Origin of the sequence: Aquisalimonas lutea, from assembly GCF_030409225.1 — a bacterium.
Lineage (GTDB): Bacteria > Pseudomonadota > Gammaproteobacteria > Nitrococcales > Aquisalimonadaceae > Aquisalimonas > Aquisalimonas lutea.
Genome location: NZ_JAUFPK010000005.1, coordinates 365,828 through 423,015, shown reverse-complemented (window position 1 = coordinate 423,015; position 57,188 = coordinate 365,828). Strand labels below are relative to the sequence as shown.

Below are 57,188 nucleotides of genomic sequence, written 5' to 3'. Positions count from 1 at the left end.
GGCTGGTGCTCATTTGAACCGCCTCCGGATCACCCCGCTGATGGAGTCCACGATGGTGACCATGACCAGCACGACCAGCATCACGGCCATGCCCTGCTGGTAGTCCATGACCTTCAGCGCCGACATAAGCTCGAAGCCGATGCCGCCGGCACCCACCATGCCCATTACCGTGGACGCCCGGAAGTTGTACTCCCAGCGGTAGATGGAGACGTCGGCGAACTGCGGCAGCACCTGGGGGAAAATGCCGAAGCACACGGTCTGCAGGCCGCTGCAGCCCGCCGCCCGGGTCGCCTCCACGGGGGCATCGTCCACGTGCTCGATGGCCTCGGCGTAGAACTTGCCGACCATGCCGATGGAGTGCAGGCCCACGGCGAGCACGCCGGGCAGGACCCCGAATCCGACCGCGGCGACGAAGATGATGCCCATGATGAGTTCCGGAACAGCGCGAAGCGCGTTCAGCACGGTCCGGCTGGCGTGGTACACCAGTCGATGGGGGCTGGTGTTCTCCGCCGCGAGGAACGCGATCGGCACCGAGAAGACGACGGCGAACGCCGTACCGGCGATGCTCATGATCAGCGTGTCGTAGAGTGGCACGATCCATTCCCGCCAGCGCGCGAAATCCGGCGGAATGGCGTCGGCGAACAGCGCGCCCAGGGCCGGAAGCCCCTCGGCGAGCACGACCGGATTGAGCACGCCGGATTCCCAGCAGGCCGCAAGCACAACGGCGACGATGGCCGCGACCTTGAGCGCGGATCGCAGCCACCGCTCGCGGTAGCTGTCGATGGGGCTGTCGCCGCTACCCGGCGAACCGGATCGATTTTCCAGATGATTGACCGACATGACGGGCTCCGGGACCGTTGCGATTGCGGGGCGAGCGCCCTGCCGGCGTTCGCCCCCTGATGCGTTGGCTTGCGGATCACAGATCCTCGAAGTCGATGCCGATGGTCTCGCTCATGTCCCGATAGATGTCGTAGTCGGACAGATCGGTGGCGACGAAGCCGTCGGCCTGGAAGTTGCCGAGGATCTCCTCGTCGTCGAGCTCCAGGAACGCCTCGCGGATGGACGCCTTGAGCTCCTCGTCCAGGTCGCTCTGCATGACCCACGGGTACTGCGGATAGTACGGGGTGTGATCGACGACCTGGACCTTGTCCGTATCGATCCGGTCCTCTTCCACGAGGTAGGTCCAGATGTGCTCCCCGAGACCGCCGAGCTGGGCATTGCCGTTCTCGACCGCCTTGGCTACGGCGTCGTGCGCGCCGGTGTGCTCCCGGGTGTAGTCCTCGCCGGCGACCATGCCGTAGTCGTCCTGCAGCTTGGCCCGCGGCATCAGGTGGCTGGAGGTCGATGCCGGATCACCGTAGGCAACGGTCTCGCCGCGGGCGTCCTCGACCTCGTCGATGCCCTGCTCCACGTTGCCGATGATGACCCCGCGGTACTCCGCCCGGCCGTTGACCACCGGCGCGGCAAAGAACTCGACGTCGCCCTTGGCGGCGGCAAGCATGCCGGAGATCGGCCCGAAGTAGCCGAGATCGATGCGGCCGAAGCGCATGGCCTGGATCATGGCGGAATAGTCGCTGAGCACCTGGAGCTGGATCTCGCGACCGAGCTCCGCCTCCAGGTATTCCTCCAGCGGCTTGTTGCGCTGGATGAGCTCGGAGGCGTTCTCGTCCGGAAGAAGCGCGACCGTCAGCTCCTCGGGATTGCGGCCGTCGGCCTGGGCCAGTGCCGAGCCGAGAGTGACCAGCGACACAAGTGCGGCGGTGGATACGAAGCGTTTCATTGATGATTCCCCCTTTGTGAACGAACGGTGGGCCGTCAGGCCGTAGCGGCGTGAAGCGGCCGGTCGTGCTCCCGGTCGCCGGTGCCGTAGATCGCGTGGATGACTGCGTCGGTGAGCTCGCCCGGCGCCCCGTCGAACACCACGCGGCCGCCGGCGAGGCCGAGAATGCGGTCGGCGAACTTCGTCGCCAGCTCGAGCTGGTGAAGGCTGATTACCGCGGTAATGCCGTCCTCGGTGCAGATGCCGCGCAGAAGGCCCAGGACCTTGTCGGAGGTGGCGGGATCGAGGCTGGCGACCGGCTCGTCGGCGAGAATGGTTTCGGGCTGCTGGGCCAGCGCCCGGGCGATCCCGACCCGCTGCATCTGGCCGCCGCTGAGGTTGTCCACCCGGGTCAGCGCCTTGTCGGCCAGCCCCACCCGCTCAAGGCTCTCGTGCGCGATCCGCAGCTCCGCGCGCGGCAGCGGGAAGAACCCGCGCACCGTCGAGTGGTAGGCCAGCCGCCCGGTCAGCACGTTCTGCAGCGCGGTGAAACGCGGCAGGAGCTGGTGGTGCTGAAAGATCATCGCCGTCCGGCGCCGGTGTGCGCGGATGTTGTTACGCGTGGCGATGGGACCCAGCGCGCGGGACCAGATCAGGCCGGATGTCGGCTTGACCAGATGGTTGACGGAGCGCAGCAGTGTCGACTTGCCGGCGCCCGACAACCCCAGCAGGACCGTCAGGTCGCCTTCGCGGAACCGCGTCGTCGTCTCGTGGAGGCCGACGGTTCCGTCGGCGTAGGTCATCCCGACCCCGTCCAGCTGAATGATCGGATCCGGCAGTGCTTGTGCGTTCATGGCTATCACCCTTCACGATGCGAGGCATGGCTTCATCGTTTAGAGCGATAATCTGGACGAAAGAGATGACCGGACCTTGTCGGGACGATGACCCGCACGTTGCGCGACGACCGGAGTATCGACATCGACGGGAAGACAACGCGCCAGGTGCCGGGCCGACAGGAACGACCGGGCGGGCGGAAGCGACCTGCCCGGCAGCGCCCCGCTGCAGCGGCGGGAGTCGCGGGGAGCATCAAACGGCGCCTAGGCGATCACCCCCGGCGAGGACAGCGGCGTGGACAGGGCTGCGATCAGGAGCAGCACGCCCAGCAAGCAGATAGCGGCGCCGCCGACGAGAGCGACGACATCACCGGCGTACCGCCAGCGCCCGGCGCCCGCGGACAGCATGCGACCGGCCCAGCCACGCGCGTACACGGCGGCGCAGGCCAGCGCCGCGACCGCCATCGCCGTGCCCGCCGACATGGCGATCACGGCGGCGATGCCAGCCGGCCACACGCCCAGCAGATTGGCGGCCACCAGGACTAGGACGGCGCCGGTGCACGGTCGCGCGCCCACGGCCAGGACGGTGCCGATGGCGGGCCAGGCGCCCCCGCCGTCACCGGCTTCCGGCATCACATGGTGGCCGCAGCAGTGTCCGCCGCCTTCCCCGTGGCCGTGCTCGCCGGTCCCGGCACCGTAGGTCCGCCACAGGCCGTGAGCGGCCCGGGCCGTGAGCAAGCCTCCCAGGCCGGCGATAAGGCCGAAGCTGACCAGCTCGACCGTCACCGACTCCTGCATGACGTCGCGGCTCAGCCAGCCAGCGACATGAACCAGCGCCAGCACCAGCACTACGGCGGTGACCCCCTGCAGCAGGGAGGCCGCGGCGGACAGGGTGACGCCCTGGAGCACGCGGGTGCGGTGGGTCAGCAGGTAGGTACTGATGACCGCCTTGCCGTGGCCGGGCCCGGCCGCGTGGAACAGCCCGTACAGAAAGCACAGCGCGAGCAGCGCGCCGAGATCCGCGACACCGGCCTCATTGCGCAGTGCCCTGACCCGCTCGGTCAGGGCGCGATGCAGCGCCCGTTGCTCGGCGACGATCCAGCCGGTGTAGCGCTGCCACAGGGAGCGCTCCGCCGTCTCCCCGCCGGCGGGCTCGTCCTGCGCGGCCCCACCCGTCCCATCGCCGCCGGTCAGCGGCGACGCAGCAGCCAGGCCCGCGGGCACGGCCAGGACCAGGATCATGACCAGAACCAGCAGCGGCCTAGGCACTGCAGCCGATCCTTACCCGCTCGGCAAACCGCGCACCGACCCCGTCCTGCACGGGGTTGTCGCTGCGGTCGATGCGCGCCAGGCGCGCGACCAGGGACTGCGGCGGATCCGGCTCGCGCACGTGCACGGAGCACCCGGGGCCCAGCGCACCGGTCTCGATGGCATCGCCGTCGTCGTGGAGGATCTCGATGTAATAAGTGGGATCGTAGACCGCGTACTCCAGTTGCCGTCCACCGAGGGCCACGGGCTCGCTGAGCATTAGGGTGAAGCGGAAATGCAGGGCGTCCGAGGCATCATCCACCGTCAGCCGGACGTCCTCCACGCCGTCCCAGGCGACGCGCTCGCCGTCGATGGTCAGCCGGGTCATGTAGTCGAACTCCGCCATGTTGCCCAGCATCGTCTCTGCCAGCCGCTCGAGCCCCTCGGCCCGCGCACCACCCTCCCCGGTGGAGCCGAACTCCTCCATGAGCATCAGGCTGTAGAGCGGATCGATCTCCCAGTGCTGGCGCAGCCCCGCGACCCGGCCATCGCCGTCGGCGACCACCCGGGTGCGCAAATCAATCCACGCGTGGGGGTGCGCCAGCGCCAGCGTGGGCACGAGCAGCAGCCACAGCGACACCGTTGCGGCAAGAACACGCCGCACCGGAACCCGCCGAGGGCGCCCCGATCCCCGGTTCGCGGGCGTGGGCGCTGGCTTCACGGGCACATGGTCGATCATGGGGTATGCGGTCTCGCTGCGGATGGCACCGGCTCGCGCCGGCGGTTCAGTCCAGCGCGCATTGTTACGCGACCCCGATACCACCGCAACCGCAACGCATGTACACCGACTGCCGCTGCCCGCGAGCGTGGCGCATGCCGCCGCTGTAGCATCCGGCGATAAATCGGAGAATCAGGGCGTCTTGCACGGCATCATGCGCCCTGTCTACAGATGCGCGCTGACCGGAAGCCCACGCGACTGATTCATTCCTTCCTTAGGATATATTGCCTCTCCAGTTCCAGCTCTACATCCTTGACGTGATCGCGGACAACGATGCGGGCTGTGTATTCGCCGAGAGGGTCCGCAGCCTCCATGGTCAGCGCGAGGTAGGAAGGACAAAGGTGAAGCATACGTGGTTCACCACCGAGGGAGCCGCTCCAGCAGCTAATATCCTCGAGCTCGAGGGTAGTCGACCCATCTTCGTACTTCAGAATGAGATCCAGGGTCACTTCAGCCCGCCCCTCTGAAGTCCGGCCCGGGTTATTGAACAAAACAACCGTGTACAGCGGCTCATTGCGTCGTGCTTCTCTGGCAACCTCGAGTTCCGGCGGCGCGGAATTATCCCAATCGGAGAAAAAGCTCTCCTCCTTGGTTAGCCAGAAACCTGCAGAGAACCCCTCAACAGTCTTCCTATACGGTGTCTCATCAATTGATTCTTGGGCACCTTGCGCCATTAAGGAGGTGCAAACCGATAGCAACAGGGGATACAAAACGGATCTCATAAATGACTCCCAATTATGCGACGTTCCTGCCAAGCAGTGAGCGGCCTCGTAGATCGCTCGTTACATTTTTGTTCCCGTCAGGAATACCCTAAACGGCTCGCGCGTCCTTCGCCACTGGGCAACGCAGGCACAAGCGGCGTTACGCTGCTAGACTAAGCCGCAAGCACAGCGCTGCGCAGCACACCTTGCCCGCAGTTCCGCTGCTCGGCCACGAGCGCGCAAATGGTTCAGCCCTTCCTTGGGCAGCGGCGCTCGGTCATCGGCTACATATCAATCAATGCGTCTTCGACCTACATCTGCGGAGCCCATCTGTGCTGAAAAGAATAGTCACTCTCATTGTTATCATGATCACTGTGAGTAGCTGCACTCCGTATGGCTTTTGGCCTAGCGAAGAAGCCATCACTTCCGAGGTACTAGAGGAGGTTCCAATTGGAACGAGAAAAAATGAAGTTTTCACTTATTTCGAACAAAAATACATTACTCCCTCTTACATAAAGGAACAAAACGCGATCCACGTAGCTATTCGCAATATCAGAGGCACTTTTATTGTTCAGAAAGATTTATTCATTCGAATTTATCTCGACGAAGAAGGAATCGTTCGTAAACACGAATTCCATACCTCCAATACGTTCTTATAGCAAGAATTAACCTTATGCCGTAAAACTACTAATTACAAGGAGAGATTTTAACCAATGAAGCGCCGCATCAAGAGCCGATTCGAGCCCGCGTGAGGGCACCAGACGCATGTCAGGGAGACAACTATGGGATTCACCAAAATCCTTTCAACTGACGGGTCTTCAGCTCGGCGGCGTACTCGCGCTCCTGGTTACGCTCTCGACGGGGATCGTAGTTGGCGATTACCTCGGCTTGCGTTGGCGTATTACCGAACCGGTCACAGACGGCGTCGATGGGGGATTGGCCGTTGGGCGCGGTGTGCGGCCAGTGCCAGTTCTAGAAGAACACCCAAAGGTCGACCTCGTCGCGAGCCTCATCCAGTGTCAAGGCGCGCACGTCCAAGCGCGCCCATAGCTCGTCTTTGTCGGTGCGCTGGGAACGCTCGACTTTGCCATTGAGATAGGGCGCACAGGACGGAACTTGATGCCCGCTGCCATGGACGCCTGTCGAACGCTCATGGCAAAGAATTCACCGCCACGGCTCGTTTGGATGCGCTGAATCGGTGAATCCCACATGTCTCAGCCGCATTCATCCCTAAGTTCCTCGCAGTCTCAAGACGGATGCCTAGCACCGCGTCCGAATCCCCAGCAAAGCCTGGATTTTGGGTTGGTTGTCGGCACGTCCGCAGCATGTACAGGTAAATAGCCACAAGCGCGCCTTTCCGGGCACAGTTCCATTTGCAACTAACCGACAAGAGGCGGCACGAACTGGTAGGAAAAGACGCCGAAAACAGCCAACATGGCGATGTTGATGCCCAAGCAGGCCTTTGCGGATTTCACCAGAACTTCCTTCACGAGCAACGCGATGCAGAGCGCAACAACAACGTACCCTGTTGCCGGATGCATGAACGTCTCCACGAACCATGAGGGCGTCGTACTGCGCGAGAATTCGCTGTTGATCTCTGTAAATACGGCGGAATCCGTGGATACCATCATAAAGATTGAGAACGCAAGGTAGCCGGCCACGAGCAGTACCACGATGCTCAAAAAGCGGGTCATAACTAATCAGCCTCCCGCGCCGGGATACCGTTGTTGTGTTGCTCCCGCAGATGAATGTTCCTTTCCAAATCGAAGTCACTGAACATGCGCTGCAGGTGCCCCCGTACTTTCGTGCTGTCAAACTGCCAGCCGGAGGACGTTGCCCTGTTGGCAGTATGCAGCAAGGTCCTAGGCTCACCATACTCATCGTATACAGTGAAATTGATATCGACGAACCCGGAACCAACATACGTTCCGTAACACGCCAAATCCGCCAACTGTCCTCGAAGTCTATTTTTTCTATGCAGCCACGAATGCTTGGCCACGTTAACCGGAAACCATTCAGTGATGATATGGCTTGATATAAAGCTGTTACTGAACCCGGATAAGGAATCATCGCTAGCAATCACTAGACGAAAGGGTGTGGACCTCATATCCGAGCGAAAATCTATGATCGCAGCGTGACTGATACTGATTCCGACATTCATTCGAGGAATACCAATACCCACGCCTCCGAGGGCGACCCTCATCTCCATCATGGTAAAGACCTCCCTATTATCGCTTCTCGCCGGTCGACGTATCGAAGCCAACCGCGACTGGCGCCATCGCGTTGCCATCCTGGTCGTAGGGGGTGTATTTCATCTCCAAATCAACGAAGCTGATGGTAAGCAGCTCAGTGGGCCGCTCATCGGCTTCGGTCTCGGCATTCATCTCGTAGCTGCTAATCAGCGCGTTCTTCAGGGCGTACTCCATGAAGGCGTCGCTGCCGGTACCCGTTCCGGTCTTCGTTAGATGCAGTACGATCGTCTTGCCCTTGCCGGAGCAGGACTCGATGAAGAGGTTCGGGGAAGCACTGTCCATGCGTCGGGCCAGCGTCAGGTCCTGGATTACGGCGTTGGCCGACTCACGGTCGTTCTGGGTAGAGGTGTTCGAGGTGATGTTGCGTTTAACACCCCAGTGTAGGTCGTCGATGTCGATCCACTCCTTGTGGTTCTTGTCGGACGACTCGCCCTTGATTCCCTTATAACTCATGAAAATAGACATCCCTGTCCCCCGTCGCTGTCCCTGTGAATCTCACGCAGCGTCTACTGCAACACGATGCCGGGGGACTTTATCGGGCATGTAGGCAGGAGGCACCTGGATAGTCGGGGAGTCGGTCCCTGCGTGTCATCCCTGTTTCAGCCGCATTCATCCTTAAGTCCCTTGCAGCATCAACGCTCACTCTAGCACCGCCGCACAAGACGCGCCAAGCCGGGGTTTCGGCGTGAGTCCTTCTAGTTTTAGAGGATTCCACGGCGTTAGCTATGGCCACTGACCTCACCCCGGATAACTGACCGGGCTGTTACCGGGGGAGTCATCCCGGGCGGCTTTCTTCATCAGCGGGCAAATGGACATACAGGCTCATAGGCTAAACGGCCGGGTACCCCGAGCTACCGAGTCATGGGGCTCCATCTCCTTCCATGTTGTCTACTCGAAAGCGCCGATAAACGCCCCATTTTTCCCCTTGTACTGTTTGCGACCTAATCATCGGAACAGTATCGTTCACCCTGGACCGCGGGGTATCCCTGGGCTCCCGTCGACGACGAGCCGCTGCCGCCCGGCAGGGGAATGGCTGCCGCGTGTCCATGGGTTAAGGAAGTCCAACGGATTCTATTGAGAGAAAAGGAGATTTGTTTTGCGAATCAACCCTGGAATCGCCGCTGCGGTGGCGCTGGTCCTGGTAGTGGCAGCCGGCGCGGCCGGATACCTGCTGGCACCGTTGGTACAGGAACGACTGGGCACCGAGCAGCTTGCCATGGGAGAAGTCTACGATGGCGAGCTGACTTCCCAGGCGCCGCGCAACTTCAACGATGGCAGCCATTACCACAGAATTGCCGTCGACCTTCCGCGTGACCAGCTGGCCCAGTTCGAGCTGGATGCCGCCTTTCCGGGAGATCTGGCCCTGTACAGCCCCCAGGAAAAGCTGGTCGCAAGCACCATGGCCGAAGGGCAGACGGGCCTGGGGAACAACCGGTCGCCGGGACGGCTTTCCTACCGGCCGCGGACAGCCGGGACGTACCTGCTCGTGGTCAGCAGCGGAGGCAACGGCGAGGACGGTCCGTTCAATATCGAATCCCGACTGCGGGATCTCAGCAGCAACGACACCGTCCAGCCGGGCTCCACCGTGGAGGGCTGGCTCGACGGCGAGACCAGTACCCACACCCTCGTGATCGAGGAAAGCGGGCTCTACACCGTGGACATGACCAGTCCCGAGTTCGACACTATCCTGGAGCTCTCGGGCCAGGGGATGAGCCTGACCGATGACGATGGCGGGCAAAACCGCAATTCCCGCATTCAGACCATGCTCGAGCCCGGCGAGTATGAGCTCGGCGCGCGTAGCTACAACCACGAGGGCAGCGGGTTCTATTCCCTGTCCGTCGCGCAGGAGGAAATGCCGGAAGACCGCGAGCTGCAGAACGGCGGTGCGCTTGAGCTGGGGACCTCCGTGAACGGCCTGCTGCAGGGAAACCAGGTCGAGTACACGGTGCAGGTTCCCGAGCGGGCGCTGTACACCTTCGATCTGAGCTCGGAGACGTTCGACACCGTGCTGGAGGTAGAAGGCAACAATCGCCTGCTGAGCAACGATGACTACGGGCCCGGAACCAACTCCCGTCTTGAAGCCCTGCTGGAGGCGGGCGAATTCACGGTCCGCGTGAGCTCGTTCTCCAGCGGCGGGAACGGCATGTTCACCCTGCAGGCCAACGGGGAGCCGTTGGGTGACGACTTCGCGCTCCACAATGACGGACGGGTTGCCCCGAGCGACCAGATCAAAGGCATGCTTCCGCCGTCGGAAAGCAACGGCTATACCCTGGACATCGACAACGCCGGAAGCTACACCATTGATCTCCGGTCCACGGCTTTCGACGCCTACCTGGAACTCTCCGGGGAGGGAGTCTCCCTCGCTGACGATGATGGCGGAACCGGCCTCAACTCCCGCCTACGGGCCCAGCTGGAGCCGGGCGAGTACCGCCTCCAGATCCGGGACGCATTCCGTAGCGCGGGCGGGCTCTATGACCTGGAAATCCGGTAGGAATACCCGGTGACTGGCGCTACGGCGCGTGTGGCAGGCGGACGGAACGGTTCCGCCTACCACATGCGCCGTGGTCCCAGCCCGTCCAGCGCAATCGCAGGGGGATGCCCGCTGACCTCGTCGGCGACCAGGCGGGCGCAGCCGCAGGCGAATGTCCAGCCCATGTGCCCGGGCCCGGTATTGAGATAGAGGTTGGACACGGCGGACGCCCCGAGGATCGGGGGGCCGTCCGGGGTCATGGGGCGCAGCCCCGTCCAGTAGTCCGGGGTCACTCCCCGGGCGTGCTCCGTGAGACTCGGGTACAGCGAGCACGCCTGCCGCAGTACCGCCTCGGCCCGCCGCGGGTGCAGCGTCGTGTCATGACCGGCGAATTCGGCCATGCCGGCGATGCGGATGCGATCGCCGATCCGGGTGAGCACGATCTTGCGCGCATCGTCGATGATGGGGACGGCCGGAGCCGCCGCCCAGCCCTCGGCGGGCAGGGTGACCGAGTAGCCCTTGACGGGATAGATGGGCAGACGGAGCCCCGCCTGTCGCGCCAGCGCACGCGAGTCGTTGCCGGCGGCAAGCACGACCGCGTCCGGCTCCAGACCCCCCTGATCCGTCTCCACGGAATCGATCCGGCCACCTTGAACACCGAGCCGCTCCACCGACGTGCCGTAACGGAACACGACACCGCGATCCGCCGCCAGGGCCGCCAGGCGCTCGGTGAAACGCTGGGCGTCGCCGCTCTCGTCGTCCGGGTAGTAGATCCCGCCGACCAGGTGCTCCGCCGTCTCTTGCAGTGAAGGCTCCCGCGCCACGGTTGCCGCCCTGTCCAGGACTTCGTGGCGCACCCCGAGCGGGGCCATGATCTGCGATGCGGCCTGCACCGTATCCAGTGCGGCGCGGTCGTGGAAGACCTTGAGAATGCCGTTTGCCGCCTCGTCGTAGCGGATCCCCGTCTCGGCCCGCAGGGCCCGCAGCTGCTGCAGGCTGTAGACCGCCAGCGCTGCATTGATCCGCGTATGCCGCGCGAATCGCGCCTGCGTACTGTTGCGCAGGAACGCCAGCCCCCAGCCCGCCACGCGCGGGATCTGCCCCGGGCGCAACAGCAGCGGCGAGTCTTCCCGGCCCAGCCACCGCAGCAGCTGCCAGACCACGCCGGGCGCATTCCAGGGCTCGGCATGGCTGGCGTGCAGCAGCGCGCCGTTGGCGAAGCTGGTCTCCCGGCCCGCCCCCTCGGCCCGGTCCACGACGGTGACGGTGTGCCCGTCCCTGCGCAGGTACCAGGCCGTGGTCACGCCCAGAACCCCCGCACCAATGACGACAACGTCCATCACGTTCCTCCTCGCCGGAGTGGTTATAGTCCCGGTCGCGTGCGCCCCCACAGCGACCGGGGGCACGCGCCCAACGCCCCTGCGACGCCCGGAGAACCGGGCTTTCCGTCTCAGGTCAGATTGCGGCGCCAGCGCCGCTCGATGGTGTCCAGCTCGGCGGTGCCGTAGACGGCGGCGTCGTGCTCGCCGTAGTACGCCCACAACTGATCGCCGAGATCGAAGTGCCACCACTCGCTCGGTAGATTGGTGAACCCCTGCGAACCCATGACGTCGTAGAGCAGCCGGCGATGGTCGCGCGCACGCCGCTGCTGCGACGTCGGCGACGCCAGCCGCTCGAAGTAGTCCGTATGCGAGGCCGGCAACGGCTCGTCGAACAGCGTCCCCATATCCAGGGGCAGGCCGTCGGCCCCGCAGAGCGTGACGTCGACGGCGCCCCCGGTGAGATGCGGGCTCGGCGCCTCCGGGTCGCGACTGGGGAGCGAGACGAACTCCCGCGTGCGAGTGCGAAGCTGCGTCTCCGTCAGCTCCGGGTCCTGCTGCCGGATGGTCTCGTAGAGGGTATCGAACAGATGCCGCTGGACGCGCCACGGACGCCAGCCGTCGAGAACAAGCAGCGAGAGACCCTCGGGAAGCGCCCGGGCTGCGGCGAGCAGGGCATGGTAGACGCCCTCGCGAACGAAGCACTCCGGCACGGCGCCCGGAATGCCCAGCCGTGCGTACACGGGATAGGCCTTGATTGCTCCCGGCGCCAGGCTCACCGGAACGAGTTGCTCGGCGTTGTCCCGGATCGGCAGTTGCGTCAGCCGTTCCCAGTCGGGATCGGGAGAACTCGGGACAGGGGGGATCACCGCGGAAGAGGAGGAATGCTGTTGGTGCATGAGATCAACCAAGGGTTTCGGGTAGCCAGAGTGTGAGTTGCGGAAACAGGATGAGCAGGAGCAGCACGCCGACGGCCGTCAGCACGAACGGCCAGATGGTGCGGAACAGCGCCACGATCTCGATGCGGCTCACCGCCGCGGCGACGAAGACGCACGCCCCCATGGGCGGCGTGATCAGCGCGATGGTGATGTTGAGGGTGATGATGATCCCGAGGTGCACCGGATCGATGCCGGCCATCATCGCCACCGGGCTGAACACGGGCGTGAGCAGCATGAGCGCGGAGATCTCCTCCATGAACATGCCGGTCACGAAGGTGATGGCGCTGAGCAGTAGGAGAATGATGACCGCGCTGTCGGTATACGGTGCCAGCACCGAGACGAACTGGCTCGGCACCTGGGCGTACGACAGCAGCCAGCTCACCGTCGAGGAAGCGGCAATGATCAGGAAAATGGCAGCGGTGAGACGCGCCGTGTCCACGCTCGCCCGCCAGAAGTCCGCGAGGCGCAGCTCCCCGAGCCCCACGCCGCACAGCGCCACGTAGAGCGCGGTCAGGGCGGCGGCCTCCGTCGGCGTCACGAACCCGACAACAATGCCGGCGACGATGATGAACGGCGCCATCAGCGCCGGCAGCGCCGCGAACGCGGTCGCCAGGAACTCCCGCGGCCCGGGCAGCGTGCCCCGCTTCGGCAGCGCCGTGCGCCAGGCGTACCAGGCATTCATGCCCATGAAGGCCACGCCCAGCAGCAATCCCGGGATAACCCCGGCGAGGAACAGGTCCCCGACCGATGTATTGGTCAGGGATGCATAGAGAATCATGAAGATGCTGGGCGGAATGATCGGGCCGATGAGCGAGCTCCCGGCGGTAAGCCCCGCCGCAAAGGCCCGCGAATACCCGTCCTTGCTCATGGCCGGGACCAGCAGCGAGCCCAGCGCCGAGGTGTCGGCGACAGCCGAGCCGTTGACACCGGCGAAGAAGACGCTGGAGACCACATTGACGTGCCCGACGCCACCGCGCAGGTGGCCGACGAGCAGCCGGGCGAAACCCATGAGCCGCTCGGTGAGGCCGCCGGTATTCATCAGGTTGCCGGCCAGGATGAACAGCGGAATGGCCATCAGCGAGAACGCGTTGATCCCCCCGAAGAACTGCTGCGGCATCATGCGCCCCAGCATGCCCGGGTCCACGAACAGGAAGCCGGCCACCGCCGCCGCCAGCAGGGCGATGAACAGCGGCAGGCCCAGGAGCACGTGGACGATGAAGACAAGCAGCATCGCCGTGGTCATGTGCCCTCCTCCGTGGGCACGGGCAGGGCTGCCGGGCCATAGAGAAGGATGTGCCAGGCCAGCAGGGCAAAACCCAGCGGCAGCGACATCACCGGAACCGCCCGGCTGATGCCGAGGCCCGAGGTGGTCATGGCCGTGATGGACAGGGCGTAGTGGTAGCTCACCCAGGCACCCCCCAGGGCGAGCGCCAGCGTGAGCAGCCACTGGTAGATGGTCAGCAGCCGGGCCAGCGGACGCGGCAGCAGGCGCTCGATCAGGGCCACGCGCATGTGGCCGCCCTCCACCCAGACGGCGCCGGCGGCCAGCATCACGGTCCCGATGATCAGGAAGCGGGCGAGCTCATCCGTCCAGATCGGTGCACCACCGACCAGGTAACGGGTGAACACGCCGTACAGGATGACAGCGAGATTGATCAGCAACACGGCGGAGGCGATGCCCAGCGACAAAGGGCGGCTGTACGCCAGCATCCGCCGGCGGAACGAGACAAGCATGGCCGCTTACCTGCGTTGCATGCGGGGACCGGCCGCGCCGGTCCCCGCCGGATCGAAGAATCGGGAGGCCACTCAGTCGAGGAGATGCGTCATGCCGGCATCCTCGAGCGCCGTCTGGATCCAGTGCTCCTCGATCCCCTCCTCGCGCAGCCATTCCAGATAGGCCGGCTGGGCCGTCTCGCGGAATGCGGCGATCGCCTCGTCGGTGGGCCGGATGATCTCCATGCCCTGGTCTTCGAGATAGGCGATGCGCTCGTCGACGCGCTCCTCGTTGTGGCGCCGGGCCTCCTGGTTGGCCTCCGCCACGGCCTCCATGAAGGCACTGCGGGTGTCCTCGTCCCAGCTGTCGATCATGTCGCCGTTGCCCACGAGGAACTGGCTCGAGTACTGGATATTCGCCAGCGTGAGATACTCCTGGACCTCGTAGAGGCTCCCGAGAATGATGTACATGGGCGGGTTCATCTGGCCGTCCGCGACCCCCGTGCGCAGCGCCATGTAGACATCCGTCCAGGGAATGGGCGTCCCGGACGCGCCGAAGGCCTCGTAGAGCGCCACCTGGCTCGGGTCCATGGCGCGGAAGCGCAGCCCCTCGAAATCGTCGGGATGGCGGATGGGGCGCTGGTCGTTGGTAAAGGCCAGGAAGCCGCCCTCCTCGACCACGGCCAACATCTCCACGCCGGCACGCTCGCGCAGCGCCTTCTCGACCTCCTGCCAGTACGCGCCCTCATCGAAGAATTCGCGGGCGGCGGCGAAGTCATCGAACAGGAACGGGATGGAGCTGACGAACACCTCCTCGACCAGCGGCGAGACCCCGGCGAACGAGGCGACGTTGAGGTTGGGGGAGCTCATGGTCTGCTCCATGCGCTCCTCCTCCTCGCCGAGCATGCTGTTCGGATACAGCTCGAGCTGGATCTCGCCGTCGGTCTTCTCGGCCACCAGCTCCTGCAGGTTGGTGGCGAATACGTGTACCGCGTTCTTGTCGGGGTCCGGCGCGCCGTTGTAGCTGAGATTGATCGTCGTCTCGGCCGCGGCCTGCTCGGCGGCGACCGTCGCCCCAAGCAGGCAGGCGGCTGCCACCGCCGTGACCCGGATGTGCTTTATGGAAATCATGCTGGGCCTCCTCCGTTATGATGTCGTGCAAGGCAAGCCTAGTCATTGCATTGTTGACTATTCAACACAGAAACCGTTGCATTTAATGCAACACAACGGCCGCACTAGACGCCCTGCAACCGGGGCGCATCGTTCTGGAAGAAACGCATCCCCTTACGCAGGTACTCGGCGCAGGTGGTCGCCGCCACCGTCAGGTCGCGCCCCTCGAGGCTGACGATCTGGGCGCGCGCATCATTCATGATCGGGTACGCCATCGGCAGCGCACGGATTTCGCCGCGGGCGATCTCGTCGGCAACGGTCAGCTCGGGCATGAAGGTCACGCCGATACCGGAACGCACGAAGTTCTTGAGAACGGCAACCGAGTTGGTATGCAGGCGCGCGTCCAGGTGCAGGCGCTCCTGATGCGCCACCATGTTGACCATCTGGCGCATCCCGAACGGATTGTCCATCAGGGCCAGCGGCCATTGCGCCAGGTCGTGGAGCTCGACCGGTCGCGCCAGCGCCGCGAGCGGATGCTCCGGCGGCACGATGAGATCCAGCGGCTGCCGGGTTTCCACGTGACACCGCAGCTGCGGATCCACCGGCGGCGCATAGAGAAGCGCCAGATCCACCTCCATCTCCTTGAGAAGCGACACCGCCTCGTTGAACCCGGCCATGCGGACATCGAGGTGGACACCCGGAAAGCCCGACATGAAGGCATCCAGGGGGGCGGCGATCAGATCGCCGATAAAGCCCTCACCCACCGCGATACGCACCTCGCCACGGGCCAGGTTCTCGAGCGCGGCGACCTCCGAGAGCACCGCCTCCTCCGCCGAGCGCTGGGCATGGAAATGGCGGATCAGCAGCCGCCCGGCCTCGGTCGCCTGCATGCCGCCGCCCTGGCGCTCGCACAGCGGCACGCCCACCTCGGCCTCCAGCGCCTTGATCTGGCGGCTCACCGCGGAGGCATCGACATCGAGCGCCGCCGCAGCGCGGCGCAGCGAGCCGCGACGGGCAACCTCGTTCAGATACGCCAGCGCGCGCTGGTTCAGCATGGCAGCTCCGTCATTGCAGCAGGGCGGCCGCACGGAGAGCGCGCGCCACCGCGATCGGCATCCCGGTTACCCTACCATCCGCCGCGGCCGGGTGAACGGGCGTCGGGAGGGCATTTCAGCGCACGGGGCCGGAGGGCTTATGATCGCGGGGGAGCGCATACGGAGACCGCGATGAAGGGAGGCTATTACTGGCTGATCGGGGTGTTCGGCCGGCCCTGGGCTGCCGCGGTGCCGGCACTGGCGACGGCGACGCTGGGTCTGATCGGGGGGTACTTCCTCTGGGAGCTCCGCAGCGACCATGCGCCGAGCCCCTGGCTCTGGCTCGCGGTTGGTGTCACGGCGCTCCTGGTGGCCGTGGTCACGGCGTTGCGCGAGGCCGGCCGGGACCACCGGCAGAAGACGCAGAGCGACGAGCTCCACGAGTCGATCCAGGCGGTGCGCGAGGTGGCCCAGACGATGCCGCCACGCACCTTCCTGAGCGATTTCGACCGCCTGATCCAGCGCGACGCCGAGGCAACCGAGCGGGTCGTGCGCGGCTATTTCGAGCAGAGCTGGGAGAGCGATGCGGATCGCGCGAAGTTCCGGGAGCGCATCGACGAGACCATCCGCCATATCCTGGACGCCGTCCTCGATCTGGCCTGGACGTGGGACGAAGCCAGCACGGAGCCGGGCGTTGTCTACCGGGTCAACGTCATGTGGTACTACAGCCGGGCTTACCTGGAGGACAACGCCGATCTGCGCGCCGATGTATTGCGCGATCTGCGGTTTCACCCCGACGACGAGCGCGAGGCGCTGCTGGACGATGAGTACACCACCGGTGCCCTGCTGGTGGACCCGGCGCTGACCACCAACAGCTTCGAGCGCGGCGCCGCCAATCCCGACGACCCGGAGCCGCTCGCCCTTGTCGTCGGCCCCATGCTCGAGTCCCCGATCACCGACCAGGCCGTGCTCGAGGGCATCCGGGCACGGAACCTGCCGGGCGCGCCGACGGCGGTGGCCACCGTACGCTCGGACTACGTGGAGGACAGCGACGAGTTCGCCGTACACGTCGACGACAACGGACTCTACACGCCGACCAGCCGGCAACGGATTGCGGAGTACTACCGCGACGATTACAAGGGCAAGAGCATCGTGTCGTTCACCATCCGCGGGCCGGTCAGTGCCGCGACGGACGAGGCGCCCGTGACGCTCGGCGCAGTCAATGTCTACAGGAACTACGCCGGTATTATGGGCGGGCAAGAGCGCGCGCGGCAGTTCGCGCTGGTCACCGCCCCGTTCCGCCACCTGCTCTTCCGCCTGATGCTGTTGCGGGGGCAGGTTGACCGCGCGGAGAAGGAACCGAATAATGGACCGTACACGAAGGAGTAGTTGTTATGGCGAAGATCAGCTGGCAGGAATTGACCAAACACCTGGTGTCGCCGGAGCGTTCCGGGCTGCCGGTGCGCAAGCGCCAGCCCACCAAGGACGAGATCCTGCGCGGTATCGACAGCGCCAACCGGGAGGCCAAGCAGGCGTCCGACGAAATCCGGGCGCGCCTGCGCCGGGAGACGGCTGCGTAGTCATCCTCCCCGACACACCCCCACCACTTCGGTCAAAGGCGGCCACGATCACGGCGTAGCGTGCCGCTCGTGACGCACGGCCTCTACCAGGCAGCTGTTGGCTGCCGTACCCTGCGACAGCCGGGAGGCGCGCCGGTCCTGGGTGAGCACGTTGGGATTGCCGGCGAGCTCCAGGGGCGAAGGGCTTGCCGGGTCCTCGGGCGTGTACCAGGCGCCGGTGGGCAGCAGCACGACACCGGGCATCAGCGTCTCCGAGATTGTCGCGCCCACGAGGCAGGCCCCGCGGGCATTGAACAGCCTGACCGTGTCGCCCTCGCCGATCCCCCGGGCAGCCGCGTCGGCTGAGGCAAGAACGGCGGCCTCGCGGGAGGCGACCTTGTCCCGCTGACTCGCACCCACGGCATCCAGTTGGCTGTGCAGCCGGTTGGCGGGCTGGGGCGAGAGCAGGTGCAGCGGGAAGTCCTCCGCTCGCCGACCGCCCAGCCACTCCACCGGCGGCACCCAGCTCGGGTGCGGCGGGCAGTCGGCGTAGTCGAAGCCCGCGATGGTCCCGGAGAAGAGCTCGATGCGGCCGGACGGCGTCGCCAGCGGATGCGCCTCAGGCGCGCCGGCAAAGTCGGCGAGCAGCGCCCGGGATGCCGGCGCGTCGGTATCCGCATCCAGCGTGTAGATGCCCGTCTCGCGAAAGGCGGCGTAGTCCGGCAGCTCGGGGAACCGCTCGCGGTACCCCTCGTAGAGGGAGGCCAGCCACTGCTCGGTATCGCGACCGGCGGTAAAGGCCTCCTCGAAGCCGAGTTGACCGGCGATCATGGCGCAGATCCGGTGATCGTCGCGTGCCTCGGCATAGGGCTCATGCACCGCGCGACTGAACACGATGGTCCGGTCCTGGCTCGACACCGTGATGTCGTTGCGCTCGAACGGCAGTGTCGACGGCAGCACGATGTCGGCGTGCTGCGTGGTTGCGGTCCAGACCGGCTCGTGCACGACCACCGTCTCCGGCATCTGCCAGGCCTGCCGCAAGCGGTTCAGATCCTGGTGGTGGTGGAACGGATTGCCGCCCGCCCAGTACACCATGCGGATATCCGGCAGATCGAGGGTGCGGCCGTTGTACTCCAGCGTGCCCCCGGGGTTGGCCAGCAGGTCGGCAATGGCCGCCACCGGGATGAAATCGCTGACCGGGTTACGGCCCTGGTCCAGCCCGGGCGCCCCGAGACCGCGTACCGGCTGGCCCACGGAGTTCACCGAGCCCAGCCCGAACGCGAAGCCGCCCCCCGGCTTGCCGATCTGGCCGCGCATGGCCGCCAGGGCGATGGCCATCCAGTAGGGCTGCTCGCCGGCGGTCGCGCGCTGCAGGGACCAGCCGAGATTCAGCAGGCTCGTCGGCGCGCGCAGCGCGTCGATGAACCGCTCGATCCGGGACGGATCCGCGCCCGTGACCCCCGCCGCCCAGGCGGGCGTCTTGGCCACGCCGTCGGCACGGCCCGTGACGTAGGCCGCCAGCCGATCGAAACCGGTGGTCAGCCGTTCCAGCTGCTCATGATCGACCGCCCCGGACCGGATGAGCTCATGGGCGCAGGCGAGCATGAGCGCGGTATCGGTGTTCGGCCGGATGGCGAGGTGTTCCGCGTTCGGGTGGGCGGGCGCGTCCGAGCCGTCCGGGCTGACCACGATCAGCCGCATGCCGCGGTCCAGGGCGCGTCCGAGCCATTGCTCCACCGTATGGCGGCCGACGCCGCCGGGATCGCACTGCGCGTTGGTCAGCCGCAGACCGAACGCCACCAGGCAGTCGGTGTGCTCGGCGATCTGATCCCAGCTCGGGGCGCAGGCGTTCGTGCCCGCGTACCCGGCGCCCAGGACGTGGGGAAGAAACGCGCCGGCCGTGCCGTAGCTGTAGCTGTGCCGGCTCGCCGTAAAGCCGCCGGCCAGGTTCAGCATGCGCTTGATCTGGCCCTGGGCGTGGTGAAAGCGCCCCGCGCTGGCCCAGCCGTAGGAGCCGGCGAAGATGGACCGGTTGCCGTGCGCTTGCGCGATGCGATGGATCTCGTTGGCGACCAGCTCGCTGGCCCGTTGCCAGTCCACGGCAACGAACGTGTCCGCGCCCCGCATGGACCGGGTATCCCCTTCGAGCCATCCCCGCCGGATCATCGGTTGCGCGACCCGGCATCCATGGCTGGCGAGATCCAGGTAGTCGAGGCCGAACGGCGTCGGCCGGGGATCCGCTTCCCAGCCGGATAGGCGCGGCCCCGCCGGTGTTCGCGCGACGCGGTAGGTGCCGAAGTGCGTTGCCAGGAAATGTCCGCTCAAGCTGCTCTCCATAGCGCGTCAATGGTGCAGAACCGGATGCATTCACGGTACCGCTGGCTGGCCCGCAAGCATAGGCCCTGCGAGCCGCCCACGATCAACACGGCCCCGGCTGCTCCAGCCCCGGGGCGGGCCGTCCCCGAACAGCGCCCGCCCTGTCGGCCCGGTCCGGCGCGGGATGCGGTCCTCACCGCGCCACCGGCGCCTGGACGAACCCGCGCAGCGGCAGATGAAACGCCACGGCCGCGGCGGCCACGAGGACCAGCGCGGAGCCGCCGAAAGCGACCCAGTGGCTGGCGAAGGCCTCGTAGCCCCAGCCGCCCAGCCACGAGCTGATCATGGCGCCGACCTGGTGGCCGAGATAGGCCCAGCCATACAGGACGCCGACCAGGCGGATGCCGTAGACGTCGGCCAGGATGGCGGACGACAGCGCAATGCTGCCCGCCCACACGATGCCGGCGACGGCCGCCACGAGGTAGAGCTCCCAGACGCTCGCCGCCAGCAACAGGGCGATAAAGCCCAGGCCGCGGACCAGGTAGATCAGCGCCAGCAGGTTCTTGCGCTGCAGAACATCCGACAGGCGCCCGAGCACCACGGTGCTGGGGATGGCCACCAGGCCGATCAGGCCGATGCCGTAGCCGGCGGTGATCGGGTCGAAGCCGTGGTCCACCAGCATCGGCACGCCGTGGGTGCCGAGCAGGTTCATGCTGTAACCGCAGGCGAACAGGCCCAGGACGATTTGCCAGAAGGGCCGGGTGCGAACGGCCTCGCGAAAGCTGAGCAGGGCGTCGTCCGCGGCGGCCCCTGCCCCCGCCGATCGCTCGCCACCACCGCCCTGCCCCGGCGGCAGGTCGGTGTGGGCCGGGGCCTGGTCGCGGATGATCCAGAACGTCGCAGGCACGACCAGCGCGACGAAGACCGCGGCGAAGCCGAGCAGCGTGTTCTGCCATCCCGCCGCCTGGATGAACCAGGTCAGCACCGGCGTGAGCACGGCGATCCCCGCCATGGACCCGGTGGACAGGAAGAACAGGGCCATGCCGCGCCGGCGCGTGAACCAGCGGCTGATCACGGGTGTCAGCGCCACCGGGCTGGTGAACGAGAACCCCAGCGACAGCAGCACGCCGTAGGCCAGGCAGAAGGCAACGGGGTGGCGCGCGGTCACCGTCCAGGCGATGGCGCCCACCACGATGACAGTGCCCAGCAGCAGCACGAACCGCGTGCCGTGCGTGTCGGCCAGGTGGCCGGCGAGCGGCATCCCGAGCCCGTAGCAGAGCATGCCGATGGCCACGATGCCGGCCAGCAGGCTGCGGCTCATGCCCAGATCCTCGGCCATGGGCAGGAAGAACGGCCCGATGCCCATGCGCATGCCCACGGTGAGCAGCGTGATCGCCGTGGCGGCGGCCACGATGTTCCAGCCGAAATACCAGCGGCCGGCATTTCCTTCGCGCACGGTGTCGTCTCTCCGGGCAAACGCCTCGTGACCGCACTGTAGCGCGAGGTCAGAAAGGCCGTCTTGGATACGTTCCGGAGCAGTCTACCGCGTCGGACTCCGGTTTTCTCAGGACAGGCGGTCGCGTCCGCGTGGCGGGTGCGTCACGGCGACAAAGTGAGAAGGGCGCAACCATTTGACCTGGGAGAGACACGGCATTAAATTAGATAGATCGTTCTAGCTAAATTATGGCTCGATATGCGAACCAGCAAGCGCGGGACATTGCTCGATACAGCCGAGCGCCTGTTCTACTCGGAGGGCTTCCACGCCACCGGCGTCGACCGCGTCGTCGCCGAGGCGGGCGTCGCCCGGATGACGCTGTACAACCACTTCCCCTCCAAGGAGGCGCTGATCGAGGCGGTTCTCGATCGCCGCTACGAGCGCTATCTCGATGAGCTTCGCCGGGCCGTTGACGAGGCGACTGCCGGGGGTGCCGTCGCTGCACTGGCAGACGTCCATTGCCGATGGCTGGAGACCACGTCGAACCGCGGGTGCATCGTCATCAAGGCCATCGGCGAGTTCGAGCAGCACCACCCGGCGATCGCCGATCAGGGGCGCCGGCTCAAGCGCGAGCTGCTCGCGGTCATCGGCGACGCGCTGGCCCGGGATCGCGCGGCTCCCGACCCGGCCACCGCCGAGCGCCTGCTGGTCGTGCTCGAAGGCGCCGACGCGCTGGTGCCGGTGCTGGGCGCTTCCGCCGTGACCGGCCACCTGCGGGCGATCGTGCCCACCATCGTCGCCTGCCCCGCTGGGGCACAGGCATGAGGCCGGTTGATGCCACCGGCTTCGCCGTCCTCGGGGCCGGGCTGATCGCCATCGCCTTCGGGCTGGCCCGGTACGCGTTCGGGCTGTTCGTCCCGTCCATCCGCGCGGAGCTCGGGCTGTCCGCCGACGCGGTGGGTGTCGTCGGCTCGCTGGCATTCATCAGTTTCTGCCTCGCCAGCGTGGTCGCACCCCTCGTCGCCGACCGCCTCGGCCCGCGCCATGCGGCAGCGCTCTCGGGCATATTCGCGCTTGTCGGCCTTACCCTGATCAGCCAGGCCGGTGACATTGTTGTCCTCGGCACCGGCATCTTCGCCTGTGGGATCTGCACCGGGCTGATGATGCCCGCCCTGTCCTCCGGCGTGCAGGTCGCTATCCGTGCCGACCTCCGCGGGCGCGTCAACGCAGTCATGAATGCCGGCACCAGCGCCGGCCTGGTCCTTTGCGTCCCGGCCGTACTTCTACTCAGCGGTGCATGGCGCACGGCCTATCTTTCGTTCGCCGTGCTGTCGGCAATGGGGGTTCTGGCGGCCCTCTTTCTGATCCCGTCGAGTCCACCCCGAAACCCCGAGCACGCACGGTCGACCTCGTCGCTTACCGCGGATCGGTGGCTGAAGGTCCTGCGCCTGACCGTGTTCTGTTTCGCGATGGGTCTGGCCGCGTCCGCCTACTGGATCTTCGCCCCCGACCTCGTTGTGGCCGTCGGCGGGCTTTCCGAACGGCTCACAGGATCGCTCTGGCTCGTGATCGGCATTACCGGTCTCGCGGGTGCGTGGGCGAGCGACCTCGGCGACCGGATAGGTGCACCTGCCACGCAGGCGCTGGCACTCGTGGGCCTGGCCGCCGCAACGGCCCTGATTGCAGTGGCGCCGGGCCAGTTATGGACGGCATTGTTGTCGGCCGGCGTGTTCGGCTGGGCCTTCATGACCCTGACCGGGCTGTACCTGGTCACCGGCATCCGCCTGCTGCGCGAGCGCCCGTCCATGGGGCCGGTTGTCCCCTTCCTGGCGATCACGGTCGGCCAGGCCGTGGGATCCCCGCTGGTGGGATGGGTCATCGCCCGCGCCGGCTACATCGAGGCGTTCGTCGCGTTCGCGGCGCTTGCGCTGCTGATTGCCGCCGCATCATCCCTTTTCCCCCGTGCATCCCCCGACCCGGCGACCGAAGACGGGGCTGCAGCGCCGTCGCCGCCGGCGACCGCAACGGCAGCGCCCATGGAGGGCGAGCGGGCCGGACCCGAATCGACACGATCACCGGGCTGACGCCCGGCCCGCGGCCCGGCATGTCCCGGCCACCGGATCTCCCCCGTCTCTTAACCGGGCAGGCTTCGCGTAGACGCCGTATCGAGCGATAGGCGCCAGCCCCGTTCACGGGCGTTTCTCCGCTTGCGCAAAGTAGTGAAATATGATTCATTTCTTTAAGGCCTTCAGGGAGAGCATGCCATGGACGATCAAGCCGCATTCGCCGAACAGGTCTTCAACGCCCAGGCGTTCAGCCAGTACCTGGGGGCCCGGCTCGAAAGCGCTGCCCCCGGCACGGCGGAGATCAGCGTTGCCATCGGCGACAACCTGAAGCAGCACCAGGGATTCGCCCACGGCGGCGTTCTCTGCTATCTGGCCGATAACGCGATCACGTTCGCCGGCGGGCTCGGCCTCGGCGGTGATGCCGTCACCTCGGAGTTCAAGATCAACTACCTGAGGCCGGGGATCGGCACACGGCTGGTCGCCCGCGCGGAAGCGCGAAGCATCGGCAAGCGGCAGGCAACGTGCCAATGCGACGTCTATTGCGTTGACGGCGGCGAGGAGAAGCTCTGCGCCGTCGCCCTGGGAACGGTGCTGCTGGTCGGCCAGTGAATCCCGGACGGCACGGGCAGCACGGCCGTCCGGGTGGATGCCGATGCCTCCCGGTCAGGATGCCTGGAGCTGGTGATCGATGGTTTGCTGGAACATTCCCACCAGCCCCTCTTCCAGGCCGAGCGTGTGGTACTTGTTCGGCCCGAAGCGGAGCCCGCGCTGGATATCCTCCGCAATGGCGAAATCCTCCTGATCGAAGACGACGTCATTGGTGAACTCGAAACGCTTCCTCAGCGCCTTCTCGCCCTTCTCCCCGGGGAACGCCTCCTGGCGGTAGAGCATTTCGTGGCTCCAGACCGTCCGGTCCGGCGCCTCCGGGTAGAACGTGTTTATCGAGACATAGTCCGGGTGCATGATGAAGAACGCGTTCGGGAACAGCAGGTAGTAGACGGACGCGTAGTCGAGGATGTTCCAGCTGCTCCGCTCGTAGTCCATCGCCTCGAGGATGTTGGTGCGGGCGGCCGCAAGCCGCATGTGCGCACCGTGCTCGTCGTGCGCGAGCACGCCCTTCCTGAAGTTCGCCGCCAGCGTCGTGCGGTGCAGGTACGGAACGTGGTATCCCTCGAGATACGTCTTGATCAGCAGCTTCCAGTTGGCCTCCTTCGTCACGGTCGTCTTGGTGTACCGGGTGAAGTCCTCAATGCCGAAGTGGTGCATGTCCTGGCCGAACGGCCCGAGGTGGGCATCCATGTCCATGGCGCCCTCCGGGTCCGGATGAACCCAGACGAGCCCGTGGCGCTCGGCGACGGGGAGCTCCAGGAGGCCGTAGTTGCATTTGTCGATATCCGGGAAGGCATACGACCGGGTCACTGTCTTCAGGCTGCCGTCCAGCCCGTAGACCCAGCCGTGATAGGGGCACACGAACGCGCTCAGCTGGTCCTCCTCACCCGAGACCAGCCGCGCGCCGCGGTGCCGGCATATGTTGAGAAACGCCCGGAGGACGCCCTCCTTGTCCCGCACGACGACGAACGGAAGCCGGTTCCAGTCGCTGAGCAGATAGCGACCGGGCTCGGCCACGCTGGAGCTGTGCCCGGCCAGCATCGGGAAGCCGCCGAATATGCTCCGGACCTCGGCCTCGAAGATCTCCGGGGCGGTGTATTTCTCGACCGGCACCTCCATGACCGCGTCGAGCATGTCCTGGTTGCGCCCTGCCTGGCGCAGCTCCATGAGCCTGTCCAGCAGACCGATCTGCGTTTCGTGCCTCATGATCCACCTCCGCGAACGGCGTCTACGATCCGCCAGACCAACGACTTAGGCCGGCGTCCGGGCAATTGCATCAAGTAATGAATACTGTTTCAATACTTGCATGGCATATCGACGCACAGCGAAAGTCCAAGCACGCATGGCTCAGACCCGGGAGAGCATCCTGGATGCCGCCGAGGCACTCGTCGCCGAAGGCGGCTACGCCAATGCCGGGATGCCGGCCGTCGCCGGCCGGGCGAACATCTCCACGGGCCTGATCTACCGCTACTTCGAGTCGAAGTCGGACCTGTTCGACGAGGTGTTCCGGCGAGCCGCGCAGAGGGAGATCGACGCCTGTGCCGCCGCAGCGGATGTCGACCTGCCGCCCAGGGACCGCGTCCAGCGGGTTGCCGAGACGTTCGCGCGCCGCGCCCTGAAGGGGCGGCAACTGGCCTACGCGCTGCTCGCCGAGCCGGTGGACGCAACCATCGACGCGGAGCGGCTGCACTTCCGCATCCCCTACCGCGACATCTTCGCCGCCATCATCCGCGACGGAATCAAGCGCGGGGAGATCGCCGAGCAGGACGCCGACCTCGTCGCCACGGCGATCGTCGGCGGCATCGCCGAAACGCTTGTCGGACCGCTGAGCCGGCCGCCCGAGCCCGAACGCGAGAGCGCGCTGATCCAGGGCGTTGCCCGTTTCTGCGTCCATGCCCTCGGCCCGGTGGCCGCGGATGCGGCATCAGCACACGGATTCCAGGAGAAGCGAGATGAGTGAGTTCTTCCAGCAACCGCCTCGTGCCGGCAATCGGTTTCACACCGACCCTTCGCTGCGCCTGTTGACGCAATGGCATCTCCCCGATGCGATCTACGAGCAGGCCGAGCCCCAGCTCGAGCGCATGGGGGCACTGGCCGACGAGGTCATGGGTGCACTCGCCGAGCAGGCCGAGACGAACGAGCCCGAGCACACCCCCTACGACGCCTGGGGACGCCGCATCGACCGGGTTCGCATAGACGATAGCTGGCGCGAGCTGATGCGGATCGGGCAACGCGAGGGGCTCGTGGCGATTCCTCACGAGCGCGCCTACGGCGCCCACTCGCGCGTCGTGCAGGCCGGCCTCGTGCACCTGTACGACCCGGCCAGCGCCGTTGCCGACTGCCCCCTGGTCATGACCGACGGGGCGGTCACGCTTCTCCAGGAACACGACCCCGGGCTCGCGGAACACTACAATCCCAGGCTCACCGCCCGCGAAGGTGCCTGGACGGCGGGCCAATGGATGACCGAGAAGGAAGGCGGCTCGGACGTCAGCGGGACGTCCACCGTTGCATCTCAAGACGCCGACGGCCGCTGGCGCCTGTACGGCACGAAATGGTTCACCTCCGCGGTGACGGCGGACATGGCCCTGGCGCTGGCGCGGGCGGAGACGAGCGCTGGCGAGGATCAGGGCCTGTCGCTCTTTCTTCTCGAGCTCCGCAACGCGGACGACACGTGGAACGGTCTCGAGATCCGCCGGCTCAAGGACAAGCTCGGCACCCGCGCCCTGCCCACCGCGGAAATCGACCTGGTCGGCGCGGCAGCGGTACCGGTGGGGTCGCTGGGCGGCGGCGTCCGCAAGCTCGCGGGGCTGCTGAACGTCGCCCGCTTCTGGGCGGCCATCGGCGGGCCCGCGGGCGTCGGGCAGCTGCTGGCGCTGGCACGCGACTACGCCGGCAAGCGCGAGGCGTTCGGCAGCCTTCTGCGGGACAACCCCATCCACCGGCGCTGGCTGGCGCGAATCTCCGCCGACTACGAGGCGATGCTGGCGCTGAACTTCGAGACGGCCGCCCAGCTGGGCCAGTCCGAGAACGGGGGCCCGAAGGAGCTCGCACGCCTCCTCGCACCGCTGAACAAGCTCGCCTGCGCCCGCCAGGCCGCCCAGACAGGAAGTGAGCTGCTGGAGAGCTTCGGCGGTGCGGGCTACGTCGAGGACACCGGCATCCCGCGCCTGTTCCGCAACCTCCACGTGCACTGCATCTGGGAGGGCACCACCTCCGTTCTCGCCCACGACGTGGTACGCGCCCTGGGCGCGCCCGAGAACGCGGAAGCCTTCGCCGACGATATTTGCCGGCGCCTCAAGAATCTCACCACGGCCGGAACCGCGCGCGTGAAGCAGAAGATCGAGAGCGAGCTCGACGTGCTCATGCCGCTGGTCAACGACCCCAGGGAGGAAGAGGCGCGGCGGATCGGCTGGGGCATGGCCCGCATCTACCAGGGCGTCCTGCTCGCGGAGTTCGCCGAGTGGAAGAAGAGTGCCTTCGACGACGACGCCGGCTTCGCGACGGCGGAGCTGTTCTGTCGCCGGGGGCTGGTGGACGAGCCGTTCCCGGAGACCGATGCCGACACGGCCGGCAGGATGGCCTTCGGCAGCTGACGGGACGCGACACCAGGGTCCCGTCGCAACACAGAACAATACAGGAGGAGAGCACGATGTGGACGATCAACCAGGCGCTGGAGAGCTCGGCCCGAAAGTTCGGCGGGCGCACCGCGGTCGTCGACGGTGACCGGCAGCTGTCGTTCGAGCAACTCGAGGGCGCAGTTGTGGCTGCGGCCGCGTGGCTCCAGGAGCAAGGCATCGGGAAGGGGGACAAGGTCGCCATTCAGGGGCGGAACACGAGCACGTGGATCGTGAACTACTACGCGATCCTCCGTGCCGGCGCCGTTGCCGTTCCGCTCAACCACAAGCTGGCACCCGCGGAGACACGCTACATTCTCGATCACAGCGAGAGTCGTCTCCTGCTCGTGGACGACGACATCCACGACGAGCAGGCCAGCCCCGACGACGCCTTGCCCGTTTTCGGCATGAGCGCCGGGGGAGCGCTGCCGCCGGCACCGCCCCGGGCCGCGGCCCGGCAGGCCTTCCAGCCCGTCGAGGTTGCGGATACCGACCTGGCCGAGCTCCTCTACACCTCGGGCACCACGGGAAAGCCCAAGGGCTGCATGCACTCCCACGCCAATGCGCTGCTGGCGGGCATCGGCTCCAGCCTGGTGTACGGCCTGGGGCCCGAGGACCGCGTGCTCCTGGCCATGCCGATATGGCACAGCTTCCCGCTGAACAACATGCTCGTCGCCGGCCACTACCTCGGCGCCTGCGTCGTGCTGCTGCCCGAATACCACCCGCTCCACTTCGTCGAGACGGTACAGAAGGAGCGGTGCACCCTGTTCTTCGGCGCCCCCGTGGCCTATTCCATGCCGTTGCAGATGCTCCCGAACTTCGACGAGTACGACCTCTCCAGCGTGCGGGCATGGCTGTACGGCGGCGGCCCGATCGATGCCGCCATGGCCCGGGAGCTGATGAAGCGCTACGGGACGGATCGCTTCTACCAGGTCTTCGGCATGACGGAGACGGGACCCACCGGCACGGCCCTGCTGCCCGAGGAGCAGGTCGCCAAGGCCGGCTCCATCGGGCGCTGGGCCGTGAGCGGCTGCGACGTCACCGTCATGAAGGATGACTCCACGCCGGCAGCGCGCGGTGAGGTCGGCGAGATCTGGATGCGGTGCCAGTCGATCATGCAGGGATACTACCGGGATCCCGAGAGCACGGCGGAGGCCTTCGCGGGCGAGTGGTATCGCACCGGCGACCTGGCGCGTATCGATGACGACGGCTACCTCTTCATCACCGACCGCCTGAAGGACATGATCATCACCGGCGGGGAGAACGTCTACTCCCGGGAAGTCGAGGACGCCCTCGCCTCCATCGAAGGCATCCAGGAGGCAGCCGTCGTCGGCCAGCCTCATACGGAATGGGGCGAGACGGTCGTCGCCTACGTGGTCACGGACGAAGGAGCCGAGCTGACCGCGGAGGCGATCACCGAGGAGTGCCGCAACCGCATCGCGGGGTACAAGGCCCCGAGGGAAGTCCACTTCACGGACGCGCTGCCCAGGACGCCGACGGGGAAGGTCATGAAGTACAAGCTCAGGGCGTGACTTCGCCGGCAGCCGCGGCCCAGCGCTAGTATGATGCGGATCAGGCTGCTCATTGCTCTCAACGTGCTGACCGCGAGGCCCCGTTGACCGCAGAAACGCGAATCGCCGATACCCGGGACGCCGCGGATATCGCCCGGGTCCATGTCGCCAGCTGGCGAGCGGCCTATCGTGGCATCCTTCCGGATGACCTGCTCGATCGGCTCACCGTTGCGGACCGGGAGGCGCTCTGGCAACAGGTGCTGTCCGACGATCGGGTGCAGGTCGCAGTCGTGGAGGAGAACGCCGCGGTCCGCGGCTTCCTCAGCGTCGGGCCGTCCAGGGATGCGGGCGCCGGCAAAGACACCGGCGAGGTCAGCGCCATCTATCTGGACCCCGATGTATGGCGAAGAGGCCACGGCTCGCTGCTGATGGACCGGGCCGTGCAGATGGCCCGGTCCAACGGCTGGTCGCAGCTGACCGTCTGGGTGCTTCGCGAGAACACAGGCGCCCGGGCGTTCTACGAGCACATGGGATTCGGCCCGGACGGCGCCGAACGCGAGGAAATGGTTCAGAGCACCAAGGTCACGGAAGTCCGGTACGCCCGCCGGACCGACGCCTGATCACGATCCGATATTCCGGCTGCCCGTGCCGGCGCTTTGCCAGCCAGCCACCCGACGGCCTGGACCGGGCCCAACCCGGGGCAGCTCACGAGCAGTCGGACGGCAACGACCGGAAGGCGACGAGCTAGCGTCCATGGCGGTGGTGATATCGCCTCGCCTTGGCCCGGTTGCCGCAGGTTCGCATGTCACACCATCGCCGCGTCCCGCTTCGCGTGGCGTCAAGAAAATAGAGGATGCAGTCCGGATGGGCGCACGCCCGGATACGCTCCCGAGGCCATCGGGCTCTCAGGTCCAGATACCCTCGGGCAGCCAGCCAGGCCGCTCGCCAGTGTTCCTGGACTTCGATGGCCTCATCGGGGCCAGCCCCCCGCATTACAGGGATAACGCGGCCGCGCGCCAGGATCGCGTTGAGCGCCTCCAGCGCTTCGGGGTTGCCGTCGTCGGTCTCGAGGCATTGGCGGATCGCGGCGCGAGCGGCAGCCAATGCCTGCCGAACGTTCTCCGGGCTCGCCGGCCAGGGCATGCCCTGCTCGGCGAGCCATACCGCTAGACCCTCGTCCGCCAGCAGCAGATCCTGTCGCTGGCCCGCCTCATTCCACTCGGTGTTGACGAGATCCAGCGCAATGGGTTCTCCCCGCAGTGGTCGCTGGAGCGCTGCCTTGTTCATGTAACTATCTTCGCACTTTTGACAGGTTAGATGGAATCCGATTCAATGTAACCTTCTTATATTCATTTGAGGGTTACACCATGACGGGCAGTGACACGTTTATCGGCGGGCGCATGGTAACCATCGCCTTCGTCGTCCTGATGGCGGCATTCGGGCTGAACCTGTCCATCGGCCAGTTCTTCGCCCCCTTGCACGAAACCTACGGGTGGCCCCTATCCACGCTGAGCGTCGCCGTGTCGCTGAACATGATCGTCTGGGGCGCTCTTCAGCCGTTCGTCGGCCGCCTGGTCGACGTGATCGGGCCGCGCCCCGTCATCGCAACCAGCGCCGGGCTGATGGGGGCGGCCTTTCTGCTGTCCGCAACGATCGAGCACCGCTGGGAGCTGTTCCTGTACTACGGTGTCCTCACCGCTGTGGGATTTGCCGGTTGCGGGTCCATGGCGAATGCCGTCCTGGTGTCGCGCTGGTACGTCCGGGACCGCGCCAGGATGCTGGCGCGCAGTTCCATGGGCCTGAACGTCGGCCAGCTCCTGCTCCTGCCCCTGGCCGGATGGCTGATCTATCTGGCGGGCACGGCGTCCGCGTTCGCGGCCCTCGGTGCGATCATGCTCCTGGTTGTACCGCTGGTGGTGCTCGGAGTGCGCAACAGCCCGAGCTCCGTAGGCCAGCAGCCCGATGGAGCCGATCGTTCTGCCACCACAGGCCACGCCGCAACCAGCTCGACGCTCCGTGAAGCCGTCGGCTCATCCGACTTCTGGTGCGCCACCCTGGGGTTCGTCACATGCGGCTACTCGCTCTACATGGTCGCGACCCACCTGCCCGGGTTCGCTGTCGACCTCGGCGGCAGCGAAGCCCTGGGAGGCAATCTTCTGGGCATCGCCGCCGGGGCCAGCGCGGTAAGCATGTGGCTCATGGGTCAGCTCGCACCGCGCTACGGGAAAAAGCCCTTGCTCATCGCGTTGTATGCCGTGCGTGCAGGGGTACTTGCGTGGCTGGCCATGGCGACGGAGCTCTGGCAGCTCTATGTCTTTGCCATCGTCTACGGCGCCGTGTCCATGCCCATCATCCCCCTGAAGACGGGACTGATCGGCGATCGCTTCGGCGCGGGCGGCCTCGGCGCCATCCTCGGCACAGCGTGGTTCGCCCATCAGGTCCTGGCTGCGGTCGGTGTCTACGTCGGCGGTGCCGTCCGGGACGCAACGGGCACCTACGCACCGGCATTCGCGTCCGCGGCGGTGCTGCTGGTACTCGGCACGGCGGCAACGGTCGCATTTCGGGGGATCACGCCACCCCGGCCTGCTGCCGCCGTCGACCGGGCTTAGCAGGCGGTTGACTGTCGCGGGAGATGGCGACTACATACCCGGACGTCGTTGTGGTACGGCGAACGGCGGACACCGGGTGTTCACCGGACGAGGGAGAAGGATGTCAGCAACGCAAGGAAAGGACGGGTACTTCCTGGCGGGCGACGACGAACCAGAGCGCCTCCGGATTCAGGCACAGGTATGGGAACCGGATGCCGAGGCCATGCTGGAACGGATCGGCGTCATGCCGGGGTGGTCTTGTGCCGACATCGGCTGCGGCGGCGTGGGTGTTCTCGGCCCGCTGTCGCACTACGTCGGGACGAGCGGCCGCGTGCTGGGCCTTGATGCTGATCGAGCGCTCCTGGATACGGCAGCCGCCTACACCCGCGCGGAAGGGTTGCATAACGTGGAACTGCAACAAGGTGACGTCAGGGAACCGAACCTGCCGCGGTGCTCCTTTGACCTGGTCCATGCACGTTTCCTTCTTCCCCACGTCGAATCGCCCGCTGCCGTGCTGGACAACATGATTTCCTTGGCGAAACCCGGTGGCACCGTCGCGAGCCAGGAAAACGATCACAGCTCCTGGAGCTTCTATCCGCACTGCCCCGAGTGGACGGAGCTACTGGACCTGCTGGAGCGCACGTTCGCGCTGCGCGGCGATATCAACATCGGGCGCCGGACCTTTCACATGCTGAAGGAGGCCGGGCTGCAGGATGTACGGATCCGCGCATCCGTGCACGCCTTGCAGAATGGTCACCCCTACATGCGAATGCCCGTCATCGGCGCGCGGGCGATGCGGGAGCGGATGATTGCGGCGGGCCTGGTCACGGACAGGGAGTTCGACACACTAGTTCAGGCCGTGGAGCAGGCGATCCAGAATCCGGATCAGGTGCAGATCACCTTTACGCTCGTACAGGCCTGGGGCATAAGGCCGGCTGCATGATCCGGGCTCGGCTGCCCGCGCCAGTTCAGCCGTGGGCGACAGAGCCTGGAGCATCAGCGTGGCGGCGACGGTACGCCGCCGGCGTCGTGCGCGTGTGTCGGCGGAAAAGCGAGCAGAACGTGGCCGTGTCCGCGTAGCCGACGCGGTCGGTGATCTCGCCGACACTGAGCGCCGTTGCGCTCAGGAGCTGCTTGGCGATCTGCACACGGTACCCCTGCAGGTAGCGCAACGGCGTCATGCCCATCTCCCGCCTGAAGCGCCGCAGCAGCGTCCGCGGGCTGACATGGAACGCCCGCGCAAGACGCGCCGCGTCATAGGGCTCATGGTAACGATCGGCGAGCCATCGCCGGACCTGCTCCGAGAAGCTGTAGCCGCCCGCGGGGAGCATGCTCCAGTTGATCGAGGGGGCCTGGCTGTCCCGGGAGCCATCGACGAGCGCAACGCCCGCGACGTTGTCGGCCAACGCGTTGCCGCACCGGGCCCGGACAAGGCTGATGGCGAGATCCGTGGCCGCGCTGAACGCGCCTGCCGTGGTCACCCCGGTGTCTTCGATGAACAGGGCCTCCGGCACGACCTCCACGCTCGGGTATCTGCGCGCAAGCTCCGGCGCGAACAACCAGGCCGTGGTTCCCCGGCGCCCATCCAGCAGACCCGCCTCGGCCAGCATGAAGGCGCCGGTGCACACGGACGCCACCGGCGTACCACGGCGGAACGCCCTGCGAATGAGCCGCTGCTCGGCGTCGCGCTCGGCGAGCTTGCCGTCAAGCACGTCGAATCGCCCGAAGTCGAACCCCGGGACAATGAGTCGATCAAGGCTCTCCGGCGGCCGGCTGGCCCCCACCGAGAAACCGCCGGCAGTGCTGACCCTGCGGCCGCCGACGCTGATGGCCTCGACCCGGAACGGCGGCTCGCCGGACCCCTCCGCGCCGGCCTGGACCAGCCTGTTGGCGAGCAGCAGAAGGTCGCTGACCGCAAAGGCCTCCATGGCCAGGCAGCCGCCATAGAGCAGGATGCCGACATGCATGGTGTCCGCTCTCGTTCTGTCTTGATCAGCCAATAATAAGGCGATATCGCCAATACGCCAATTGGGCCATCGTGGGCAGACTGTCCATCCCGATAACACAGGGAGCGACGACAATGGCACGAGCGACCATGGGATCCTTGGAGTGGGGCGAACGAACCCACGGCATCCTGTCCCGCCCGGAGCAGATGCGGCTGGTAGCAGGCTTGGTCCGGGCGCAGGTCACGGAGAAGCTGTCGCGGCTCATCGCCCGATTCGGCGTTCACGACCGCCGAATCGACCGGGTTGATCTCGATGCGGTGACGATACCGGACTCCGCCGCCGCGAATGCCGCCATGGACCTCGTCCATCGTCACCACAGCGACGCGCTGCGGCTGCACTGCCTGCGCACATACTACTTCGCGGCCGTCTGGTCCCAGTTCCACGGCTTACGGGTGGATACGGAGGCCCTGTACGTGGCCAGCCTGCTGCACGACCTGGGACTGGCCGACGGCTTCCGGGACCAGTCGGCCTGTTGCGGATTCGCTGTCGTCGGCGCGAGAAGCGCCAGGCAGTTCGCAGCGGACCAGGGCTGGGAGGAACGGCGCCGACGCCTGGTCTATGAGGCGATCAGCTACCACCTGAACCCGTACCTGTCGTTGTCGCGGCACGACCCCGAGGCGGCTTGCCTTCAAAGAGGCGCTCACCTGGATGTCATCGGCACGGGCGCGCACCTGTTGCCGCGAGGAATCCTGGATGCGGTTCACGATCTGTGCCCGCGAGCCGGATTTCGCGACGAGATCCTCGAGACGATGTCGGCCATGCAGCACGCACCCGGGTCGCGGGCATCGGTGCTGGTGAACCTGGGTTTCCTGAAGATGGCGGCGCAGAACCCTCTGGATCGTCCGGCATGAATGCTCTGCCGGGCAGCATGCGGGGCCGTCGCGGGCTATTCGGAGGGCCCAAACGATGAGCTTCTACACCGCCGCGTAGCCTTGAACCTGCTGGCGCCTTGACGGTGCCGTTCACCGACGGCCGGTGACCCGGGTTGGCTCGCTGCTTGCCCGCGAATCTCAGCCGGCGTGCGGTCATTCCGCAGCTGGTGTCGACGGCGCAGTCCGGGTCGCGCGTCGCTTGCCATCCCATGCCAGCAGCGCCGGTGTCAGCAGCACGGTAATGAACGTGGCGACGGCCAACCCGCCGACGATAGCGGTGGCGAGCTGGACCCAGAACTGCCCGGACGGCGCGCCGAAGAACAGGTCCCGGGCGAAGAAGTCGACGGTCATCCCGAACACCATGGGCAGCAGGCCGACGATGGTGGTGATCGCCGTGAGCAGTACCGGGCGCAGGCGCTCCGAGCCGGCGCGCAGCGCAGCGTCCGTCGGTCCGAGCCCGGCGCCGCGATGGGCGTTGTAGGCATCGATGAGCACAATGTTGTTGTTCACCACGATGCCCGCCAGGGCCATGATGCCTATACCGCTCATCACCACCGAGAACGGCTCCTGCCGGACCAGCAGCCCCAGAAACACCCCGGCGAAGGAGAACACGATGGCGGACAGGACCAGCAGGCTCTGGAAGAAGCTGTTCAGTTGCGTCAGCAGGACGAGAAACATCAGGAAGATCGCCACCACGAAGGCCTCGACGAGGAAGATCATCGCCTCCTGCTGGTCTTCAACCTCGCCCGCAAAGCCCACATCCACCTCGTCGTCCAGGCCGGAGGCCGCGATGGCCTCCCGCAGGGTGGCGAGCTCCGCCGTCACGGTGGTCCCCGGCACGATATCGGCGGAGACCGTCTGCACGTTGCGGCCGTCCACCCGGTTGATCACCGACGGCGCCGGCGAGGCGGTCAGCTCCACGAAGTTCGTGATGGGCATCATCCCGCGTTCGGTGGCAATGCGCAGCTCGGCGAGCTGGGCGAAGGTACGATCCTCCAACGGGTAGCGCAGGCGGATGTCCACCTCGTCCGGCGCGAACTCCGGCAGATAGGAACCCAGCAAAAGACCGTTGGTGAGCAGCTGCACGGTATCCCCCAGCGTGGCGATGTCCACGCCGTAGCGAGCGGCCTGCTCGCGGTTCACCTGCAGGCGGATCTCCGGCTGCGGCATGGGCACGTCGCTGGCGATATCGACGAACGTCCCCTGGGCGGCCATGAGTTCCTGCAGCTGCCGGGAGGCGGGACCCAGCCGCTCCCGATCGGCGGCGGAGAGCTCGATCTGCACCGGCCGGGCATCCCCGGGGCCGGACTCTTGCTCCTGGATCTGAATCCCCAGCCCGGGGATGGACTCGGTGGCTTCGCGGATGCGATCCAGGATGACCGCGGCGGGCTCCCGGTGACGCCAGTCATCGAAGTCGATCTGGATGGTGCCGATGACATCCGGCGCCAGGTTGGCAGCCAGACGCGCCTCCACGGAGCCGATGGTGCGGGCGTAGACGCGGTCCACGCCTTCCTTGTCCATGACCCTGTCCTCCACCAGGCGCACGAGGCGGTCGGCTTCCTGCACCGACAGGTTGCCGTCCGCACGAACCTGGATCTGGGCGCGCTCCGGCTCCACGGCGGGGAAGAAGTTCACGCCCTTGCCCAGCGCGCCGTACAGGGCGAAGGAGCCCAGCAGCACCAGCAGGCTGAGGCCTACGGCGAAGCCTGGCCGGGCAACGGTATAGTGCAGCATCCGGCCGTAGAGGCCCGATCCGTTGGCCGTGCGCGCGGCAGGCGCGGGCGAGTTGCCACCGGGGAGCAACGAGCCGATCACCGGGACAAACACCAGCGCCATGAGCAGCGACGCGGTGAGGGTGACGATCACGGTGGCCGGCAGGTAACGCATGAACTGCCCGGCCACGCCCGGCCAGAACAGCAGCGGAATGAACACCGCCAGGGTGGTAGCTGTCGAGGCAACCAGCGGCCAGGCCATACGCTGGGCGGCGCCCAGGAACGCCTCCTGCCGGGACCGCCCCTCCTCGCGGTAGCGTTCCGCCAGCTCCACCACCACGATGGCACCGTCCACCAGCATGCCGATCACGAGAATCAGGGCGAACAGCACCACGATGTTCAGGGTGAAGCCGATCAGGTTGATGGCGAGAATGCCCGCCAGGAACGAGCTGGGGATGGCGATGGCCACCAGCAGCGACGCCCGCACGCCCAGGGCCAGGATCATCGTGAGCATGACCAGGACCACCGCGGCGATGACGTTGTTCTCCAGGTCGCCCAGCAGATCCGCGACGTCCTCGGCCTGGTTCAGCAGGTAGTCCACTTGCACCGACTCGGGCCAGTCCGCTCGCATCTCCTCGACCACCGCCTGGACGTCGGCGACGGTGTCGATGATATTGGCCCCGGAGGTCTTGCTGATGTCCAGCCCGATGGTGGGCTGGCCTCCGATCCGGGCAAAGCTGACGGGATCCTGGAAAGTCTGGCGCACTTCGGCCACGTCCTGGACGCGCACCACGGCGTTGTCGGTGACCTGCACCGGCATGACCAGAACGTCCGCCGCCGACTGGATCGTCCCCGGGATGGACACGCCGATGCGCCCGGAACCGGTGTCGAAAGCGCCGGCGGTAACCAGCTGGTTATTGTTGCGTATCGCCTGGCTGACTTCCCGCGGGGACAGCCCGTGGGACTGCAGGGCCAGCGGGTCGATGATGACTTCCATGAGGTCTTCCCGGGCCCCGGAGATATCGGCCTCCAGCACCCCCGACACCGACTCCAGCCGCTCCTCCAGTTGCCGTCCCACACGGATCAGCTCCCTCTCGGGGACGTCGCCGGAGAGCGCCACCGTGAGGATCGGGAACAGCGACAGGTCGATCTCCCGCACGGAGGGCGCGTCCGCGCCGGCGGGCAGCTTCGGTGTAGCGTTGTCCGTCTCGTCGCGCACGCTCTGTAGCGCGGCCTGGTGATCGAAGCCCGGATCGAACTCGAGGGTCACGGTGGCGAAGCCGTCAGCGGCCCGGGCGTCCATGCGCCGCAACCCGGCGATGGACTGGAGCTGGCGCTCCAGCGGCTCCACCAGCAGTCGGGCGCTATCCTCGGCAGAGATGCCCGGATAGGTGACAGTCACCACGAAGTACGGGGTCTCGATCTCCGGCGTCGCTTCCTTGGGCACCGTCACGTAGGAGTAGCCGCCGGCCAGGACGATCAGCACCAGCAGCAGACTCACCGTGCGCGCCCGGCTGAACACGGCTGCGAGGGCGCGGTACACTAGCGGGCCTCCTCACTCTGGCGCAGATAGTCCTCGGGGACTTCGCGCACGTCGACCGCCTGGCCCGGGCTGAGCATACCGCGGCTGATGGTGACAACGCGTGCCTGCTCGGGCAGGCCGGTAACCCAGACGCCGTCCGCCCGGGCACGCACCACCTCCACGGGAGTGAAAGCGACGCGGTCGTCCGCGTCCACGGTCTGCAGGCCGATGCGGCCCCGGGCGTCCAGCCGGATCAGCGCCGGCGACACCCGATGCGCCTGCACGGTTTCCGTGGGAATCACGACCTCGGCACTCAGTCCTGAAGGCAGGGCCGGATCGCTGTTGTCCACTTCCACTTCCACCCGGAACGTCCGCGTTGCAGCGTCAGCCAGCGGCGCAATGTAACGGATGGTGCCCTGGCGACGGCCGCCGCCGATGAAGTCCACCCGGGCCGGCATGCCCGTGCGCAGCCGCGGCGCCGCAGCCTGATGCACGTGGACCACGGCGATGAGCGGATCGTTGTCGACGATCTGCAGCACCTCGCCGCCCATGGAGACATAGGCACCCAGGTCGGCGTCCACCCGGTTGACTACCCCGCCGATGGGCGCGCGCAGGGTAGTGTTCTCGATCTCCAGCTCAATGGCGCGCAGGTCGGCGCGGGCGGCCTCCAGCTCGGCCAGTCGCGTCTGGGCCTCGGTTTGCGACACGAATCCATCCTCGACCATGTCCATGGTGCTTTCGTAGTTCCGCCGGGCCGAGGCCAGCTGGGCCTTTGCCCGGGCCAGACGCGCCTGCCGATCATCCATGGAGAGCTGGCCCACGGCCTCACCGCGCTCCACCCGGGTGCCGGTGCTGGTCATCTCCTCGACGATGCCGTCGGTGCGCGCCCGCAGTACCGTGACCTGATTGGGCTCCACGTCGCCGTACAGCACGATCTCCCGGGTCACCGGCTGCGCCTCGCTGGTCATCACCGCCACCGTGGGCGGGCCCGGGGGCTCCCGCTCGGCAACCGGAGCATCGTCGCGACCCAGCATGCCGCTGCCGATCCACACCGTGAGGAGCACGATGATGGCGACGAAAACGAGAGTGGTGGAGTTCAGGAACCGGGCGCGGAGACCCTGGGGCGACGCCATGTGCTGCTCCTCCCTGCGAAGAGCCCACGGGGTATGGGCAACGGTATCCATGCCGGAACAGGATCGACCGCAAGTTTAGCGCACTGGCTGTTTCTTCTGTCCACCAAGGGCGATCAGCCAACGACCGACAGCGAATGCCCCCGCCGCAAAGCACGCGGCTAGCAGCGCCACGCATCGGCAGCACCAGCGCCGTTAGCCTGACGCACCTTGGAAGCGATCCTCGTTCGGGGCGTTCTCGAAGTAGTCCTCGTGGTCGGCCCCGTACTCTTCACACAAGGCCTGGGCCCGCTGGATCGCCGCGTTGGACCCCGCCAGGGAAAACGCCGCGATCCAGGAATCGTTGCCGCCGAGGACCCGGACTCGCGCCGTGTGGCCATTGCGCAGATCTCGGAGGACGCCGGTGGCATCGTCGAAGACCACCGCCACCTCGGCAAGCCGAGTTTTCGGCACACGGTTGTAGAGCACATCCCCGGCACGGATATCCCGCCGATCGACCCGCAACTGGGCGCGCCCATCCTTCAAGCCCGCGGAAGAAGGAAACCGATGCACCTGATCGAACACGGCTAAATAGAACGACTCCCGGCAAGAGTCGGCCACAAAGTCGATGCGCATGGCACCCCTCTCGCCCCCCTGGGCCTCGACAAATGCCCGCCCTTCGCCGCCTGGTTGAGAGTCTATGTAAAAGTACGAGTCCCAGTTGTTCTCGTGTGAGCGCTCGTACTTGATCTCGGCATGCGCACCACTCACCATCACAACGAGCCCTCCGATTAGCATCAAGGCCAATCCCGCCCTACGCGCACTTGGCGACGCACTCATAATTCCCCCCTGTGGTGTTCTTGGTTCGGTCCATGGATGACCATACCAGCCGCTCAATAGCCGGCAGCGCGACGCGTATCACATCCACCAGTCGCTCGATACGATTCGGAAACAATCCACCCCGGCCAAGCGGCTACTCGAAGTAGTCCTCGTGACGTGTGCCGTCAGAGTGCGACTCTTTGCCCACATCATGCTCCTCACACAACGCCTGCGCCCGCTCGATCGCTGCAGCGGCCCCCGTCGAGCGGGAAGGCGACCACAGCCGATGCTGCGTATCCAGGAAGAACGAATATCACGTGCCCTTGTGCTGACTCACATGGCGGCACCTGCGCAGCCGCTGATACGGCCACACACGTCATCACAATCGCGCACACCCTTGCGATCCATCCCTGGCAAGTCATTGCTACTCCCAACTCTCTTTCGCTCACGCCTTGAAGTAGATTATCTGCATAAGCCGGGTCGCCTTCCACCACTCGGCATAGGTGGGCTCAGCCAGGCGCTTCCGGCCGAAGACCGCGGTTCGCGCACACGGGATAGAAAATGGCGTAACCTTTCCGATTCACGGAACCGGAGAATGGGGCCTGCTCACGTTCAACTGGAGAAACGAGAGCGGAATCGATGAGCATCGCCGAACAGCCGCCATTTTCTGCGGGAAAATGTTCGCCTCGCACGTGCAGGAAGCTTTGCGCAATGTGCTGAAGGAGAACGTACCTCCCCGCGGGCAACGCGAGCTCACTTGGCGCGAAAAGGAGTGCCTTCTTTGGACGGCGGAAGGTAAAACAGCGTGGGAAATCGCTCAGATTATCAACATATCGAGACGCACGGTGGTATACCATCTGAGAAACGCAATGATTAAGCTCGACGCCACCAACCGCACTCAAGCCGCAGTTAACGCATTCCCCCACCTTTGCTTGGACGTCGAGGCTTTGCGGCGCAGTACCAACTTTGGCGAGCTCGTTGCTGTCCATGTCGTCACGTCAGAGGAAAACAGCTAACGTCCGCTCGCTCCCGCCCCGATATCGGTGATCCAAAACCGGGCGTTACGGTCAGCTGGGTCACCAAAGGTCTCGTCACACGATGAAGGCGGATCGTGGACATCCCCGAAGGACGCCGTCCTTCATGCTATCGGGTTCCAGTCGCACATCGAACCGCATCCCAATGGAGGGGGGCGTCCTCGACATAGGTTGGCGGCCGAGACAGTTGGGTTGGCTCGTAACTCGTCCGTTCTTCGGCCGATCACCATGCCCTTGATGCGTGGAGTTGCTCGCCGAGCGCTAGGCGTACATCTGCGGCTACTACGTCTTCCCTGGCAGCGGCAAGACAGGGCATTTGGTGGCCCCGACGGGACCGACCACGAATCGTCAAGCGAGCGATCCGACCTCGATTCCTGAGCCCGCTCAGTTCTCTGGCGGGGCCGGAATGACGATCTCCATGCCGAGCAGAAGGAAGGAAAGCGTCTTGCCGTGACCGTCGAGATTCAGCGCGCCGTTGACGCCGCCCTGCAAGACATCGTCGATCACCAGGTTCATGCCCGCCAGGCCCGGCATCAGATAGCGGCGCACGCGGCTGGCACCGCGATGGGCGAACAGGGCCAGCACGCGCGATTCGGTGACCTGCTCGACCAGCAGCGGGTAATCTCGCTCGGTATAGGCGAACAACGCGAGGTTGAGCCGGTCGCCCTTGTCGCCGGCGCGCGCGTGGGCCAGACGATGCAGCGGCACGCTGGTCGACGTGACAAACTCAGTGACTGGTGGCATGGGCATGGCTCCTCTCGTCGAACAGGGTGGCGCAGGCGACCACATCGCTGCGCTTAACCAGGTAGGAGGCGGTGCAGACGCGGCGCTGGAAGTGGCGACGCACCCCGCCGCCGCCCGCCGGCCCCGCGCAGTAGAGGGCCAGAAGCTCCTGGGTGGCGCGCTCGACCCGGTGCCGCTCGGGGTGCTCGACGGCCAGCCGCAGGCGGTAGTCGCCGGACTCGCTCGGCTGTCGTTGCATCTGCAGGTCGCCGCCGTCACTGTCGAAGACGCTGGCATGGCCGATCAGGTCCAGCCGCGAGCGCAGCTCGGGCGGTGCACGAAAGCCCAGCCGCTCGCGGAGAATCTCGGCCGCCAGCCGAGCCCGGGCCAGCGCATTGGGGCCGGCGTAGGAGATCTCCGCCTCGCCCTGCCAGCCGCCTTCGTAGCACACGGTGGTCTTGAGCCGTTCCGGCGCCGGCTTGCCGCGGATTCCGCTTACGGCCACCCGATCGGGCCCCACCTCGCGCACGACGACTTGGCTGAGATCCACCACCACGTCCGGGGTCAGATAGTTGGCAGGGTCGTGCACCTCGTACAGCAGCTGCTCCTTGACCGTGCGCTGGGTCACCTGGCCGCCGGTACCCGGAGGCTTGGTGACCACCAGGCTGCCGTCTTCCTCCACCTCGATGATGGGATAACCCACCGTGGCCAGCCCGGGCACGTCCTTGAACCCCGGGTCGGCAAAGTAGCCGCCGGTCACCTGGGCACCGCATTCCCCGAGGTGCCCGGCCATCATGCCCGCGGCCAGCCGGTCCCAGTCGTCCCAGGCCCAGCCGAAATGATGCACCAGCGGAGCCAGGAACAGCGCCGGGTCGGCAACGCGCCCGGTCACCACCACCTCGGCCCCTTGCGCCAGGGCCTGCACCAGAGGGGCTGCCCCGAGATAGACGTTGGCCGATATCAACGCTTCGGCACCCGGCAGCTCACGGTTCTCCGCCTCCCAGCGCTGAAGATCCAGGCCCGCCAGGCGGTCGCGGATGTCGTCCCCTTCCACCAGGCCGATACGCGTCGCCTCCCTGCCCGCGGCCTTGGCCAGCGAGCGCACGCGCCGGCACGCCCCCAGCGGGTTGGCGGCGCCGAAGTTGCCCAGCACGCGAACGCCGTGGGCCAGGCAGTCGCCGAGCACGGGAGAGAGCAGCTCGTCCAGCAGCGGCTCATAGCCCTTGGCGGGATCGTCGCGCATGGCGCGATGCGCCGCCGCCAGAGTGCGTTCGCCCAGGGTCTCGAAGAGCAGCGCACAGGGCTGGCCACGACGAACCAGCTCGGCCACCACCGGGATCGCCGCATCGGTGCGGTCGCCGGAGAAGCCGGCACCGCTTCCCAGCAGAAAGGTCATGGGTGCGTCTCCTCCGCCGGTACCTTTCCGGCAGCGCCGCGTATGGGGGCGCGCCGCCGCGTGCCGTACAGGGCCACCAGCGCCAGCAACGCGGCCGTGGTGGTAAGCCACCCCGGCGTCAGCGCCAGGCCGATCACCAACACCAGACCGGCGACATCGAGCAGACGATGGCCGGTGATCGCCACCCGCGATATCAGAGAGGCGAAGGCCAGCACGAAGACGACGCCCTGACAGATCGCAAGCAGGATATCGACCGCGCCGCCGAAACCGGCCAGGGCGGGATAGATCAGCAGCAGAAAGGGGATCACGTAGATGGCCGCCGCCAGGCGCACGGCCTCGCCGGCCGCCGGCAGCCAGTTGGTATCGGCGATGCCCGCCGCCACGAACACCGCCACGCATACCGGCGGCGTGATGACCGACAACGTGGCGAAGTAGAACACGAACAGATGGGCGATCAGCGGCTCGACGCCGACGGTGGTCAGCGCTGGCGCCAGCACCGAGGCCACCAGCACATAGGCGGCGGTGGTGGGAATGCCCATGCCCAGAATCAGGCACACGCCGCCGACGATGCCCGCCACCAGGAACAGCGATTCGCCGCCCACGTTGACGATCAGGCTGGCGAGCGTCACCCCGATGCCGGTCATGCCGATCATCGCCACCAGGATCTGCGCCCCGGCGAGCAGCACGCCGATGATCACCATGCCCCGCCCGGCATCCGTGAGCCCCGACAGCAGCTTGCCGACGATCTCGCGCCACCCCATCCGCGCCAGCAGCGCAAAGGGCACGAAGGTGAGCACCGTCATCGAGATGCCGTAGAACGCCGCCATCTGGATGGAGCGCCCGGAGAGCACGCCGTAGAAGAGCCCGCCCAGGGCAGCGAGGATCGGCACGAGGCGCGCCGGGCGCAGTACCTCGACCCAGCTGGGCAGCTCGTCGTCGGGCACCACGCGCAGCTGGCGTCGCTTGGCCACCAGGTGGATGGTCAGGAACACACCCAGGTAGAAGAGGATTGCCGGCAGCAGCGCCGCCAGGGCGATGCGGACGTAACTCTCGCCGAGGATCTCGGCCATGATGAAGGCAGCCGCCCCGAGGATCGGCGGTGCGATCTGCCCGCCGGTGGAGGCCACGGCTTCCACGCCGGAGGCGAAGGGGCGGGGGTAGTCGAGCCGCTTCATCATGGGGATCGTGAAGTTGCCGGTGGTGGCCACGTTGGCCACCGCGCTGCCGCTAACCATGCCGAACAGCCCCGAAGCCACGGTGGCCACCTTGGCCGCGCCCCCGGGCGAGCGCCCGCTGATCCGCAGGGCCAGATCCATGAAGGTCTGTCCGCCACCGGTGTGCAGCAGCAGGCAGCCGAACAGCACGAAGGCCGCGATGGTGGTGGCGGCGACTCCGACCAGCATGCCCCATACACCCAGGTCCCCGAGATAGATGGTCTCGGTCATGTAGGCCAGGTCGAAGCCGCGATGCCCCAGCGGGCCGGGTATGAGCGCCCCGAACCAGGCATAGGCCAGGCCGGCCAATACCAGCAGCGGAAAGATCACCCCGATGCTGCGCCGCGACAGTTCGAGGATCGCGACCAGCAGCACGCCCGTGAAAAGCATTTCGCGCGGTCCCGCCCAGGGCAGTTCCACCAGAATGCGCTGCTGGTTCATCACCACGTAACCGCAGGCCACCACCGCGCCCACCGCCAGCGACAGGTCGACGGCCAGGCCGAGGGGCCGCCAGCGGGTGCCGGCCCACAGGGGATACACGGTCAACCCCAGAAGGATCACCAGCGCGAGAAAGATCCCGCGCTGGATCAGGCTCTCGAAGGGGCCGGTGGCCGATGTATAGAGGATCAGCCCACCGAGCGTCAGGGCCAGGACTCGGGTCAGGTTCTCGCGCATGGGAAGCTTCTCGGCCGAGCCTTATTCCGCAGGCTGCAGAGCGTCAGGGATCTCCATCCCCTGCTCCTCGAAGTAGCGGGCAGCGCCGGCGTGCAGCGGCACGGTCCCCACCTCAAGGGTCATCTCCGCCAGGTCGGCATCCTTGACCGCGGAGAAGGCGTTGGCCTGGGGCTCGGGGTTCTCCATCACGGCCTTGACGATCTGATAGGCGGTCTCCTCGTCCATGTCCGGATGAGCATGCACGGCCACACCGAAGGCCCAGGTGGTATAGGCAGGAATGCCCTCGCCCGCGCCCTCGGGAATGTCCACCACGGCAATGTCGGGCATCTCGCGGCGCAAGGTCGCGGCCTGCTCGTCGCTGAGCGAGAGCACCTCGATGGGCGTAAAGGTGGCGATGTCCATGGTCGAGCCGTCCAGGCGGTTGCCGACCCCCGACTTCACATAGCCGGCGATGCGATCGTCCTTGATGGAAGCGACCACATCGGTGGTGGAGCCGCGCACGTACTCCGGCGCGATGCCGAGGGTTTCCAGGACTGCCTCGGTGGTGCTCTCGGTGGCCGAACCGGTAATCCCCGGATTGAGGCGCACCCCGTCCAGATCGTCGAGACTCTCGACCCCGGCGTCTTCGCGCAGCACCACGTTCTGCGGCGCCACGGTGTAGACCCACAGCAGCCGGCTGTCCACGGCGCGGTCCGCGAAGTCGCCCTGCCCCGCATAGGCATGATAGCCGGTGTTGGTGGTCACCAGCCCCATATCGATCTGGTCGCGGCTGAGCCGACGCAGGTTGTCGACGGTGGCACCGGTTTCGGCAACGGAGGAACTCACACCGTCGAGCTCGCTGTTGATGATCTGATTGACCGCCACGAAGTAGCCGTAGTGGCTCGAGGAGCTGGAGGTCGAGCCGATCAGCAGGCGTTCCTGGGCCGGAACGGCGGCAGCGGTGAGGATTGCGGCACTGGCGGCCGCAGCCGTGAGCAGCGTTTTCATGGTTGGCTCCTCCTGCCCGGTAGCGGGCTTGTTGTCGTCATGGATGCGCTCACGGGCCGCACAGCCAGGAAGCAATGTCCTCTCATGGCGGTGGCCCATGGCACGCTTTCCAGCGTGGACACCGCTCCATTTTTTGTATATTGAATTGTTTTTAAACTATGTTTTACTTTTTAAATGAGACCCAGCATCCGTCAGCTCAGCGCCTTCGTGGCCGTAGCGCAGTCACGCAGCCTCGCCGAGGCCAGCGAGCGCATCCACCTTTCCCAGCCCGCCATTTCCATTGCCCTGCGCAAGCTGGAAGAGAGCGTGGGCGGTGCGCTGTTCTCGCGCACCGCTCGTCAGCTGTCGCTGACCCCGGAAGGCGAAGCCTTCCTGCCCGTGGCCACCCGCCTGCTCAACGACTGGACGGAAGCCTTCGAGGATCTCGACGACCTCTTCTCCAAGAATCGCGGCAAGGTCACCGTAGCGGCCTTGCCCACGCTGGCCGCCGGCCTGCTGCCAGGCATCATCGCCGCCTTTCACGACCGCCACCCGCGCATCAACTTCGCCCTGCACGACTTGCTCGCCGAGCAGGTCAACGCCATGGTGCGAGAAGGCCGCGCCGACCTGGGGCTCTCGGTGCCGCCCCTCGACGCCGAGGAGTTCCACTTCGAGCCGGTGCTGGAGGACCGTTACGTCGCCGTCTGCCCCAGCGGCCATGCGCTGCTGGCACAGTCGCAGGTCGAGTGGGCGCAGCTCGCCGGTCACCCCTTCATCAGCATCCACCGGCTGTCCAGCTCCCGCCAGGACATCGACCGCACCATGGGCGACGTGGGTAAAACGCTGGATATCCTCTGCGATGCCAGCCAGATCGCCACCGTCGGGCGAATGGTGGCCGCTGGCGTCGGCATCAGCGTGCTGCCGGAGCTCAGCTTCCGGCAGATCGCCACCCACGGCATCGAGTATCGGCCACTGGTGCAGCCCCACGTCGCACGCCCGCTCGGCATCATACAGCGCCGTCGTCACCCGCTTTCCGCCGCCGCGACGGCGCTGCGCGAGATGATCATCGCCCGTGCCGAGGCATCGACTGGCCATCCATCCTCTTAGAGTGACGGTTCCCCGCAAATCGGATGTGGAAATCAGTGACATCCTTTCAGGTAATTATGAGGACATGGACCGGACGATCCGGATGCGACCGGGCAGGATTCGGCTCTACGAACGCACCGGCAATGCGGCTCCCGTCTACCGTCGCTGCGGCATATAGCACCGACGCTTCGGAAGTGGCTGCGGCGCAACCGTAAGGAACGAGCCTCGGTCTAGGCGCTCTTGCCATTGATTTTCGTTTCTTGGACGAGTTCCACAACGTCGCACATCGCTTCAAGGCGTATCAGATTCCTGTGAAACACAGAAGCTCGCAGGCCGGTTCCATCGGTATTGAGGGCGAAATACGGGACTATAACTTGCGCGTGCAGAAGCAAATGGAGAAATTGCAAGAACGGAAGAAGAGCAACCCGAACAATGAGAAGGTTTTTGAACTACTTGCTGCTGTTGATGAGTCTTTTCGGTGGCGCCGTGATTTCGGCGACTGTAATCGGCCAACATGAATCGGTCGTCGAGATGTCCAGGATGATTTAGAAGTGTCCAGTGGATCGGGCGCGGGGCAACGCGCAAGTACACTGAGCTTTGAATCTGGCGGTTCCGTTGGCCTGCATCTCAGGAGATAGCCATTTCGGCTTGTCGCGCGACCAGGGAGTCATATAAGGTTTCCTCGTGAGCAATGGAGAAGACGTCAATCGGCGTTTGCTCGCTGGAAGTTTCGCCCCGCTACAACGGCGGTGCGTCGTTCAGTCTGTCAGTGACAAGGAGGTCTTTATGGCGACGCAGTGCTCGCAGTCTCTTCAGCCTATTCGGCGCGGCATGAGCATGCCGCGTAATCAGTACGAAGCCACCGTTATTTCCGAGGACGAGCTATTCGGCGTCTGGCTGGAACACAGTGTCCAGTCCGGGCGTATGAGCCGTACCGACGCCGACGCGGTATGGCGTGCGGCAACGCGCGATGTTTGGCCTGACGACCCGCAACAGAGCGAGCGGGTGGACCGGATCATCGAGGGTGTTCTGGGCAATGTGGCCAATGTACGCAGTGGGGTTGACGTTGCTCGACTGATGGCGGACTTCAAAGGGCTCGGTAGCTACCACATCCGGAGCTATGCGGGCGAGCGCTATATCATTTTCAAGGGTTGGCCGGCGGGCCGCAGCGTGATTCAGGGAACTCGCTACCTGGCCGACAATCCGAAGATAGTCTCAATGGGTATTGGTCGTCTCGGCGTGAAGGACGCGGCGAAGGCCGGCGCGCGCCTGACATTCGTCCTAATTGGTGCTTATCGCGTACTTCAGTACCTACTCGACGACAAGTTCACGCTGACGCGCCTCGTGGGTACGTTGACGACGGACATCCTCAAGATCTCGGCCAGTGCAGCATTCGCAGCATTGATTGGCGGGACTGCTGCAACTGCGGGGGCGACGGTTGTCGGCCCGCTGGTGTTGGCGATCATCGTCGGTGGCGCGACGAGCGTGGGTCTGGATGCGCTCGATAGTCGGCTGCAGCTGACCGACAGGCTCTGCTGGCAGCTGGAAAACCTCTTGCGCGAGCTTGGCCGCATCGATACGTGGGGCTGCCGAGCGCGCGTAGCGGCCGAAAACACACTGGTCGATCTGGCTGACGCAGTGACCGAGGAGATTCTTGAGACGATACGGCGCCGCGGTGAGCAGGCCCTGCGCCATTGGACCGGACCCCACCTCTACAGGGGGTGGATACACATGCCGGTGCTTCGCTGACATGAGGCGCGAGCAGAAGAAAACTGAAGAACCCTTCGGCGGCCCCATGGAGCAGGGTAAACAGCTCGCTGTGCTCGGCGTCGGTGTGGCGATGTTGTTGCTTGCATGGTTTGCGCCGCAATTCATGTACGAGGCATTCGTACAGGATTACTACCAACCCCTCGCCAATTCGGGGCCGGTGGTGCGGGTCAACTATGCCAACTTTGCTGCTGCCGGACTCGTCTGGGTGGGCATCGGCGCCCCTCTCCTCACCGGCTACGTGGTGCTTTTGCACTACATCCGGATTGGCGACAGCGTGAAGCGGACAGTATCGAAATGGCTTTCCGTGTGGATCTGGGGCGGCGTTGTACTTGTGGGCGTCGTCCCCATTGTCGCGGGTATCACCGCGGAGTCGTATGTTCGCGCCCAGAATGGATACGAATACTGCGGGCGGCTCTTCGAGCTCGGCGTCGGTCGCTTTGAGCGGGTTTACATTAGCGATCCGAGGCTGTGCGTCTCGCCCTACGTGTTGGACGAAGCGCTCGAGCGCTATGGATACGCCCAAGTGGAGTAACACCTGGCTCTATCAGAGAGTGAAGCGGTAGCGCGCTGCGGGGGCGAGGTCGTGCGGGGGAGGTCACGCGCGTGCGTGCAGCTCTCCACCGGCAATGCGTCGCCCCGATGGACCTACGGGTGGTCGAACCCCAGCGAGACGGGACACCGCACTGGCATCTCGTGGTGTTCGTCGCGCCAAACGGCCCAAGCGGTGATCGACACCATGCAGCGCTATGCGTTGGAGGACACGCCCGACGAGCCAGGCGCGAGCCGTCACCGCTTCCAGGTTGAGCGGATCGACCCGCAGCGTGGGACGGCAACCGGCTATGTCGCCAAGTACGTCGCCAAGGGCATCGACTGAAGCAGCTCCCGTTTCGACCGGACACCTTGTTCGTTGACCTGAAGGCCTAGGCATAGCCCTAGTGCAAAGGAGTGACCAAGGTGGAACGCATCGAAGTCGTAGCAGGGGTGCAGCGGCGGCGTCGGTACTCGCCGCGGGAGAAGGCGGATCTGGTGGCGCTGTGCGAGCAGCCCGGCATATCGGTATCGCTTGTGGCGCGGCCCCATGGTATGTCCCCGAGTCTCCTGTTCCGGTGGAAGAAGCTGATGGACGACGGTGGCATGACGGCAGTGGGTTCGGGCGACGAGGTGGTCAGCGCCGCCGAGGTGAAGGCGTTGAAGCGCCAGGTGCGTGAGCTCGAGCGCCTGCTGGGGCGCAAGACCATGGAGACCGAGATTCTCAAGGAAGCCCTGGAGGTGGCTCAGGCGAAAAAGTTGATCTCGCGCATACCCTTGTTGCCGCCGGACGATTCCCGGTGAAGCCGTTCCGCGTCTGATCGAATTAGCCGAACCGCTACCAGGAACGAAAGCGTGGCGGATCACCGGCGTATCGGACGGCCGCAGCGAGGTTCTGACCCGCTTCCATCGATGGCAAACGCGCCTGCGGGAAACGCCGTGCGAGACAGGCGCAGCGACCGCCGCTGTGGCGCATATGCCGTCCACGACGGGGCAACAGGGGCACTGCATTATACCGCCACTCTGACGCGGCACGGGGGCGTTCCTCGCCGCGCTGCCTGCTCGCGCCGCCCTCAGGTGGAACAAGGCTCGGGGCTGCCGCCAGGTGATAGCCATCAGCGGGTAGCCACGTGGTGACTACATCGAGGGCCGGCGAGCGGGGATTACGTCCTTTGGAGTTCTGTCAATAACTATACGTCTATTCGTCCGAGGTGTTCGCCTCTCCCCGCACACCAAGTAGCCGACGTTCCTTGCGAAGCCTTAGAACTACATAATCCTCGAACTCCTCAGGGTACTTCCCGAGTCCAGTTGAAAGGATTACCTGCCATCCCAGATCCTCCGGGTTCTCCAGGGACATAAACTGCAATACGGCCTGTTTCAGCCACTGTGATTCGATCCCCATCGTCTCTGGGGTATCAATCATATTAAACCTCGGATACTGCACGCCTGGCGTTGTTAAACTCATTTGCATCAGAGTCATGAAATACATCAGCCGCTTCGGAACACTCGCGCTCGCCTCCCGATACTCCCCGTTATTGATAACCGGCATATAATTGTCCTTATCAATTCGCGCCGTTCGGCAATCGGGAAGAGCATTACGCATGAAACTGCTGTAATAATAACTAAACTGATCTATGCGTTCTGATATCGCCTCGCTTACCTCAGTTTCTTTACGATTAAGATTGCGCCTCGCTCTTTCTAACTCACCCATCGCTCGATCTAACTCAGCCTGCCTTTCCTCTAGCTGCTTTTCGACGTCAATGGCTTTTTTAATACTTTCTATACGCTCCTTCGCAGCCAATACTGCATCATCCATCTCCTCGATTTCGTCAGCATTCGATAGATCTGGCGTGACACTCGTATCTTCCATCAACTTACTGCGGATCTCGTGCCTATCCGCTTCCAATTTCCTCATCCCCGCTTCGGAGCCCTCAATCTCATTCCGCACGCCATCTCGCGCGATCTCCACTGTCTCCAGAGCCTTCCTCTTCGACTTCAAAAGCTCCTTATACTCGTGCGAGGTGTAGAAAAAGCGTTCATATTGCTCTTCTTCGATTGGAGCCCCACAGACGCAATGTCCTGTAGCTCTCTCAACAGAGCTAAGACAGTAGGGACAGGTATCTGAAGAGAACAGATTCATTTGCGTGTGTGTAAGCAAAATCTTATCAATTCTATCAACCTCCTCCACGAGCTTCTTTCTAAGCTCCAAAAGCTTCGCCTGCTCCTCATACGCCGCTATCAGTGTTTGCCTCAAAGTAGATAGATTGAGTTCGATGCTATATAGATCGTTTCTTACTTCCGTCAAGTATTGAAAATTTTCAACCGAGCTGTTCGCCTTCTCGCGCACAGCGCGCCGACTAAAACGCAGCCCTTCAAGCCTCGCCTCCTCCTGCCAAAGCTCATCCCTTAGGTGCTCTAAATTGACGACATCCTTTCTACCAAGCAACTCACTAGCTAGCCGTTCGTACTCTTGATAAACGGAGAGAGCCACCTGTCGCTCCCGATCGCGACGTTTTTCCTCACTAATCGCCTGGTAATATTCTGCGAATGCCTTACCCATCCAAAGCTGAAATATGACCTGCCTCAATAAATTAGAGTCTGCCACAAACCCTTGCTGATCAGGAGTCTTGTAAATCCTATCCGGATCTGCCGCCTGATCATGGTAAACCAGTCGAAATAGATCATTACTTTTGATTATAAACTCTTTTGATCCAAGGGATAATTCAACGGCTGGCACTCCAAGATTCTCAAGCAACCAGTCAGAAAATATCACGCCGGCTTCAGCAGAATTCCTATACAGTGGATATATTTCCGATGATCCCTGTCGCACATTGCCCGACTCGTCTTCTTCGAACCGCGTAACAAGAATCTCGTTATCGCCAATCCATCGGCGCAGAACATAGCGCGATTCTCCAATCGTAAGATCCACCAGAACCCAGTTGTTCTTATCGGAGGTTATCTCTTGATGCTTTTGAGACTTGCTACCAATCTCAAATTCCCCGGCAACTCCGCCTATTCCATAATAAAGAAGATTAAAGAACGTGGTCTTTCCAGTTCCGTTGTCACCCTCAATTATGTTGAGGCCTGAACCGAAATCTGGCGACTCAAAGTAGTATTGATCACCCTCATAAAAGACTTTGTTTATTCTTAGAGCGACCATCGTGTTACTCCATGATCATCGTATAGGCGCCGCATCAATTTTTCTTTCGTGAGGATATTTATCCTGGGGACAAGCTCCTTGAGGCGCTTTGTGTTTTCGTATTCTTTAGAAAAATTGCTCCTCTTCAAAAAATCCGCTGGCAGATTTTCCTTGATCAGCGTCACATCCATTTCGCCTGACTTTCCGGGCCGAGTCTCCACGTAACCTCTTTTCCCAAGTGTTATCATAAGCTTCCCTAACTCCAACTCATGCATAGGGCCGCTTGAAAAGGCGCTAAAGAGGTATTCACGATCTACGGCGTTCTTGATAGGTTGGCGCTTCGCCCGATCGATTATCCCAATCAATACTTTGTCGGATACAAAAGGGATGAGATATGCGATCTTCCGGTGATCTCTCAGAAAAATTCCGTTACGGCAACCCAGTGAGTCAAGAAGAACAAAGGCCGTATAGGTAAAGAAATAAAAATCCTCACCAGACGTGAACATCAAGCGCTTCTTTTGTTCTCGACGCTCAGTTTCCATCGGAAGGAACCTGGTCTAGAGATATAAAACACGTGTCCATTAGGTTGAGAACAACTCCCTCCAGAGTTTGTGGATTACTGAGCTTATATTGGTAGTCGCCCTTCAACTCCTCCACCTCTTCCTTGGCACACTCAAAGAGGATTTCAATGGCGGCATTCACGTCTGAGGTTTCGGTAAATGGTCGCTGGATCGCACCATTTCCGATTGAGCGCTCGCACGCTATAAGCACTCGGCACCACATTGCTTTCACACTATGGTGGCCTATGGCCGCTTCCATTTGGGCGATACTCGCCCTTCTGGCGAGCACACTGAGAGCCTGAGGGTCGAAGTCCGGATAAACGGCCTGTATTTTCTCGCCCAGATTCCGAGAATCCGATGGCTCAGGGATATCCTCCCAATGTTTCCAGGCAGGGTCGGACAGGCCGTCTTCTGCCTCGGATGCGGCCTTAAGGAAAAGCACTTGGATGTCCGATTTATAAACAAACCGCTCAGCATGATCTTTGTAAGACTGCCGCTCGTCAAAAGTATCCAACAATTCTCTACAGATGGTCTCTTCTTTTCCTTCCGTTCGATAATTGAACCACGAGCTATTTCGCACCTGCTCTATTACTGCCTGGTACAGTAACTTCTCGTCTTCGGTTCCAAAAAACCACTCAATTCGACCCAAGAAATCCCTAATATGACTGTCAGACATTTTCTCGATTTCGTCCACATATCCCTTGGAAGAGGATTTCGCATATTGCGACTGGTACTCATCGAGGAGAACGGCCCGAACGCATTTTACGGTATTTGCGTCAGAAAAGTCCTTATCTTGAAGCAACTTCAAGATGGGTGACTCAGGAGGCGTGAGCCCATATTTATCTTCGAAATTTTTCTTATTTTCTTTACCAATTTCTGCAGTAGTATAAAAGCCGAAGCTTATTTTATCGCTAGACCTCCATTTCCCTAAAAAAATATCGAGGAAGCTTACCAGTGTGTTCTTAACCGGGTTGCTATTCAGCGTGAAGCTAGTTGATGGATCGTAGTTCTTGTCCTCTTCGTAGTATTCTTCTGTCCCTTCTTTGCTTGCATTTTGGAGGGATACGTCCTCGGTGTCTTCAACCGCTGAGTAGAAGTGCGTCTCGTTACTCGCCTCAATGCGCTGCAGCATCAGGTGGGCCGCCCGGAGGCGCTGGAGCCTGAACCCCTTGGCTCCTTCATGCGCTTCGCGGTTGATGGTTTGTGTCATAGACTTGCCTGCCAGTGCCAGAGCTCAACTTCGACGACGCCATTTCACGTCAGCTCGGTAGATGTGGAAACGTGTACCGCGGGCGTAGACACCTCATCAAGCGTCATAAGGCCTATACGAGCCCTCGTGCATTACCTAGACGCATAGCCAATCTCTGGCTCTTTTCATTTGTGTGGTGCCAGTGGGCCAAGTCGAAAAGTCGATCTAATGCGAACGCGGGCAGCATGAAAGTTGTACCTATAACTCGTAAAAAATAGAACACCCAACAGGAACCGGAGCAGCGATCATGAGGTTATGAACTTCGTTGGTCAACGCGCATCTTCAACCACTGTCTGTCGCTTTTCCTATTCAGTGCGTGCATTTTCCGGTAGCAGTTTGGGCACAGCGCGACTGCGTTACCAATCACGTCCTCCCCGCCCTCGCGAGCCAAAGTATATGGTGGCACTCAAGGTAGGGTTCGCCAGCCTTCGTGTAGAAGGGCGCTGGTGATTGGCAAAGATCACAGTAACCGTTTGCAGCGCGCTTCACATACGCGGAGACAGCCGGATTCCTTATGATGACGTGGCTCGCTCGCAGACGGGCGTTTCTCTGGGCTGCGTTTGGCGCTCTCGGCAAGGCTGCGGAGCCCCTCTAAGCTGCTCTCCGACTTTAGCAACCGCGCTTCGAGTCGTTGCTCATTTTCTCGCGCCTCATTGGCCGTAGGGAGCGGCTTTGTTCCGCCGGACTTTAGGCGAACGGGGAACATGTAGACCTTTCGCCTCTTCTGGGAGGTGCCCGGCTGCTCCTCCTGGTACGGCTCCCCCGCAAGCTCTACCTCGCCTGCATAGACGTATTGGCCGGGCGTAAACACTTCAAGTAGATGGACCGTAAGGCCGATTTCGTGAGACTCCCCAAGCACCCGGTTCTGCCGATCCAGCTCTTGGTGGCCAGTCGGCCCCATGCCCGTGTAGTGCGGGACATCGCCTTCCCAGCGGTCTTGGTATAGCGATTTTGTGTGGTCCGAAACAAGCACTAGACAGTTGTTGGCGTGGGAGCGGCGCATCCCGCCTTGAAGCCCCACACCGAACTGTTGCATCACTTCGTTGTTGTTCAATCTCGCGCCCGGCTGAACCAACGACCTCTACCCATCAAAGGACCAAAAGCGGTACCGCACGGTCCCGAGAGTAGAGGAACGAATGGTCAGGGGAAAGACATGCGCGAGAAGATATCGTCGCTACATGCAGTTTAAGACCACGCCGCAGCGTCTACATGGCGTCTACACGAGACAGCTAACTTAAGTGGAGTCGCCATAACTTACTGTTTTTATGGTGCCGGTGGACGGAATCGAACCGCCGACCTACTGATTACGAAGCGCAATCAGGTAGTTACGGGCGATCTTAAGGCGACAAAGCTGAATCGGGCTCCCGGAGCTAGGAACCATCTAGCTCTGCGGAGGCTGATATGGCAATCAAGCTAACCGTCACCTCAACCAAGGGCGGGGTCGGGAAGACGACCGTCACGGCCAACCTCGGCGCCTACATCGCAGACCTCGGCTACCGGGTTCTCTTGATCGACGCCGACATCCAACCAACGCTATCCAGCTATTTCCCCCTCGCGCAACAGGCGGACTACGGGCTCACTCAACTCATCACCGCCGGTGAAACTGGATCCACGGTGAGCACCACCACCCTGGCCGCTCGCGATGGCGGCACTCTGGACGTCATCGTATCCAACGATCCCGATGGGGCATTACAGAACTGGATTCTCCATACCCCGGATGGTCGGGTTCGGCTCCGGCACATCCTCTCGGATTACGATGAAATCTATGACGCGATCCTGATCGACACCCAGGGTGCGGTGGGCCCTCTCCAGGACGCGGCCGTGCTCGCCGCAGACCTCCTCCTTTCACCGATCCCGCCCGAGATCCTGTCAGCCCGGGAATTCGCCCGCGGGACTGTAACCATGCTCGAGCGCCTGCGGCCGATGGCTGCCATGGGGGCACCCGTCGGTCCACTCCGCGGCATGCTCTACCGCATGGACCGGACAGCGGACGCACGCGTCATCGCCGACGAGCTCCGCCGGGAGTCGTACGGGCCAAGCCGCGGGCAAATAACCGTCATGGATACGGCGGTCCCTGCAACGGTCGCATACCGGGAGGCAGCAACCCACCAAGTCCCCGTGCATCGCTGGGAGACACGGCGCTCCGGACCCACACCGGCGGCAGCGGAGACCATGCGCGCGCTTGCCGCCGAGTGCCTCCCCCACCTGGTCGACGATCACAGGGAGGTCGAGGGCCATGGCTAAGGAAATCGATCGCGACAAGCTCCGGCAAACGCTTTATCAAGGCCACTTCGCTCAGCCGGGACAGGAACTGTCACCGGGTGAACCGGTAACCGTGACCCAGATGATCCTGGACATCGACCAGATCAAGGCCTACGACCGCAACCCGCGCAAGGCACCCAACCCACGCTACGACGAAATCAAGGCTTCGATTCGCGCGCAGCGTGGGCTCAACAACGCGCTTGAGGTGACACGCCGGCCGGGCGATGAGGTCTACATGGTGCGCGCCGGCGGCAACACGCGGCTCAAGGCACTGCGTGAGCTGGCCGAGGAGACCAGCGACCCGACCTTCCGGACGGTCCACTGCCTGTATCACCCATGGGACGACGATGCCCACGTCCTGACGGCGCACCTAGTCGAGAACGAGCTACGCGGTGAGATGACGCTCATCGACAAAGCCGTTGCCCTCCAGCAACTGCGCAGCGAGTTCGAGGCCGAGGCCGGCGGGGAACTGTCACGATCGGCCTTCCAACGCCGCCTGCAAGACGTCGGGTATACCGTGTCTCGTCCCCTGCTCCGGCGGTTCGAGTACGCAGCCGCAACGCTCCTCCCCGCGATTCCGCAGGCGCTGGAAGGTGGCCTCGGCGGCAGTACCGTTGAGCAAATCCGCCAGCTCCATACAGCGGCAGCCGAGCTCTGGACGGCCCACGAGCAACCAGAGGATCAACTCCAGAT

Annotated in this window: 52 protein-coding genes and 2 pseudogenes (2 of these 54 running past the window's edge); 22 read left to right on the top strand and 32 right to left on the bottom strand. The window is 64.5% G+C overall.

What is annotated here, in order from left to right; translation table 11 throughout:
- From QWY84_RS16225 to QWY84_RS16180, 10 genes are all read right to left on the bottom strand, one after another.
- A protein-coding gene (locus QWY84_RS16225; protein WP_290203942.1) for a phosphonate dehydrogenase crosses the window boundary here: on the bottom strand, nt 1-13 show its beginning. The gene continues 1,034 nt to the left of window position 1, outside the view; only the first 13 of its 1,047 coding nucleotides appear in the window; its start codon is at nt 11-13; its stop codon lies off the left edge, out of view.
- The gene (gene phnE, locus QWY84_RS16220) at nt 10-840 is read right to left on the bottom strand and encodes a phosphonate ABC transporter, permease protein PhnE (protein ID WP_353959904.1); all 831 of its coding nucleotides are present in this window, start codon (nt 838-840) and stop codon (nt 10-12) included. Before phnE ends, QWY84_RS16225 begins: the two co-directional genes overlap by 4 nt.
- 76 nt (nt 841-916) lie before the next feature.
- Complete coding sequence (gene phnD, locus QWY84_RS16215; RefSeq protein WP_290203941.1) at nt 917-1,780, bottom strand: phosphate/phosphite/phosphonate ABC transporter substrate-binding protein; 864 nt, start codon at nt 1,778-1,780, stop codon at nt 917-919.
- 35 nt (nt 1,781-1,815) lie between these two features.
- Entirely contained in the window at nt 1,816-2,613 is a 798-nt protein-coding gene (gene phnC / locus QWY84_RS16210) for a phosphonate ABC transporter ATP-binding protein (RefSeq protein WP_353959903.1), read from the bottom strand.
- Between the two features lie 243 nt (nt 2,614-2,856).
- Nucleotides 2,857-3,861: a nickel/cobalt transporter gene (locus tag QWY84_RS16205; protein WP_290203940.1), complete on the bottom strand. Its 1,005-nt coding sequence runs from the start codon at nt 3,859-3,861 to the stop codon at nt 2,857-2,859.
- A complete protein-coding gene (locus tag QWY84_RS16200; RefSeq protein ID WP_290203939.1) occupies nt 3,854-4,504 on the bottom strand; it encodes a DUF1007 family protein in 651 nt (216 codons plus the stop codon). The genes QWY84_RS16205 and QWY84_RS16200 overlap by 8 nt, the downstream gene beginning before the upstream one ends.
- A 317-nt stretch (nt 4,505-4,821) precedes the next feature.
- A complete protein-coding gene (locus tag QWY84_RS16195; RefSeq protein WP_290203938.1) occupies nt 4,822-5,340 on the bottom strand; it encodes a hypothetical protein in 519 nt (172 codons plus the stop codon).
- Between the two features lie 1,358 nt (nt 5,341-6,698).
- Nucleotides 6,699-7,013, bottom strand: coding sequence for a hypothetical protein (locus QWY84_RS16190; RefSeq protein WP_290203937.1), 315 nt, complete (start codon nt 7,011-7,013; stop codon nt 6,699-6,701).
- A 2-nt stretch (nt 7,014-7,015) separates the two neighbouring features.
- Complete coding sequence (locus tag QWY84_RS16185) at nt 7,016-7,531, bottom strand: hypothetical protein (protein ID WP_290203936.1); 516 nt, start codon at nt 7,529-7,531, stop codon at nt 7,016-7,018.
- A gap of 16 nt (nt 7,532-7,547) precedes the next feature.
- Nucleotides 7,548-8,024 (bottom strand): Hcp family type VI secretion system effector, encoded by a 477-nt coding sequence (locus QWY84_RS16180; RefSeq protein ID WP_290203935.1) that lies wholly within the window; start codon nt 8,022-8,024, stop codon nt 7,548-7,550.
- A 643-nt stretch (nt 8,025-8,667) separates the two neighbouring features.
- Between QWY84_RS16180 and QWY84_RS16175 the strand changes: the two genes are divergently transcribed.
- Entirely contained in the window at nt 8,668-10,062 is a 1,395-nt protein-coding gene (locus tag QWY84_RS16175; RefSeq protein ID WP_290203934.1) for a hypothetical protein, read from the top strand.
- Between the two features lie 56 nt (nt 10,063-10,118).
- Here the strand turns inward: QWY84_RS16175 and QWY84_RS16170 are convergent, their stop codons facing one another.
- The 6 genes from QWY84_RS16170 to QWY84_RS16145 all read right to left on the bottom strand — a co-directional run bounded on the left by QWY84_RS16170 (nt 10,119) and on the right by QWY84_RS16145 (nt 16,176).
- Nucleotides 10,119-11,381 (bottom strand): D-amino acid dehydrogenase, encoded by a 1,263-nt coding sequence (locus QWY84_RS16170; RefSeq protein ID WP_290203933.1) that lies wholly within the window; start codon nt 11,379-11,381, stop codon nt 10,119-10,121.
- A 110-nt stretch (nt 11,382-11,491) separates the two neighbouring features.
- Nucleotides 11,492-12,259, bottom strand: coding sequence for a M15 family metallopeptidase (locus QWY84_RS16165; protein WP_290203932.1), 768 nt, complete (start codon nt 12,257-12,259; stop codon nt 11,492-11,494).
- Nucleotides 12,260-12,263: 4 nt separating this feature from the next.
- The gene (locus QWY84_RS16160; protein WP_290203931.1) at nt 12,264-13,541 is read right to left on the bottom strand and encodes a TRAP transporter large permease; all 1,278 of its coding nucleotides are present in this window, start codon (nt 13,539-13,541) and stop codon (nt 12,264-12,266) included.
- Nucleotides 13,538-14,032: a TRAP transporter small permease gene (locus QWY84_RS16155; RefSeq protein ID WP_290203930.1), complete on the bottom strand. Its 495-nt coding sequence runs from the start codon at nt 14,030-14,032 to the stop codon at nt 13,538-13,540. Before QWY84_RS16155 ends, QWY84_RS16160 begins: the two co-directional genes overlap by 4 nt.
- 72 nt (nt 14,033-14,104) lie before the next feature.
- A complete protein-coding gene (dctP, locus tag QWY84_RS16150; protein ID WP_290203929.1) occupies nt 14,105-15,142 on the bottom strand; it encodes a TRAP transporter substrate-binding protein DctP in 1,038 nt (345 codons plus the stop codon).
- 104 nt (nt 15,143-15,246) lie between these two features.
- Nucleotides 15,247-16,176, bottom strand: a complete 930-nt coding sequence (locus QWY84_RS16145; protein ID WP_290203928.1) for a LysR family transcriptional regulator — start codon at nt 16,174-16,176, stop codon at nt 15,247-15,249.
- A 171-nt stretch (nt 16,177-16,347) separates the two neighbouring features.
- Between QWY84_RS16145 and QWY84_RS16140 the strand changes: the two genes are divergently transcribed.
- Together QWY84_RS16140 and QWY84_RS16135 are read left to right on the top strand one after the other, a co-directional pair.
- Nucleotides 16,348-17,544 (top strand): hypothetical protein, encoded by a 1,197-nt coding sequence (locus tag QWY84_RS16140; protein WP_290203927.1) that lies wholly within the window; start codon nt 16,348-16,350, stop codon nt 17,542-17,544.
- Between the two features lie 5 nt (nt 17,545-17,549).
- Complete coding sequence (locus tag QWY84_RS16135) at nt 17,550-17,735, top strand: hypothetical protein (RefSeq protein ID WP_290203926.1); 186 nt, start codon at nt 17,550-17,552, stop codon at nt 17,733-17,735.
- A 48-nt stretch (nt 17,736-17,783) separates the two neighbouring features.
- Here QWY84_RS16135 and QWY84_RS16130 read toward each other — a convergent pair whose 3' ends face one another.
- Nucleotides 17,784-20,039, bottom strand: coding sequence for a molybdopterin-dependent oxidoreductase (locus tag QWY84_RS16130; protein WP_290203925.1), 2,256 nt, complete (start codon nt 20,037-20,039; stop codon nt 17,784-17,786).
- A 184-nt stretch (nt 20,040-20,223) separates the two neighbouring features.
- The gene (locus QWY84_RS16125) at nt 20,224-21,486 is read right to left on the bottom strand and encodes an MFS transporter (RefSeq protein ID WP_290203924.1); all 1,263 of its coding nucleotides are present in this window, start codon (nt 21,484-21,486) and stop codon (nt 20,224-20,226) included.
- Between the two features lie 237 nt (nt 21,487-21,723).
- On the opposite strand from QWY84_RS16125, the gene QWY84_RS16120 reads away from it, so the two are divergent.
- The 3 genes from QWY84_RS16120 to QWY84_RS16110 all read left to right on the top strand — a co-directional run bounded on the left by QWY84_RS16120 (nt 21,724) and on the right by QWY84_RS16110 (nt 24,140).
- Nucleotides 21,724-22,290 carry a TetR/AcrR family transcriptional regulator gene (locus QWY84_RS16120; RefSeq protein WP_290203923.1) on the top strand — a complete coding sequence of 189 codons (567 nt, stop codon included), beginning with the start codon at nt 21,724-21,726 and terminating at the stop codon, nt 22,288-22,290.
- Nucleotides 22,287-23,549 (top strand): MFS transporter, encoded by a 1,263-nt coding sequence (locus QWY84_RS16115; protein WP_290203922.1) that lies wholly within the window; start codon nt 22,287-22,289, stop codon nt 23,547-23,549. The genes QWY84_RS16120 and QWY84_RS16115 overlap by 4 nt, the downstream gene beginning before the upstream one ends.
- Before the next feature lie 180 nt (nt 23,550-23,729).
- Nucleotides 23,730-24,140, top strand: coding sequence for a PaaI family thioesterase (locus tag QWY84_RS16110; RefSeq protein WP_290203921.1), 411 nt, complete (start codon nt 23,730-23,732; stop codon nt 24,138-24,140).
- Nucleotides 24,141-24,194: 54 nt separating this feature from the next.
- Here the strand turns inward: QWY84_RS16110 and QWY84_RS16105 are convergent, their stop codons facing one another.
- Entirely contained in the window at nt 24,195-25,346 is a 1,152-nt protein-coding gene (locus QWY84_RS16105; RefSeq protein ID WP_290203920.1) for an aromatic ring-hydroxylating oxygenase subunit alpha, read from the bottom strand.
- A 136-nt stretch (nt 25,347-25,482) separates the two neighbouring features.
- Here QWY84_RS16105 and QWY84_RS16100 point away from each other — a divergent pair, with 136 nt between their 5' ends.
- From QWY84_RS16100 to QWY84_RS16085, 4 genes are all read left to right on the top strand, one after another.
- The gene (locus QWY84_RS16100; RefSeq protein ID WP_290203919.1) at nt 25,483-26,100 is read left to right on the top strand and encodes a TetR/AcrR family transcriptional regulator; all 618 of its coding nucleotides are present in this window, start codon (nt 25,483-25,485) and stop codon (nt 26,098-26,100) included.
- Nucleotides 26,093-27,733, top strand: coding sequence for an acyl-CoA dehydrogenase family protein (locus QWY84_RS16095; protein WP_290203918.1), 1,641 nt, complete (start codon nt 26,093-26,095; stop codon nt 27,731-27,733). The genes QWY84_RS16100 and QWY84_RS16095 overlap by 8 nt, the downstream gene beginning before the upstream one ends.
- 56 nt (nt 27,734-27,789) lie before the next feature.
- Nucleotides 27,790-29,286, top strand: a complete 1,497-nt coding sequence (locus QWY84_RS16090; protein ID WP_290203917.1) for a class I adenylate-forming enzyme family protein — start codon at nt 27,790-27,792, stop codon at nt 29,284-29,286.
- A gap of 83 nt (nt 29,287-29,369) precedes the next feature.
- Nucleotides 29,370-29,885, top strand: coding sequence for a GNAT family N-acetyltransferase (locus QWY84_RS16085; RefSeq protein WP_290203916.1), 516 nt, complete (start codon nt 29,370-29,372; stop codon nt 29,883-29,885).
- Nucleotides 29,886-30,009: 124 nt separating this feature from the next.
- Here the strand turns inward: QWY84_RS16085 and QWY84_RS16080 are convergent, their stop codons facing one another.
- The gene (locus tag QWY84_RS16080; RefSeq protein ID WP_290203915.1) at nt 30,010-30,552 is read right to left on the bottom strand and encodes a CGNR zinc finger domain-containing protein; all 543 of its coding nucleotides are present in this window, start codon (nt 30,550-30,552) and stop codon (nt 30,010-30,012) included.
- A gap of 80 nt (nt 30,553-30,632) precedes the next feature.
- On the opposite strand from QWY84_RS16080, the gene QWY84_RS16075 reads away from it, so the two are divergent.
- Together QWY84_RS16075 and QWY84_RS16070 are read left to right on the top strand one after the other, a co-directional pair.
- Entirely contained in the window at nt 30,633-31,874 is a 1,242-nt protein-coding gene (locus QWY84_RS16075; RefSeq protein ID WP_290203914.1) for an MFS transporter, read from the top strand.
- A 100-nt stretch (nt 31,875-31,974) separates the two neighbouring features.
- A complete protein-coding gene (locus QWY84_RS16070) occupies nt 31,975-32,796 on the top strand; it encodes a methyltransferase domain-containing protein (protein ID WP_290203913.1) in 822 nt (273 codons plus the stop codon).
- A 25-nt stretch (nt 32,797-32,821) separates the two neighbouring features.
- On the opposite strand, the gene QWY84_RS16065 is transcribed toward QWY84_RS16070, so the two are convergent.
- A complete protein-coding gene (locus QWY84_RS16065; RefSeq protein WP_290203912.1) occupies nt 32,822-33,820 on the bottom strand; it encodes a GlxA family transcriptional regulator in 999 nt (332 codons plus the stop codon).
- Nucleotides 33,821-33,933: 113 nt separating this feature from the next.
- Here QWY84_RS16065 and QWY84_RS16060 point away from each other — a divergent pair, with 113 nt between their 5' ends.
- Complete coding sequence (locus QWY84_RS16060) at nt 33,934-34,710, top strand: HD domain-containing protein (RefSeq protein ID WP_290203911.1); 777 nt, start codon at nt 33,934-33,936, stop codon at nt 34,708-34,710.
- A 174-nt stretch (nt 34,711-34,884) separates the two neighbouring features.
- Here QWY84_RS16060 and QWY84_RS16055 read toward each other — a convergent pair whose 3' ends face one another.
- The 3 genes from QWY84_RS16055 to QWY84_RS16045 form a co-directional block, all read right to left on the bottom strand.
- A complete protein-coding gene (locus QWY84_RS16055; RefSeq protein ID WP_290203910.1) occupies nt 34,885-37,986 on the bottom strand; it encodes an efflux RND transporter permease subunit in 3,102 nt (1,033 codons plus the stop codon).
- Complete coding sequence (locus QWY84_RS16050) at nt 37,986-39,098, bottom strand: efflux RND transporter periplasmic adaptor subunit (protein ID WP_290203909.1); 1,113 nt, start codon at nt 39,096-39,098, stop codon at nt 37,986-37,988. Before QWY84_RS16050 ends, QWY84_RS16055 begins: the two co-directional genes overlap by 1 nt.
- Nucleotides 39,099-39,290: 192 nt before the next feature.
- Nucleotides 39,291-39,710, bottom strand: a complete 420-nt coding sequence (locus tag QWY84_RS16045) for a hypothetical protein (protein ID WP_290203908.1) — start codon at nt 39,708-39,710, stop codon at nt 39,291-39,293.
- 860 nt (nt 39,711-40,570) lie between these two features.
- On the opposite strand from QWY84_RS16045, the gene QWY84_RS20135 reads away from it, so the two are divergent.
- Entirely contained in the window at nt 40,571-40,909 is a 339-nt protein-coding gene (locus QWY84_RS20135) for a helix-turn-helix domain-containing protein (RefSeq protein WP_353959909.1), read from the top strand.
- A 402-nt stretch (nt 40,910-41,311) separates the two neighbouring features.
- Here the strand turns inward: QWY84_RS20135 and QWY84_RS16035 are convergent, their stop codons facing one another.
- From QWY84_RS16035 to QWY84_RS16020, 4 genes are read right to left on the bottom strand one after another with little or no spacing between them, the layout of a single operon-like run.
- Nucleotides 41,312-41,671 carry an AtuA-related protein gene (locus tag QWY84_RS16035; RefSeq protein WP_290203906.1) on the bottom strand — a complete coding sequence of 120 codons (360 nt, stop codon included), beginning with the start codon at nt 41,669-41,671 and terminating at the stop codon, nt 41,312-41,314.
- Nucleotides 41,655-43,046, bottom strand: a complete 1,392-nt coding sequence (locus QWY84_RS16030; protein WP_290203905.1) for an acyclic terpene utilization AtuA family protein — start codon at nt 43,044-43,046, stop codon at nt 41,655-41,657. Before QWY84_RS16030 ends, QWY84_RS16035 begins: the two co-directional genes overlap by 17 nt.
- The gene (locus tag QWY84_RS16025; protein ID WP_290203904.1) at nt 43,043-44,935 is read right to left on the bottom strand and encodes a TRAP transporter permease; all 1,893 of its coding nucleotides are present in this window, start codon (nt 44,933-44,935) and stop codon (nt 43,043-43,045) included. Before QWY84_RS16025 ends, QWY84_RS16030 begins: the two co-directional genes overlap by 4 nt.
- Before the next feature lie 21 nt (nt 44,936-44,956).
- The gene (locus QWY84_RS16020) at nt 44,957-45,922 is read right to left on the bottom strand and encodes a TAXI family TRAP transporter solute-binding subunit (protein ID WP_290203903.1); all 966 of its coding nucleotides are present in this window, start codon (nt 45,920-45,922) and stop codon (nt 44,957-44,959) included.
- Nucleotides 45,923-46,096: 174 nt separating this feature from the next.
- Between QWY84_RS16020 and QWY84_RS16015 the strand changes: the two genes are divergently transcribed.
- From QWY84_RS16015 to QWY84_RS15985, 6 genes and pseudogenes are all read left to right on the top strand, one after another.
- On the top strand, nt 46,097-47,008 hold the full coding sequence (locus tag QWY84_RS16015; protein ID WP_290203902.1) for a LysR family transcriptional regulator: 912 nt from the start codon (nt 46,097-46,099) through the stop codon (nt 47,006-47,008).
- A 239-nt stretch (nt 47,009-47,247) separates the two neighbouring features.
- Complete coding sequence (locus QWY84_RS16010; protein WP_290203901.1) at nt 47,248-47,505, top strand: hypothetical protein; 258 nt, start codon at nt 47,248-47,250, stop codon at nt 47,503-47,505.
- A 268-nt stretch (nt 47,506-47,773) separates the two neighbouring features.
- Nucleotides 47,774-48,736 carry a hypothetical protein gene (locus tag QWY84_RS16005; protein WP_290203900.1) on the top strand — a complete coding sequence of 321 codons (963 nt, stop codon included), beginning with the start codon at nt 47,774-47,776 and terminating at the stop codon, nt 48,734-48,736.
- Nucleotide 48,737: 1 nt separating this feature from the next.
- The gene (locus tag QWY84_RS16000) at nt 48,738-49,289 is read left to right on the top strand and encodes a hypothetical protein (RefSeq protein WP_290203899.1); all 552 of its coding nucleotides are present in this window, start codon (nt 48,738-48,740) and stop codon (nt 49,287-49,289) included.
- Between the two features lie 107 nt (nt 49,290-49,396).
- A pseudogene (locus QWY84_RS15995) lies at nt 49,397-49,631 on the top strand (replication endonuclease).
- 80 nt (nt 49,632-49,711) lie between these two features.
- Nucleotides 49,712-50,091, top strand: a pseudogene (locus tag QWY84_RS15985) (transposase); the annotation flags it as partial.
- 392 nt (nt 50,092-50,483) lie between these two features.
- Here the strand turns inward: QWY84_RS15985 and QWY84_RS15980 are convergent.
- The 4 genes from QWY84_RS15980 to QWY84_RS20205 all read right to left on the bottom strand — a co-directional run bounded on the left by QWY84_RS15980 (nt 50,484) and on the right by QWY84_RS20205 (nt 55,287).
- Nucleotides 50,484-52,445: a hypothetical protein gene (locus QWY84_RS15980; RefSeq protein WP_290203898.1), complete on the bottom strand. Its 1,962-nt coding sequence runs from the start codon at nt 52,443-52,445 to the stop codon at nt 50,484-50,486.
- The gene (locus QWY84_RS15975; RefSeq protein ID WP_290203897.1) at nt 52,433-52,966 is read right to left on the bottom strand and encodes a hypothetical protein; all 534 of its coding nucleotides are present in this window, start codon (nt 52,964-52,966) and stop codon (nt 52,433-52,435) included. Before QWY84_RS15975 ends, QWY84_RS15980 begins: the two co-directional genes overlap by 13 nt.
- Complete coding sequence (locus QWY84_RS15970; RefSeq protein ID WP_290203896.1) at nt 52,956-54,194, bottom strand: hypothetical protein; 1,239 nt, start codon at nt 54,192-54,194, stop codon at nt 52,956-52,958. The genes QWY84_RS15975 and QWY84_RS15970 overlap by 11 nt, the downstream gene beginning before the upstream one ends.
- 499 nt (nt 54,195-54,693) lie before the next feature.
- Entirely contained in the window at nt 54,694-55,287 is a 594-nt protein-coding gene (locus QWY84_RS20205) for an SRA domain-containing endonuclease (protein WP_494337367.1), read from the bottom strand.
- 347 nt (nt 55,288-55,634) lie between these two features.
- Here QWY84_RS20205 and QWY84_RS15965 point away from each other — a divergent pair, with 347 nt between their 5' ends.
- Complete coding sequence (locus tag QWY84_RS15965) at nt 55,635-56,477, top strand: ParA family protein (RefSeq protein WP_290203895.1); 843 nt, start codon at nt 55,635-55,637, stop codon at nt 56,475-56,477.
- On the top strand, nt 56,470-57,188 hold the start of the coding sequence (locus QWY84_RS15960) for a ParB family protein (protein WP_290203894.1). It continues 949 nt past the right edge of the window; only the first 719 of its 1,668 coding nucleotides appear in the window; its start codon is at nt 56,470-56,472; the stop codon falls past the right edge of the window. Before QWY84_RS15965 ends, QWY84_RS15960 begins: the two co-directional genes overlap by 8 nt.

Bases quoted from the DNA above. Each gene is read 5' to 3' on its own strand.
- phnE (WP_353959904.1), bottom strand. From the start codon at position 840: ATGTCGGTCAATCATCTGGAAAATCGATCCGGTTCGCCGGGTAGCGGC.
- phnD (WP_290203941.1), bottom strand. From the start codon at position 1,780: ATGAAACGCTTCGTATCCACCGCCGCACTTGTGTCGCTGGTCACTCTC.
- phnC (WP_353959903.1), bottom strand. From the start codon at position 2,613: ATGAACGCACAAGCACTGCCGGATCCGATCATTCAGCTGGACGGGGTC.
- QWY84_RS16195 (WP_290203938.1), bottom strand. From the start codon at position 5,340: ATGAGATCCGTTTTGTATCCCCTGTTGCTATCGGTTTGCACCTCCTTA.
- QWY84_RS16190 (WP_290203937.1), bottom strand. From the start codon at position 7,013: ATGACCCGCTTTTTGAGCATCGTGGTACTGCTCGTGGCCGGCTACCTT.
- QWY84_RS16185 (WP_290203936.1), bottom strand. From the start codon at position 7,531: ATGATGGAGATGAGGGTCGCCCTCGGAGGCGTGGGTATTGGTATTCCT.
- QWY84_RS16180 (WP_290203935.1), bottom strand. From the start codon at position 8,024: ATGAGTTATAAGGGAATCAAGGGCGAGTCGTCCGACAAGAACCACAAG.
- QWY84_RS16170 (WP_290203933.1), bottom strand. From the start codon at position 11,381: ATGGACGTTGTCGTCATTGGTGCGGGGGTTCTGGGCGTGACCACGGCC.
- QWY84_RS16165 (WP_290203932.1), bottom strand. From the start codon at position 12,259: ATGCACCAACAGCATTCCTCCTCTTCCGCGGTGATCCCCCCTGTCCCG.
- QWY84_RS16160 (WP_290203931.1), bottom strand. From the start codon at position 13,541: ATGACCACGGCGATGCTGCTTGTCTTCATCGTCCACGTGCTCCTGGGC.
- QWY84_RS16155 (WP_290203930.1), bottom strand. From the start codon at position 14,032: ATGCTTGTCTCGTTCCGCCGGCGGATGCTGGCGTACAGCCGCCCTTTG.
- dctP (WP_290203929.1), bottom strand. From the start codon at position 15,142: ATGATTTCCATAAAGCACATCCGGGTCACGGCGGTGGCAGCCGCCTGC.
- QWY84_RS16145 (WP_290203928.1), bottom strand. From the start codon at position 16,176: ATGCTGAACCAGCGCGCGCTGGCGTATCTGAACGAGGTTGCCCGTCGC.
- QWY84_RS16140 (WP_290203927.1), top strand. From the start codon at position 16,348: ATGAAGGGAGGCTATTACTGGCTGATCGGGGTGTTCGGCCGGCCCTGG.
- QWY84_RS16135 (WP_290203926.1), top strand. From the start codon at position 17,550: ATGGCGAAGATCAGCTGGCAGGAATTGACCAAACACCTGGTGTCGCCG.
- QWY84_RS16120 (WP_290203923.1), top strand. From the start codon at position 21,724: ATGCGAACCAGCAAGCGCGGGACATTGCTCGATACAGCCGAGCGCCTG.
- QWY84_RS16115 (WP_290203922.1), top strand. From the start codon at position 22,287: ATGAGGCCGGTTGATGCCACCGGCTTCGCCGTCCTCGGGGCCGGGCTG.
- QWY84_RS16110 (WP_290203921.1), top strand. From the start codon at position 23,730: ATGGACGATCAAGCCGCATTCGCCGAACAGGTCTTCAACGCCCAGGCG.
- QWY84_RS16105 (WP_290203920.1), bottom strand. From the start codon at position 25,346: ATGAGGCACGAAACGCAGATCGGTCTGCTGGACAGGCTCATGGAGCTG.
- QWY84_RS16100 (WP_290203919.1), top strand. From the start codon at position 25,483: ATGGCTCAGACCCGGGAGAGCATCCTGGATGCCGCCGAGGCACTCGTC.
- QWY84_RS16095 (WP_290203918.1), top strand. From the start codon at position 26,093: ATGAGTGAGTTCTTCCAGCAACCGCCTCGTGCCGGCAATCGGTTTCAC.
- QWY84_RS16090 (WP_290203917.1), top strand. From the start codon at position 27,790: ATGTGGACGATCAACCAGGCGCTGGAGAGCTCGGCCCGAAAGTTCGGC.
- QWY84_RS16080 (WP_290203915.1), bottom strand. From the start codon at position 30,552: ATGAACAAGGCAGCGCTCCAGCGACCACTGCGGGGAGAACCCATTGCG.
- QWY84_RS16075 (WP_290203914.1), top strand. From the start codon at position 30,633: ATGACGGGCAGTGACACGTTTATCGGCGGGCGCATGGTAACCATCGCC.
- QWY84_RS16070 (WP_290203913.1), top strand. From the start codon at position 31,975: ATGTCAGCAACGCAAGGAAAGGACGGGTACTTCCTGGCGGGCGACGAC.
- QWY84_RS16065 (WP_290203912.1), bottom strand. From the start codon at position 33,820: ATGCATGTCGGCATCCTGCTCTATGGCGGCTGCCTGGCCATGGAGGCC.
- QWY84_RS16060 (WP_290203911.1), top strand. From the start codon at position 33,934: ATGGCACGAGCGACCATGGGATCCTTGGAGTGGGGCGAACGAACCCAC.
- QWY84_RS16050 (WP_290203909.1), bottom strand. From the start codon at position 39,098: ATGGCGTCGCCCCAGGGTCTCCGCGCCCGGTTCCTGAACTCCACCACT.
- QWY84_RS16045 (WP_290203908.1), bottom strand. From the start codon at position 39,710: ATGCGCATCGACTTTGTGGCCGACTCTTGCCGGGAGTCGTTCTATTTA.
- QWY84_RS20135 (WP_353959909.1), top strand. From the start codon at position 40,571: ATGTTCGCCTCGCACGTGCAGGAAGCTTTGCGCAATGTGCTGAAGGAG.
- QWY84_RS16035 (WP_290203906.1), bottom strand. From the start codon at position 41,671: ATGCCACCAGTCACTGAGTTTGTCACGTCGACCAGCGTGCCGCTGCAT.
- QWY84_RS16030 (WP_290203905.1), bottom strand. From the start codon at position 43,046: ATGACCTTTCTGCTGGGAAGCGGTGCCGGCTTCTCCGGCGACCGCACC.
- QWY84_RS16025 (WP_290203904.1), bottom strand. From the start codon at position 44,935: ATGCGCGAGAACCTGACCCGAGTCCTGGCCCTGACGCTCGGTGGGCTG.
- QWY84_RS16020 (WP_290203903.1), bottom strand. From the start codon at position 45,922: ATGAAAACGCTGCTCACGGCTGCGGCCGCCAGTGCCGCAATCCTCACC.
- QWY84_RS16015 (WP_290203902.1), top strand. From the start codon at position 46,097: ATGAGACCCAGCATCCGTCAGCTCAGCGCCTTCGTGGCCGTAGCGCAG.
- QWY84_RS16005 (WP_290203900.1), top strand. From the start codon at position 47,774: ATGGCGACGCAGTGCTCGCAGTCTCTTCAGCCTATTCGGCGCGGCATG.
- QWY84_RS16000 (WP_290203899.1), top strand. From the start codon at position 48,738: ATGAGGCGCGAGCAGAAGAAAACTGAAGAACCCTTCGGCGGCCCCATG.
- QWY84_RS15980 (WP_290203898.1), bottom strand. From the start codon at position 52,445: ATGGTCGCTCTAAGAATAAACAAAGTCTTTTATGAGGGTGATCAATAC.
- QWY84_RS15975 (WP_290203897.1), bottom strand. From the start codon at position 52,966: ATGGAAACTGAGCGTCGAGAACAAAAGAAGCGCTTGATGTTCACGTCT.
- QWY84_RS15970 (WP_290203896.1), bottom strand. From the start codon at position 54,194: ATGACACAAACCATCAACCGCGAAGCGCATGAAGGAGCCAAGGGGTTC.
- QWY84_RS15965 (WP_290203895.1), top strand. From the start codon at position 55,635: ATGGCAATCAAGCTAACCGTCACCTCAACCAAGGGCGGGGTCGGGAAG.